Genomic DNA, 57,671 nt, shown 5'->3' with positions numbered 1-57,671 from the left:
TTTATATGATTTCCATATTTTAAATATTGAAAAAGGTTTGAATGACAGAATATATCAAGCTAGTTTAAAAAACAATGATATCTATAAAATTATTGATTGTATAAAAACTAAAAGATACACTTACACTAGAATAAAACGAATTTTAATGCATATTTTATTAAATTTAGATAGTGATTTTCTTTTAAAGCATACATATGATAACCCATACTATATTAGAGTATTAGCTATGAATACTAAAGGCATGAAAATCTTAAAGAAAATAAAAAAAGAATCAGATATTCCTATAATAACTAAATTTTCTGATTCAAAATATCTAAATACAATTACTGAAACTGGTAAAAAAATATTGTCCTTAGAAAAAAAAGCAACTGACATTTATTTCTTGCCATTTAAAACAAAACAACTTACAACAAATCTTGATTACAAGGTTTCTCCTTATATACATAAGGAATAATTTGATAGTATTAGGAGTAATTCAAAAATATAAAATTCAAATTCATTATTTTGAATTACTCCCTTTTAGTTTATAATTCTATAGCCCTCGCCCAAAGAATCTCATCAAGCTTAACAAAATCCTTTATAGCATCTTTACTTACTGCTTCATCTACATTCAATATCATAAGAGCTGTATCTCCTTTTGTTTTTCTACCAACGTGCATAGTCGCTACATTTATGCCATCTTTACCTGTTAGTGTACCAACCTTTCCTATAACACCAGGAACATCTTTATTTTTAAGAATAATCATTTTTTCACTTGGAGTTACATCCATTTTGTATCCATTCATTTCTACTAATATACCTTCTCTTTTCATGGAAATAGCTCCTGAAAATGTGTATTGTTTCATATTTACATCTGTTATTTTTACATTTATTAAATTTGAATAGTTGTTATAATTCTCTTCATATTTTTTGAATTTAATTCCTATTCCTGATTTTTTAGCTAATACCTTAGCATTTATATAGTTAACTTTGTCTTTTTTAATTGGTTCAAGTAGTCCTTTGAGAAAAGCAATATTAACCATATCAACATCAAATTTACTTGCATCTGCCCAGTAATTAATTTCTACGAATTTTACAGCATCTTTAAATAATTGATAGTATAATTTACCTATTTTCTCCATCATGTCAATATAAGGTTTTACAGCCTTTAGCTCATCTCTATGGATAACAGGTAAATTTACTGCATTAGGTACTATTTCACCTCTTATACCATTGATAACTTGCATCGCTATTGTTTTACCTACATTTTGCTGTGCTGAAACAGTATTTGCTCCTATATGAGGTGTTACTACAACATTATCAAACTCATATAATGGACTTTCATGTCTTGGTTCTTTTTCATGAACATCTAAACCCATGCTGCCTATTTTACCATTCTTCAAACCCTCATATGCAGCTTTTTCATCAATTATTTTACCCCTTGCGGCGTTTGTTATGTGAACACCCTTCTTCATCATTTCTATTTCATTATAACTTATCATCCCAATTGTTTCTTCTGTTCTTGGCGTGTGAATGGTTATGAAATCAGCTATTTTAAGAAGTTCATCTAGTGTTTCACATTTTTTAACATCATATTGTTCAAATCTCTCATCTGTAATATATGGATCATATGCTATTGCATCCATACCAAAAGCTTTCATTCTAGTAGCTACTAATGATCCTATACGTCCTAGTCCAATAATTCCTAGTGTCTTTCCATACAATTCGGTACCTTCAAATTTATTTCTATCCCATCTTCCTTCTCTCATACTTTTATCTGCTTTTGTAATATTTCTAGCTTGTGCAAACATCAATCCTATTGCTAGTTCTCCTGCTGAGATACTATTAGAATCAGGAGTATTTGCAACAATAATTCCTCTTTTTGTAGCTTCAGGTATGTCAATGTTGTCAATTCCATTTCCTGCACGACCAATGATCTTTAATCTTTTTCCTTTTTCCATAAGCTCACTATTAACTAAAGTTGCACTTCTAACTATAATAGCATCATAATCTTGAATTACGTCTAATAATTCTTCTCTTGTCATATCAATTTTTAAATCTACATCAAATTTACTTTTTAACAAATCTATACCACTATCATCAATTTTTTCAACAATAATTACTCTTTCTCTAGTCAATTTAAACACCTCAATTTTATTTTTTAATATTCATAATATTCGCAATATTCCAAATATTTAACTTGAAACTTTCAATCATTTTACGCTAGCGTATATAAAATAATGAAATTTCATTCATATATTAGGTTCTTCACAAAAAATAAAAACTCCGCCCTATACAAGGACGGAGAGTATTATCTACGTGGTGCCACCTTATTTCACTAAAAAATAGTCTTTAAAATGTAACGGTTTACCCGTCAAAGGTTTTTTACCCCTTTGAAGCTCTAGGTTGGATTCAATAATCCCTAATATCGATTTTCACCATCCATCGACTCTCTACAACTAGACAATTATTTACTACTACCCTTCATAGCCTTTATTTGTTTAACTCATTATACAAGAAAAATATTAAAAATTCAAGTGATTTTCGAAAAATAATTTATTGATTTATTGCTTTATTTGGCTGAAGGTAGTGTAGAACTACCCTGAGGTATTATTAATATTTTAGGATTATTAGATTGTTTAATAGCAGCATCTAAGGCACTCTGTAGTGTTTTATAAGGCTTAAAGAAAACTATCTTTGCATCTTCATCTTTCAAGTCTGTTACTATAAAAACACTATTATTCTTCACCACTTGTCCAATAGCTGCAGCTTTATGACCTCCTAGAACAAATTCTTTTCTCAATTTATTTATTAGCTCTTCTGGAGACTGAGCATCTTTTATCCATTGTTCAAAAACCTTTTCTCCAAATCCTTCTTTACATTGAGCAACCAATATGATTATTCCACCATCTTTTATTGCATGTTTAGCATTATCTAGTGATTTTTGAGTTTGATATAAATTCACATCTTTTGGATAGCCACCTGGTGATACTATTACAATATCAGCGCGTTCTTTTATTTTAACATTATATATTGAATCTAAAAATTTACAACCTTGTCTATGAGCTAATATATAATCTCCACTAAATGCTTTTAATATTTTTTTGTCTTTATTTAACACTACATTTAGTATAAAATCTATATTTAATAATTTACCAACTTCATCTATGTCCTCTCTAACAGGATTGCCCTGAATTTTACCCGATTTAGCTCTATCATCTAATTGAAGCTTATGGTTATTTGAAATACTTTTGTAATTAGCTGCACCTGGCATAACAGCTTTTGCCCCACCTGAATATCCAGCAAAGTAATGATATTCAATATTACCTGTACATATTTTAATATCTGCCTTTACTAATGTCTTACATAAATAGACAGGTGTAGCTCTCTTTGTATCTCCTATGTAAACATATTCATCTTTATTGCTATCTATAGCTTTTATTGATCCATAAATTTCGCTTCCTAGCAACATTTCCTGTTCTTCTTTTGTATGAGATCTATGTATACCCATTCCAAATATAATAGTTATATTTTCGTTTTTTATACCTGCTTCTTTTAATTCAGCTATGATATATGGTAATAGCTTTTTTGAAGGAGATGGTCTAGTTATATCACTAACCATTATAGCAGCTGTCTTACCTTTTTTAGCAATGTCTTTTAATCTATCACTTTCTATTGGATTGTTTATAGCATATTCTAGTTTTTTTTGTTCTTCTTCTAAGCTTATTTCATTATTGGGTAGATTTGCATTAATAATATTTACATCAAAATTTTCTGGTATAGTAGCTTTCGTTATTGTTTTTCCATATTTTAGTTCAATATTCATATCTATTCCCCTTTTCTGCATAATTACAACAATGTTATTTATAATAATAACATATTTAGAGGTAATCTTAAAAATTAGTTTCCTAATTTAATTAATTATTACTTTCATATATTGTTTTAAACATCAAATTCTAAGTCTATGATTTTAAAAACATCTTCTTGTTTGGCAAATGATAAATTTAAGAAAACTGGAGGCTCATTCACGCTATCATCATTATTTATATAAAATTGTCTTATATATAATTTAAATATATCTTGCTCAGCATCATATTCATAACCTTGTATTACCATATCCTTATATATTAGCTTTGAATTTTTTTCATATATCATCCATTCTTGCCTATTCCCATTAATGGTTTTGTAGATTTTTATGTCACCATTATCTTCTATAAGATTAAGCTTTCCTGCTATTATTTCTTCTATTACTGAAACATCCCCTTTTGTTTGAGCTCTTACAAATTTTAATGCCATATTAGTTATAAAAGGAAAATATTCATGTTCTACTTTATAAATTTCAGCTTTTTTTTGACTTTCTCCACTATTTTTTCTTAACTGTTCTATTTGAGATTTTAGTAAAGCCTCCTTTTCTTTTACTGCATCAAGCTTACTATTTAAATCTTCAATTGTTGCTTGTTTATTCCTAATCTCTTCTTTGTATTCATTATTACTCATACTACAACCACTTATATTTATTAAGTATATGAAAATCATTATTATAAAAATAATCAACCTATTTTTCTTCTTCATACTTTCCCCTCCAATATTAATCTAAATTATTAATTAAATACCGTTTATGGATATTTGGTAGTAAACCCAGATTATTTCTATACAGCATATTATTTGATCGTTATATGAATAATCAGGGTTGAATTTTAATATAATATACCAATCATAACAACAGGAGGTATATATGATTAACTTTCTTTTATTATTATTATCATTTACATATATATTCAATCATTTCAAAAAAAAATATGCCCACTGGAAAAAAGCCTTTTTTTTTGTATTAGTTATTCATATTGTAGTATTACTCGCATTTCTAATACTATTACAGCCAGAGACAGCATTAAAAGCAGGTGTAGAAGGTGTTAATATATGGCTAAATATAATTTTGCCCTCTTTGTTTCCATTTTTTGTTTGTTCTGAAATTTTAATAAACTTAGGTATAGCTGATTTTATAGGTACGCTTCTAGAACCTATTATAAAACCTATCTTTAATGTTCCAGGACAAAGCGCATACGTTTTTTCAATTAGTATTGCTTCTGGTTATCCTATTGGCGCTAAAAATGTTGCCAATTTATTAAGTAACAATGAAATTGATACTATAAGCGGTCAAAAAATACTATCATTTTGTAGTACTTCTGGTCCTTTATTTTTAATTGGTTCAGTTTCAATAGGAATGCTTAATAACCCTTCTTTAGGTACTTTATTTGCCATTAGTCACTATATAGGAGCTTTAGGTGTAGGTCTTATTTTTAAATTTTACTATGATTTCAAATATAAAAATTCACACTATAGCTTTATTAATAATATTTCACTCAATACAGCTTTAGATAAACTCATTCAAAAAAGAAGAAAAAATGATAAATCCATAGGTGAACTTTTGAGTTTAGCCGTCATAAAATCTATGAATACTATTTTAATGGTCGGAGGTTTTATTATACTTTATTCTATAATAACAAACCTCCTGTTAAGTACAAAAATATTTGATGTATTCTCATCAATATTATGTTATATAATTCCATCTATTTCTAAAGATCTGATTAAAGGTCTATTGTGTGGATTTATAGAGATGACAAATGGCTGCAAAATCATTGCAGCTGTAGGTAATTCTAGCTATGTAGCAAAACTATCCGCTATAAGCTTTATAATTGGATGGAGCGGCTTATCTATTCATAGCCAAGTAATTAGTATAATAAAAGAAACTAAGCTGAAATTAAAGCCTTATATAGCTGCAAAATTTGCTCATGGACTTCTTTCAGCTGTTTTAACATTAATTATTTATAAAAGTTTCTATTCCCAGAATGATTATACTATAGTATCAAAAATAAATACGAATGTCTATTTATTTCCTAATAACTGGTTGAACATTTTTGTATTTTCTTTGAAATTATTTGCGGTAGTAATCATTACATTATTACTCTTTGGTGTTGTTTACAATTTTATTACAAGTAAAATAAATAAAAGAAATTAAATGCCTTTTAGCTCATTTCTATTTTCATCTAATATTTTGATTGTCTCTTTTAATTTCTCTTGCATTTCCTTAAGCAGCTCATCGGCATATTCTATGCTTCCAATTCTTATTTCTTTTGCATTATTTTGTGCTTTCTTTATTATATCATTTGCTCTATCATTTGCTAACTTAGTTATTTCATCTTTTTCAATCATCTCTTCTATATGAGTTTTTACTTCATCAACTATAGTATCTGCTTCATTTTGTGCTTCTGCTAAAATCCTTTGTCTTTCTTCTTTAATCCATTCAGCTTGTTTTATTTCATCAGGAAGTTTTATTCTTATAGCCTTGATAATGTTAAATATTTCCTCTTTGTCAACCATAACTTTTCCTGTCAAAGGAATTACAGAAGCATCTTCCACAATATCTTCTATTTCATCTAATAATTTTAATACATCCATATTAAAACTAAACCCCCTTAATTTTTCTTATTACAGCTTCTCTAACAACTGGTGGAACAAATTTAGACACATCACCATTGAATTTAACAACATCTTTAACTAAACTAGAGCTTAAATAAATATAATTACTACTAGTCATTAAAAACACTGTTTCAATATTTTGATCTAAACATTTATTGGTTAATGCCATTTGTAGTTCGTACTCAAAATCAGTAGTTGAACGTAATCCCTTAACTATAATAGAAATGTTATTTTGCTTAACATAATCTATTAATAGTCCCGAAAAACTATCAACGATTACATTATCTAGATGTTTTGTTGCTTCTTCTATAAATTTTACTCTTTCATTTACACTAAACATTGGGTTTTTTGCAGGATTCTTCAATACACTAACAATGATTTTTTCAAATTTTTTAGAACTTCTTTCAATAATATCTATATGACCATATGTAATTGGGTCAAAGCTACCTGGATATACTGCAATCATTATTTTCCTCCTTCATTTCATAAAAAGTAACAAACGTATTGCCATATTTTCTACAATCAAGAACATGAAGCTTGTTAATTGAACTTGGTAATTTTTCATCACTTGAATGCTCAACAATTACAATACATCCAGTCTTGATAATATTATCTTCTATTAATTGTTCTAATGAAGAAACTACAAATAATTTACCATAAGGTGGATCCATAAAAACAAAATCAAATTTTAATTGTCTGCTTCCTAATTTTTTTATAGCTTTAATAACATCTGTTTTATAAACCTCTGCCTGCTCTTTGAGTTTTGTTTTTTCTAGGTTTTGTTTTATAACTCTATTAGCATTAGAGTCCATATCTATAAAAAAACATTTTTTCCCTCCACGGCTTAAAAATTCAATTCCCATTGAACCAGACCCAGCAAATAAATCTAATATATATGCATTAGAATCTATTTGACCTATAATGTTAAATATAGATTCTTTTACTTTATCAGTTGTAGGTCTTGTTTTATTACCACTTGGAGCCTTTAGTTTATGTCCTTTAGCTTTTCCTGTTATTACTCTCAGGGCTTTCCCCTCCTACAATTCATATTTTAGCATGTTTTAATATTATATACAAATTCTCTTAACTTAAATACTAATATAAGGCAAAGTTTTTCTATAGAAGATTCCCAATGCTAATTTTTGTTTTTTAAATTGAAAAATACATTTATTTCAAAAATATTATTATAAATTAAAAACTCTTATCTATTTCATTTATATCATTAAATAATTTTTGTATTTTATTATTCAACAAATTATTTTCCTGTGAAGATAATAATTCTTTATTTGATATAATTTTTTTTGCTGCTGTTTGTGCTTCTTTTAGAATATCTATATCTGTAAAAACATTAGCTATTTTAAAACTTGGCAGTCCATGTTGCCTAATTCCTAAAATATCTCCTGGTCCTCTAAGCTCCAAGTCTTTTTGAGATATTATAAAACCATCATTTGTTTCTTTCATAATATGCATTCTTTTTACTGATATTTTATTATTCCCTCTATTTATTAGTATACAATAAGCTTGCTCACTGCCTCTACCAACTCTTCCTCTTAACTGATGAAGTTGAGCTAAACCAAATCTTTCAGCATTTTCTATAACCATAATATTTGCATTTGGAACATTTATACCAACCTCAATAACTGTTGTTGATATTAAAACATCTATATCTCCATTCTTAAATTTTTCCATAACATATTCTTTATCAGTATTTTTCATCTTACCATGTATTAATGCAACCTCAATATCTGAAAAGTAACTATCAATTAATTCATCATACATTACTTGAGCTGATTTCAAGGTATCTAAAGCTTCTGATTCTTCAATTAATGGACATACTATGTAAGCCTGTCTTCCTTCTTTTATTTGCTCTTTAACAAAATTATAAACCCTATTAGACATATTGTTACCTACTGGGTATGTTTTTACAGGCTTTCTTCCTGGAGGTAATTCATCTATAACCGAAATATCTAAATCTCCATATAATATTAAAGCTAATGTTCTAGGAATTGGAGTAGCTGTCATAACCATGACATCTGGATTATAACCTTTATTAGCTAATGATACTCTTTGTCTAACTCCAAACCTGTGCTGTTCGTCTGTTATAACAATTCCTAGCTTATCAAAAATAACACTATCCTGTATCAAAGCATGTGTTCCTATAAGTATGTTTACTTGAGAATTTTTAATCTTTTCTTTTACTACTTCTTTATTTTTTTGTGTCATGCTACCTACTAATAAATCACATCTAATACCAAAAGGTTTTAGTATGTTATTAACTGATTCATAATGCTGCTTAGCCAAAATTTCAGTAGGAGCCATCATGACTGCTTGATATCCAGAGCATACTGCATGATACATTGCTAAAATAGCTATTATCGTCTTTCCAGAACCTACATCTCCCTGTATTAATCTATTCATTGTTTTATTAGAATTCATATCAGATAATATCTCGCTTAAAACTTTATCTTGGGCGTTTGTAAGCTTAAAAGGAAATGTATCTATTAAATCATATATCTTTGGGCTTTTATTAAACTTTATACCCTCGTTATTGTTTATTTTTTTTCTGATACTCATTAAACCAAGTTGAAACATAAAAAACTCTTCAAAAACTAACCTTCTTCTAGCTTTGGCATAACTATCCATATTTTGCGGAAAGTGTATATCTTTTAGAGCTGTTTTTAGATCTATTAAATCATTTTGAATCATTAAGCTATTAGGTAAAGTATCTTGTATTGTATCTACAGTATCAGTTATAACATTATCAACTATTCTAATTATATCATTATTTTTTATACCTTTTGTCAATGGGTATATTGGAGTAATTTTACTTATATTTTTAAATTTATTATCTGATTCTATTACAGGATTATGTATCTCAATACGATTATACACTCTTTTGATTTTTCCAGTAACAATAATCTTTTGACCAATTTTAAACTTATCCTTCATATAAGCTTGATTAAACCATACTATTTGTGCTGTAGCTGTTTCATCTCGCACTTGCATTTTTAATATTGTTAATTTTCTATTTGGTCTAGACATAGCTGCTTTTCCTGCAACCCATAATTCAAAGGTTTGTCTCTTTCCATCTTGACCTTGTACAATTTTTATTTTCTCAGATTTATCTTCATAGCCTCTGGGAAAATAATAAAGAGCATCATAATAAGTATTGATTCCAAGTTTTTTCAATTTTTCAGCTCGTTTTGGTCCAACACCTTTTACATATTGAATAGAATTACATAATGAATCCAAAATAGTGCCCTCCTATAATTAACCTATTACCCCTTAAATTAAACTCCTATTCACTTTATTCCTAGGAGTAAGCGAATAGCTGTACCTCATATTCATTTCTATAATATGAAACTCCTACTCATTTTCATTCCTAGGAGTAAGTGATTTACACCAAATCACAGACTTGGGTTCTCTGCTTTCTTAATCTTTGCCTTACATATCTTAATACCATTTTTTTTGTGATTTTAACTTTTTTATTTCTCTCTTTATTGCTCTTTCAAACTGTAACTCCTACTCACTCCGTTCCTAGGAATAAGCGGAGTTGTACCTCCTATTCATTATATTCATAGGAGTAAGCGACTCACATAAAATCATAGATTTGGGTTCTCTGCTTTCTTAATCTTTGCCTTACATATTTTTAATACCATTTTTTTGTGATTTTAACTTTTTTTATTTCTCTCTTTATTGCTCTTTCAAACTGTAACTCCTACTCACTCCGTTCCTAGGAATAAGCGGAGTTGTACCTCCTATTCATTATATTCATAGGAGTAAGCGACTCACATAAAATCATAGATTTTAGTTCCCTGCTCAAAATCATAGATTTGGATTCTCTGCTTAAAGAAAAAAAGTTAAGCATCACATCTACTTAACTTTTTATCTTTAAATAAGATTTATTCAAATCATTGTAGTCCTTTTATAATAATAAACTATCATACTTCTAAAAAGCTAAGAATAAAAAATATTAAGTAAAAACATTATATATAATTCTATAATTTATTCAACTGAAACTAAATAATAATATAATGGCTGACCTCCATAAACAAGTTCTATATCACAATCATCTATTTCAGATTTAATCTTAGAAACTAGTTGTTGAGCATCTTCTAGGGTCACATCTTCTCCATAGAAGATAGTAACTATATCAGTGTCTTCATCAATCATTTGACTAATCATCTCAAAACTTGTATTTTCTAAATCTTTACCAGCTTTAACTATACTACCATCATAAATACCAATGATATCTCCTTCTTTAATCTCTATATCATTAATAACAGTATCTCTTACGGCTGTAGTAACCTCTCCACTTTTTATATCTTCTAGTGCTTCTGTCATACATTCAATATTCTCGTCTAAATCTAAATCACTATCAAATGAAATTAAAGCACCAACACCTTGAGGAATATTTTTTGTAGGAATAATTCCAATGTTTTTTTCACTTATTTTCTGTACCTGCTGTGCTGTTAAAATAATGTTGCCATTGTTAGGCAGTATAATTATATTCTCTGCTTTCAAAGAATCAACAGCTTTTAATATATCTTCTGTACTAGGGTTCATTGTTTGACCACCCTCTATGATGTAGTCAACATTTAAATCTCTAAAGACATCTTCTACCCCTTTACCTCTAACTACAGCAATTATCCCATATTTTTTCATTTCTTGACTATCATTTTCTTTTTTATCTTCTTCATTAAATAAAACATTTTTATGCTGCAATCTCATGTTTTCTATTTTTATATCCATTAGTTCACCAATACTTAAAGCTTTTTGTAAAACTGTTCCTGGCTCGTTAGTATGTATATGTGTTTTTATTATATCTCCATCACCTATTACTATAATAGAATCACCATACTTTACTATCTGCTTTCTAAAGTTTTCTGAACTATCTTTTGCATTATTTATTATAAATTCAGTACAATAACCAAATTTTATATCTCCTGTTACAATTTCATGTGTTTGTTTTGGAGTATTATCATGTACTATATTAATATCGACATCTTCCTTGCCTATCAATACGTTATAAGCACCTTTTAGTATTATTAATAATCCTTTTCCACCTGCATCTACTACGCCTGCTTGCTTTAATACATCAAGCATTTCTGGTGTTTTTTGTAATACCATCTCCCCATGGGATAATACCTTTTCTAAAAACACTATTATATCACTTTCATTTTCTGATAATTCAATTGCTTTCTCGGCACACTCTCTAGCTACTGTAAGTATGGTACCCTCAATAGGTTTCATTACAGCTTTATATGCAGTATCTGAAGCTAATCCAAAAGCCTGTGCTATATCTTTTATACCTAGCTTGTCCTTTCCTCTTAAACCTTTAGCAAAGCCTCTAAAAAGCTGAGATAATATAACACCTGAATTTCCTCTAGCTCCCATTAAAGAACCTTTTGAAGCTGATGTTGCTATATCTTCAATATTATCGTTATTCATCTTAAGAATTTCCTTTGAAGCTGAGCTTAAAGTCAAAGACATATTTGTTCCAGTATCACCATCTGGTACAGGAAATACATTTAATGCATTTACCTGCTCTTTGTTGTTTTCTAAAGCTTTCGCTCCTGCTATCAGCAATTTTTTAAGCATAGCTCCATCAATATATGTAATATTCAACATTGATACCTCCTTACTTTTCCTTTTGAACTCTAACACCTTGTACGTAAACATTAACTTTATCTACTTCAACTCCTGTTAACTGTTGAACATTATATTTGACTTTTCCAATAATATTATCCGCTACAACAGATATTTTAGTACCAAATTGCACTATAATAAACAAATCTATATTAACTTCATCGTCATTAATAGTAATCTTAACACCCTTTGTAAGATGTTCCTTCTTTAGTAATCTAACTAAATTATCAGTTGTATTTTTAGAAGCCATACCAACTAATCCATAACATTCCATTGCAGATATAGCAGCTATAGTTGCAAAAACATTTTCATCTATCATTATATTTCCATATTGATTATTAATAGTTTTTGGCATCAACAAACCTCCTCTTAAATCATCTCTTATTATAATACCTTATTATGAAGCTACGTTCAATAAATTACCCAAATAATCTAGGTTAAATATATTATACCCTTTTTTATTAACTAATACCACTTCTATAGTTTCATTATAGCAAACTTGCTACAAAATAAATATAATTTTATATGAATTATATATTTTTAAAAAAAGGATAAACTATATTTATTAGTTATTAAACCAAAATTATTCATAAAATTATTAGCAGAAAACTAAAATCTGTAATTTAACTCACGAGTAGAAAACAGAAATCTATGTTTTTTGTAATTCAAACTAATTCAGGGGATAAAAACGAAAGTAAATTTGAAATTAGTGGCCTAATAGAAAATTTATTTATACCATAGTCTCGTACTTCCTCTTAATTAGCAATTCACACTTACTTAATCATAAATTTTTTACTAATATATTACAATATATTAGTAAAAATTTATGAATATTCAAGATTTAATTAATGTTGTAGTGTATTCTTACTCCTACTCACTCTGGGTTAATATTAATACTATTTATTTTGCGATTTTTACATTTTCATTTCTCTAATATAATACTATTTTTAAGTTTTTATTGCAATATTATGTATATGTATGTTAGAATAGTAATGTTCGCAGGTTTTCGTTAAGGAGTAACAGTTTAAGGAGGTGTTTGCTTTGTCTAAATATTGTGAAATTTGTGGTAAAGGTAAAGTATCTGGTAATATAGTTACTTTCTCTAAGCGACATATAAGAAGAACTTGGAAACCTAATATCCAAAAGGTTAAAGTTTGCATAGATGGAACTGTAAAAAGAATGAACGTTTGTACTAGATGTTTAAGATCTGAAAAAGTAAAAAGAGCTTTATAATAGTAGGCTTCCAAAAGGAAGCCTATTAGTTTACCTAAAATTTTTTATTATTAGTTACAGTAAATATGTAGACCTATTTTCATAAGACTAATTCCAATTACACTTAATAACACCCAACTTGGCAAATATATTATTGCTACAATCATAAAGATTATTAGTAAAGAAGCTATAAACAATTTATTTTTTATCAACACATTTATCACCTCTATAACATATTAAATAATGCCCATGCTAATGCCAATAGAAGTATTCCTAATAAAAAAAACCATATTGATAAAGGTACTACTTGTATAACAACTATTGCACCTACTACCCCTAATATAATACCTGCAACTTGTTTGAAATTCTTGCTAAATCTGAATTTACCTATTTTGTATTTCTTTAAATTTCTAAAATTAATTTTTGGTAAAAGTTTGCTCATATCCCTCCCCCCTAATTCATATTTTTAAGTTTGTATTTGATTCATTATCTCTTCCGAGGTCTTATAATCTACGATTAACTTAAAATACTACTTATAACATAATATTACAACAAATAGTTTTTGTTACATATTTTTTTGTTTTTTATACTGCAAAGTACAATAATTAGTATCTAAGTTTTCTAAAATATATTTTTAGCAATATTTTATTATTATATTTAACACTATTTATTGAACATTTTCTTTCTAATACTCCATTTACTTTTCCCTTTATATGACCGATAAAACTAATTAAGTTTCTCCTAAAAAAAAGACCTGCTCAAAACTAATTCTGAGCAAATCTTTTACTTTAGTCATCCGCTTTTATTATTAAACATGTTCCCTTATGTATCTTTATTTTACCCCTTTTTCCCAATATTTCATTACTCACTCCTAGAAGTGATGAGTATTCAAACTTTCTATTGCTTACTTCATATTTGAAGCCTTCAGTGCTAACCACAGCACCCTCATTTGAAACAGGTATTATAGAAATATACTTATGTGTATTATCAAAAACAGCTTCTGACTCATCTAATAATGATATTTCATTATTATTATCAACTATTGTAGCTTTTATATTTTTCTTATTCATTTTATTTAATATGAGTATATTCCCCATAGTATGATCCAAACGTGTTCCTATTACACCACCTATTACAACTTCTTTTGCTCCTAACAAAGCAGCTTGTTCTAACGCTAGTTCTAAATCAGTGTAATCTTTATTTGTAGGAAATTCTATTATTTTTATACCCTTTTCTTTTATTATTTCTAAATTTTTTAAACTTATTGAATCTAAATCTCCAACAACAATATCTGGAATTAATCCATATTCAAATAAATGTTTAACTCCTCCATCAGCACAAATTATATATTTTGCATCCTTAGCAATTTGTAAAATTATGCTCTCTTTTAGTAAAGTACCACTGCCTAATACAACAATTTTCAATTTTTATCCCTCTTTTAAAACTTAGATAATCTATTAAAACTCAGTTAATCTTCTAAAATTCTTTATAGTTAAATTGATATCTTTAGAATTAAAAACAGCTGAGCCAGCTACGAATACATTTGCTCCACATTTAAACACTTCAGCTATATTATCTTCTTTGATACCACCGTCAACTTCTATGTCAATATCTAAGTCCCTTTCATCTATTAATGTTCTTAATTGTTTGATTTTGTCTTTCGTAGCTTCTATAAATTTTTGACCTCCAAAGCCTGGATTTACTGTCATTATTAATACCATATCTACATCATTTAATAAATGCTTGACACATTCTATAGGTGTAGCTGGATTTAAAGCTATTCCTGCTTTAATACCAAAACTCTTAATTAATTGTATTGCTCTATGTACATGCACTGTTGATTCATAATGTACTGTAATAATATCTGCACCAGCTTTAACAAAATCTTCAATAAACCTTTCTGGTTTTTCTATCATTAGATGTACATCAAATGGAATTTTTGATATCTTCCTAAAATCTTTAATTACGACCTGTCCAAATGTTATATTTGGTACAAACGCTCCATCCATTACATCTATGTGTAATAAATCAACTCCTGCATCTTCAACCTTTTTTATGTCTTCTCTAATATTACTAAAATCCGCTGACAAAATTGATGGTGAAATCTTAATCATATTAATATCTCCTTCTTTTACTTATTTCATCCATGAGGTTTAAATAGCTCTCATATCTTTCTTTGCTAATTTTACCCTCTTCTAACGCCTCTTTAACTCCACAATCTGGCTCATTTTTATGCATACAACTATTAAACCTACAATTGCAGCCAAATTTTTTTATCTCTCTATAAAACTCTTTCAACCCATTTTCATCTATGTTGCTTATATCTAAGGAACTAAAGCCTGGTGTATCGACAACTAATCCCCCACAAGAAAGCTCCATAAGCTCTGCACTTCTTGTTGTATGCTTACCTCTATTAGTTTTTTGACTGATATCACCTGTTTTTAGTTCAAATTTTGGCTGTATACTATTTAGAATACTTGATTTTCCAACACCCGAAGGACCTGCAAAAACAGTTATATTATCTTTTAAACATACTTTTAACTCTTCAATTCCCTTGTGTTGTTTACAACTTGTAACTATAACCTTATAGCCAGCTTTTTCATATATATTAATAATATCTGAAATCTCTTTTTCATTTGATAAATCTATTTTATTAATGCAAATCAAAACATTTAAACCTTTCTCTTCTGCAACTAATAAAAATCTATCTAATAACCATAAATTTGGATCAGGATTTTTAATTGCAAATACAATAACTGCTTGAGATACATTTGCAACTGTTGGCCTAATTAGCTCATTCATGCGTTTTTTTATTTCTTTTATATAGCCAGTCTTGTCACCTTGTGTTACTTCAATACAAACTTTATCTCCTATTAATGGTTTGATTTTCTGTTTTCTAAACAAACCTCTAGCTCTACATTCGTATATACCTTCATCAGTTTTTACGTAATAAAAGCCTCCAATTCCTTTCATGATTATGCCATCAAGCATTTATAATCCTCCTAAAAAGTATATTCAACGTCATCAATATATACTCCATCAAAATAAATCTCAAACTTTGTAAATCCTTCTCCTGTTACTTCTATTTTTATTCCGCCTTGACTAGTATTAACAGTTTTTTCGTATATTACTTCTTTTTGCTCATTTTGAATTTTGTATATCTTCACATCAACTGTATCTCTATCCTCTGGAAGCTGTATATTCAATGTTTCTTTTTTAGTATCTGTACTTGTATTACTATCTTTATCAGTATCAGTTATTGTATCATTGTTTGTACCGGTTTCAGTACCACTATCTTCAGTTGGCTCGCTACCATTACTAACTATAAAATCAACAACTACATTTTCTTCTACTTCTTGTCCTGCTGGGTGACTTTGGTGGATTACTATATTTTTAGAAACATCATTATTCTTTTCATATTTAACCTCGCCTAAAGCAAATCCATTTGAAATTAGGTCTTTTTTAGCTGCATTTATATCTTTTCCTATATAATTTGACATTATCAAATAATTAACTTTGGGACCATTACTTATTGTATAATTAACTCTTGTACCTTTTTTTACCATCTGAAAGGCTTTTGGACTTTGACTAATAACTATACCTGTAGGTAAATCGCTAAAATCATGCGTTATAACACCTTCTTCTAATCCTTTATTATTTAATACAGCTTCAGCCTCATTAGAAAGTTTGTTTAATAAATCTGGTACTTCTATTAATTCAGACCCTTTACTTACAGTAACCTCTAAAGGGAATCCCGATTTCAAAGTATTTCCTGCTTTTTCTGTTTGATATACTATCTGTCCCTTGCTATAATCATCATTAAACACTTCATTTTTAACAACTAACTCTAAACCTAATGCATTAACTTGCTTTCTTGCCGAGTCAACATCAAGTCCTATTACATATGGTATTGGTATTTCTTCTTTTACTAGATAATCTTTAACATATAAATACCCAATAGCTAATCCACAAGTAACAACAAATGCTAGTATTATTGCAACAATAGTTACAAGCACTTTAGAGCTTTTATTATTTTCTTTTTGCTTTTTGTTGATTTTTTTAGCTTTAGGATTTCTCCTTCTACTTGTTGGTACAACAATTTCTTTAGTTTCATTATCTTTTTTCATCATAACCTCTTCTTTAGGTATAACCATTGTTGGTGAATCATCGTAACATTTAAATTCTATAGTATCTTCCTTTAAATTATTCTTAGCTTTTTGCAAATCATCTATTATTTCTTCTGCATTATCATATCTTAAAGCTTGATCTTTTTGGACTGCTTTAGTTACTATTTTCTCCAAAGTCTTGGGAATAGAATCATCAATTTCGCATAAAGGAGTAATATCTTCTTGTATATGCTTTAATGCTACTGATATTGGACTATCTCCTTGAAATGGTACTTTACCTGTCAACATTTCATACATGACAATACCTAATGAATATAAATCAGACTTTGCATCAGTATATCCTCCGCGAGCTTGTTCTGGAGAAAAATAATGTACTGAACCTATTACATTACTAGTTACAGTTACAGTTGATGTAGTTGCTGCTCTAGCAATCCCAAAATCTGTTACTTTTATTTTCCCATCATCGTCTATCATTATATTGTGAGGTTTAATATCTCTATGAACAATTTTATTTTTATGTGCATTATTTAGTGCTTCAGCTATTTGCAAGCTAATATCTATAACTTCTTTTGGCTTTAGTTTGTTTTTTTCCTTTATCAATTGCTTTAGAGTTTTCCCTTTCACATATTCCATTACAATATAATGAATATTATCTTCTGCCCCAACATCATAAATACCAACAATGTTTGAATGAGATAAACTAGCAGCTGCTTGAGATTCTCTATTAAATCTATTAATAAAATCTTCATTGTTAGTAAATTCTTCACGTAATACCTTAACTGCAACATATCTATGAAGAAGACGACATTTGGCTTTATATACTATTGCCATTCCGCCTCCACCGATTCTCTCTATTATTTCATATCTATTACCTAGAGTTTTTCCAATCATATAATAACCTCTTTTCTAATCAATCTTTATAATAGTAACAGTAATATTATCTTCACCACCAAGTTCATTTGCTTTTTCTACCAAACAATTACATGCTTCTTGCGGAACTTCTATTGTACTTAAAATATGTTTAATTTCTTCATCACTTAGCATATTTGTCAAGCCATCAGAGCATAACAATACAATATCTCCTTTTTCAATGTCTCTTTCAAATACATCAACCTTTAAATCAACATCAGTTCCTAAAGCTCTTGTTATGATATGTTTTTGTGGGTGATCTTTAGCTTCTTCTTTAGATATACTCCCATTTCTAACTAATTCTGCTACTAAAGAATGATCTTGAGTTAATTGTGTTAACTCACTATTATTGTATATATAAGCTCTACTATCCCCTACATGTCCAATTATTGCTGAATTTTCTGTGAAATATACCATTGTTAACGTAGTTCCCATTCCATTTAGACTTTCATTTAACAGCCCTTCATTATAAATAATCCTATTTGCCTCAGTTAGTGTCATATGTATAAATTTAGGTATTAGAATATCTTTATTAATTAATGCTTCTCTATTTTTATCAAGCATATCTTCAACAGTTTTTACAGCTAAATAGCTAGCTGTTTCTCCACCATTATGACCTCCCATACCATCTGCAACAACAAATAACTGCAATTCTACAATATCTGAATTATAATATGAATCCTGATTTACTGTTCTTGTTTTCCCTATATCAGAACAAACACCAAAAATCATAAAAACCCTCCACTCCAAATTAAATAATCTAACCTTGATTCTGACTAATATATTTATTTCTTAATTGTCCACATGCTGCATTTATATCAGAACCCATCTCTCTTCTGACAGTTGTACTTATACCTTTTTGACATAAAGTATCAGCAAAGCCTTTTATATTTATATTATTAGACTTTTTATATTCAACTTCTTTAATATTATTTAATGGTATCAAATTGACATGACATAACATGCCTTTAATTAGAGAATACATTTTTAAGGCGTCTTTTTTATTATCATTAACTCCGTTTATTAATGTGTATTCAAATGTTATTCTCCTATTTGTTTTATTAATATAATACTTACAAGCTTTTATTATTTCATCTAAACTGTATTTGTTGGCTATTGGCATTATATTCTTTCTCTGAATATCAGTAGTAGCATGTAAAGATATTGATAATGTTATAGGTAATTCTTCATTTGCTAAATCATATATTTTAGGCACCAACCCACATGTTGATAGTGTTATATGTCTATATCCAAGGTTTATTCCTAATTCATCATGTACTATTTTTAAAAATTTTATGACATTATCATAGTTATCTAATGGTTCCCCAGATCCCATAAGCACTATATTATTAACTTTAATTTTTTGATCAGCTTGTATTTTATATATTTGGTCAACAATTTCTCCTGCTGAAAGATTCCTAATAAGTCCCTCTTTAGTAGATGCACAAAACTTACACCCCATTTTACAACCAACTTGTGTAGAAATACAAGCTGTGTTACCGTGTCTGTAAGGCATTAAAACACTTTCTATTATGTTACCATCATTAAGACAAAATAAATATTTTTTTGTACCATCTAATTTTGAATCATATCTTTCAAGTATTTTTATATTTTCAATATAATATTTATTATCTATTCTACTTTTCAATTTTTTAGATAAAACTGATATATCTTCAATAATATTTATATTTTTATTATGAATCCACTCAAAAACCTGATTCGCTCTAAAAGGTTTAATACCATTTTCTTCAAAAATCTTTCTCAACTCTGTCAAAGTATATGACTTTAAATCTTGTTTATTATTCAAAAAATCCCTCCAAGCTACAATTAAAAATTTATAGCTATCTATATATTATCAAAAAAAATGTAATTTTCATAGACATGTTTAAAATATTATTTTACTCTAATTGTTCATAGATTTTCTACTTAATTTTTCTAAACTTCGCAATAAAAAAACCATCAGTCCCATGAACATTAGGATATAATTGTGTATATCCTATATTATTTTGAATTCCTAATTTAACACAAATATCTTCTTCAAATGGCAATAATTCATAATTTGTATTTGCTTCTAAAAATCTAGACACAACATCAAAATTTTCTTTTTTACTTATCGTACAAGTACTATATAAAAGTATACCATTTAAACGAACATATTTGCTAGCATTAGTCAAAATTTTATATTGAAGATGGGATAGATTGTTTATATCTTCCATGCTAAGTCTCCATCTTATTTCAGGCTTTCTTCTCAATAATCCTAAACCTGAACAAGGTGCATCTACTAAACAATAATCCACTTTAAATATCATATTTTCATCCAACGTTAACGCATCAATTAACTGAGTTTCTATAATATCTATTTCTAACCTCTTTGCAGCTTTGTTTATAAGACTTAATTTATGTTCGTATATATCTCTTGATATTATTTTTCCTTTATTGTTCATTTTTTGAGCTAAATGACAAGTTTTACCACCAGGAGCACTACATACATCCAAAACTATGCTTTCTGGTTTTGGATTCATAATTTCAGCTACCATCATAGAACTTTCATCTTGTATGGAAAAAAACCCTTGTTTAAACTCACTCAAATTAGTAATACGTTTTGCATTGTTAACCACTAAACCATCCTTACTATACGGCAAGGATTTTACATTGATATCTTTTTCTTCTAATTTTTTTATCAATTCATCTCTGGTAATTTTTAGAGTATTGACTCTAATATTTAATTTTGGTTTACTATTGTTTGCTTCACACAAATCAGCTGTAAATTCATAACCAAATTCTTTAATGAAATGTTCAATTAACCATTTTGGATGTGAATACTTTAAATTTAAGTAATCAACTCTATTGTACTCTTTATAGTCTGGTATTAAACTTGATTTATTTCTTATTATATTTCTTAATACCGCATTAATGTATCCTGGTATTCCTTGATGGCACATTTTTTTAGCTACTTTAACACTTTCATTACATGCAGCTCTTTCTGGTATTCTATCCATAAAAACTATTTGGTAAATGCCAATTCTTAAAATCTGTTTTACTTTAACAGTTAATTTGTTAATTGGTATTTTTGAATATTTAGATATAATAAAGTCAATAAGAACTTTATTTTGTATAACTCCGTATACTATTTCTCTAATTAAACCTTCATCCAAAATATTCTCTAAATTTTTTAAATTCTTGCTAATCTCAATATTTGAAAAAGCACCTTTTTCTTCTATATTTATAAGTATTTTTGTTGCTATAAATCTAGCATTGTTTTTCATACAATCCTCCAATAGTGTATTGTTAATACATAGCAATAATAACAAAATTTATGCCCTAGAGTCAAATGCTAACAAGCTCTAGAGCAGTTTATAATTTGAAGCCAACTGGCGAAGTTCTTGTGTTTAACCTTAATTCCAAAATAATTAAATCTATTTTATTTACACGTTAAGAACAATTTCACTGCCTTATTTAAATTTTCTATATTTACACTTGTATTAAAACAAGGTCCATTATTTCTTATATTTAAAACCCCATAAACAGGAATTTTACTGATATCATTAATACCACTTGTTAAATCTCTTTCACACGCTACAGCTATTATAGCTTTTGGTTTCTTCTTTTTAACCCATGATCTAGCTAAAGTACCACCTGTTGCAACTACAGTTTCAATATTATATTTATTCGTTAGTTCAATAATATCCTTTATACAACATTTCCCGCACATTTTACAGTTGTATATATCATTTGTTATTTTATATTGGCATTGTGAATTTTGCAAACAATGTGGCAGTAATATAAGAATATCTTCACTATTTAAATGCATTTTTAAATTTTCAACAAGTATATTGTTAATATTACAATATGCTCTCTGAATTGTATCTCTATCTATATTTAAAATCTTTGATACAAAAATCAAAATAGGATAAATTTTCTTTAATGCACCTCTTAAAAAACATGCATTTTTTTTATTTACATTCCCTTTATAAACACCATGACTTAATAATACAATACTCCAAATTACAAACACACTAACAATAATCAAAAATATAACAAATATTATTATCATTATTTTAATAAAGTTATTATTCTTATTTGTCAAAAAATATATACTTACTAAAACTAATGCAATTGATAAAATTGCAGTAAAAAACATAACACATAAAAATTTTTTTCTATCATTTTTCACGACAACACTTCCAAGCATCTATTCTAATATTACACCTTTATCAATTGAATTGCCTGCTAAAAAATCTTTTATACTCATTTTTCTTTTTCCCGGTAACTGTAGCTGATTTATTATTACTATACCATCTACACATTTAACTTTTATACCTTCCAAATCTACATCTATTATCTCTCCTATATTACCTTCAAAATTGGATACTTTATAATCAACACTGAAAATTTTAATCTTCTTGTTTTTATACTGTGTGTAACATCCTGGCCAAGGCTGCGTTCCTCTTACTAAATCCTTTATAGCTTTACATGTATTGTTCCAATCAATATGTCCTAATGATTTTTCCATCAATGGGGCATAAGTTGCTAAATTATGATTTTGTGGTGTTCTTACAATAGAATTATTTTCTATTTTCTGTAATGTTTCTATTAGTAAGTCTGCTCCTAAAATCTTCAGCCTATCATATAATTGACCTGCCGATTCATCGGCTTTAATATCGGTTTGTTTTTTTAGCAATATATCACCAGAATCTAAACCTTTTGCCATCATCATAGTCGTTACTCCTGATACATTTTCTCCATTAATCACAGCCCAATTAATAGGTGCTGCACCTCTATATGCAGGAAGTAAAGATGCATGAACATTAACACAGCCATACTTTGGTAAATTAAGAATTTGTTCAGATATTAACTGTCCAAATGCAGCAACTACAATAATATCTGGAGCTAGCTTTTCTAGTTTATTAAAACTATCTTGTTTATTAATACTTTGTGGTTGATAAACCTCTAGCCCTAATTCTAAGGCTTTTTCTTTAACTTGTGAAAAGGAAATTTTCTTTCCTCTATCTCTTTTTTTATCTGGTTGAGTTACAACTAATACTATATCATGACCATTTTTATATAATTCTTCTAATGTAGGTACAGCAAAATCTGGTGTACCCATGAATATAACTCTCATAATTACCTCCTAATATTAAACCCAGATTATTCATAGAAAATTAAATACTCTACTATATCCTTGTGATTATAAGGTATCCATTAAATTCTCAACATACCAACTCGGTATGCCTTCGAAAATTTTTAGATTTCCCTCAGACTACGTCTGAATAAGCGATTCACACTAAATTAAAATTTAGGTTCTCTGCTCATAATTCAAAATTATACAGCATATTATAGGGCATTATATAAATAATCAGTGTTCATCAATTGCCTTATCTATATAAAGTATTCCATCTAGATGATCAATCTCATGACATAATGCTCTAGCCAATAATCCTTGACCCTCTATTATTCTTTCTTTACCCTCTATATCCATGTATTTCGCTTTAACTATATGAGGTCTTATTACTTTACCTGATTTTCCAGGTACACTTAAACATCCCTCATAATCTAAAACTTCACCTTCTTGATATATTATTTCAGGATTAATTAATTTTATAACACCTTCACCTACATCAATAGTAACAACTCTTTTCAATATCCCTACTTGAGGACCTGCTAAACCCACACCATCTTCTTTAGCCATTGTCTCGGCCATATCATTTAATAGTGTTAAAATTTTTGAGTCAATTTTACTAACCTCTCTACATTTTTTCCTTAATATGGGATCTCCTTCAAATCTTAATTGTCTTAAAGCCATTTTATAAACCTCCTACATCATAGAATATGGATTAATATCTATATTAAATAATATTTCATTACACAATTTATTTTTTATATAGTTCTTGTACTCTTCGTAAATAATATTTTTTATTAACTGCAATTCTTTATCATTTAGTTTTATCAATAACTGCCATCTGTAAAATCCCTTTACTCTGTATATTGAAGCTGGTACAGGTCCTATTATCTCGTAATTTTTATTATCACTTATTTTACTATTAATATTATACACTAATTTTTGCTTAAAGCTAATAACTTCTTTCTTAACAACTTCTTCGTTTTTGCTTCTCAATACTATATTTATTATATTTTTAAATGGTGGATAGCCAAATTCTTTTCTTATTAATATTTCATTATTATAAAATTCAACATAGTCTTGTTTTTTGGATAAAAGTACTGCATAATGTTCAGGTTCATAAGTTTGCAAAATAACTCTTCCCAACCTCTTACCTCTACCAGCTCTTCCACTAACTTGGGTTATTAACTGAAAAGTCCTTTCAGAAGCTCTAAAATCGGGTAAATTCAATGACATATCTGCAGCAAGTATACCTACTAATGTAACATTTGGAAAATCTAATCCTTTAGTAATCATCTGAGTTCCGATAAGTATATCTATATCATTATTCTTAACTCTTTCCAATATGGCTTCATGACTTCCTTTTTTACTAGTTGTATCATTATCCATTCTTGCAACTTTTGCTTTAGGAAAATATTTTTTTATTGCTTCTTCAATTTTTTCAGTACCTGTTCCAAAATATTTTATATATTTGCTACCACACTGAGGACAAATACGAGGTGCTTTAACTGCTGAGCCACAATAATGACACATTAACATATTCTTATTTGCATGGTAAGTCATAGATATATCACAATTCTTACATTTTACAACATAACCACAGCTTCTACATGAAACAAATGTTGAAAAGCCTCTTCTATTTAAAAATAATATAGTTTGCTCCTTTTTTTCTAAATTTACTTTGATTTCGTTATATAACTGAATGCTTAAAAACGACTTATTACCACCAGAAAGTTCATTTTTCATATCTACAATAGTTACCTCAGGTAATCGTCTGTTATTAGCTCTATTTTTCATTTCTAATAGTTTAATTTGACCTATTTTACTTTTATAATAAGTCTCTAACGAAGGCGTTGCTGATCCCAATAGTAAATAAGCTTGTTCTAACTCACATCTTTTTTGTGCTACTTCAATAGTACTATATTTAGGATCGCTGCTAGATTTATAACTTGATTCATGTTCTTCATCTATAATAATAAGACCTAAATTGTTAAACGGTGAAAATACAGCAGATCTTGCTCCAACAACAATTTTAACCTTACTTTCTTTTATTCTACGCCATTGATCGTACTTTTCTCCTTGTGAAAGTCTACTATGAATAACAGCAACATTATCACCAAACCTTGATACAAATCGTTCAACTGTTTGCGGTGTCAATGATATTTCAGGAACTAATACGATGCTATCCTTTCCCTTTTGAAGCATTTTTTCAATAAGTTGCATATAAACTTCAGTTTTACCACTACCAGTAATTCCATGTATTAGAAATGTTTCACTCTCAGATGATGGTGCATTTATGTCCTGCCATATCTCAAACAGACATTTTTTTTGTTCTACGTTTAAGTCTAATTTTTGGCTTCTTTCATATTTTTTCTTTATCGGATTTCTATTAATTTCACTAATATCAATCTTAATAAACCCTTTTTTTTCTAATGACTTAATGCTCCCTAAACCAATATTTAAATCTTTTATCAATTCTTTTTGGCTAATATGTTCCTTTGCTTTTAAATATTCAATAATTTCTCTTTGCCTTCTAGCATTCTTAGAAATTAACTGGTCTAATTGTTCTATACTATAATCTTTTGTATTGATACTAATTATCTTTTCGTATAATTTTTTAATTCCTTTTTTTTCTATGTTATCAATAATTATTAACTCTTTACTTTTAAGTGAATTCAATACTAAATTAATATTCGATATATTTAATTCTTTTTTTAAAGTACTTAACTTAACAAGTTTATATTCAAATAAGTAATTAATTATTTTTTTTTCTTTATCAGACAAGATGTATTCATTATAATTCTTTTCTTTATTTAAAACTATATTTTTCTCAACCTTAGCTTTAATTCCTGAAGGAATCATTGCTCTGAATACATCTATATATTTAGATAAATAATATTCTTTCATCCATAGCCCTAGCTTGATTTGGCTTTCATTTAATACTTTTTGATAATCAACTATAGAGTATATTTTTTTAAGCTTATTATCTGCTACATCACAATCATCTTTTATATTAATTATTATACCTTCTAATAACTTTCCCTTGCTTTTTCCAAAGGGAACAAATACTCTAAGCCCAATATCTATTACCTGCTTTAAGTCTTCTGGTATAATATAAGTATAAAGAATATCAGTATTAATATGTTTATTATCTACTATAACCTGAGCATAACGATTTTTTTTCATAAGCTTTCCTTTCAATAACAATATATATTATGTCGTATTATTCATACGTACTAACATAGTTTTTGAACTTGTTTTTATATTCAAATATAAGATTCCAACTTCAAAATAATATAATGAATTTGGTTATTAATTTCATTTAAATATCTCATGCCCACTTTCTATTTTTAAAATTTCTCTAAAGAAACTGACTCAATATTGAATTATGAGTCAGTCCTATGCATTTAGTTTAGGTACATTCAAAAAATAAACTAGGCATCTTACTCGTGCTTTTAATTTTTTTCGTTGTTACTCAATCACTTACATACAGTGAGTATGCACATGATTGAGTGCCTAGAAAGCAATCAAAATCACTTCGCAATCTGACTTGTTTATTTTTTTCATATGCCTTATTTAAGATATTTACATGCTTTATCAACGATTATCTTTGCTATTTTGCTCTTTTCCATAATCGAATATGCCTTTGAACCATTTTTATCTATAATTGTTACAATATTTGTATTCTCCTTAAAGCCTGCTCCTTTTTTTGAAACATCATTTGCAACTATAAAATCTAAATTTTTTTGTTCTAATTTTTTTTGTGCATTTTTTAGTAATTCTTGTGTTTCAGCTGCAAACCCAACTAATACTTGTTCTTTTTTCATTTGTCCTAAAGTTTTCAAAATATCAGGTGTTTTAACAAATTCTACATTTAAACCACCATCTTCTTTTTTAATCTTATTATCGTTTACAATTTTAGGTCTATAATCAAGTGGAGCAGCAGCTTTTATTACCATATCAGCATCATCAAAATGCATTTTTACTTGTTCTAACATTTCTTCAGTGGTATCTATATAAATAGTTTCTATACCATCTATCTTATTTTGTGTTGTATGGCCACTAACTAATATTACTTTTGCACCTCTTCTTTTAGCTTCTTTGGCAATTTCATAACCCATTTTTCCACTTGAATGATTTGTTAAATATCTTACAGGATCTAATGGAGCTATAGTTGCTCCGGCAGTAACTAAAACTTTTTTATCAAGTAAGTCTTTGTTACTTTCATCATTTTTTATAATTTCTAATATTTGATCTATAATATCCTGTGGATCAGGAAGTTTACCTTCTCCAATATCACCACATGCTAATTTACCACTTATTGGATTAATGAATTTATAGTCCAAGCTTTTAAGTTTTTCTATGTTCTCCTGGACAATAACATTCTTATACATGTTAGTATTCATAGCAGGCACTATTATTTTCTTAGCTTTTGAAGCCATAATTGTAGTACTAAGCATATCATCTGCAATACCATGAGCTATTTTACCTATAATATTAGCAGTTGCAGGAACTACTAAAAAAATATCAGCTTTTTTAGCTAGTGCAATATGTTCTATATCCCAGCTTACTGGTTCTCTAAACATGTCTACTACTACTGGATTATGAGCTAAAGACTGGAATGTTAATGGAGTAACAAATTTTGTAGCAGCTTCAGTCATTATAACATCTACATTAGCGTTGAGTTTTATTAATTTGCTTACAACATCAACTGCTTTATATGCAGCAATTCCACCAGTCACTCCTATTACTATATCTTTTCCTTTTAACATATCTTCTCACCCGCTTACTTAATAATGTCATTTTTATTATTTATACTAATCTTATCCTCTGATACCTCATGCAATGCTAAAGTAACAGGCTTAGTTGAATTAACTCTGGTATATACATCATCACCATCAATTATTTGTCTAGCTCTCTTAGAAACTGCCATAACTAATGTATACCTACTATCTACTTTTTTTAACATATCACTCATTGAAGGATATAACATAATTCCAAACCTCCTAGTTTATTGTTTTTTTATTTTTATTTTGCAAGTTTCAGCTATAATAATAGCTTCTACTTGTTTACAAGCTGTTTTTAAATCTGCATTTTTAACACTATAATTATAATTATGAAGCATATCAATTTCATTTTGTGCTTCATTTAGTCTAATATTTAGAGTTTTATCATTTTCAGAACCTCTACCAATTATTCTTTCTTTTAATACTTCTAATGACGGTGGTAAAATAAATATCATTACTGCTTCTTTATATTTTTCCTTTACCTGTAATGCACCTTGAACATCTATCTCTAGTAACACATTCTTTCCAGCTTCAATTTTTTCCATTATAACACTTTTTAATGTACCATAATAATTATTAAATACTTTTGCATATTCAATAAACTCATCATTTTTTATTTTTTGTTTGAAATCTTCTTCACTTAAAAAATAATATGATTTCCCATGTATTTCTCCATTTCTAGGCTTTCTTGTAGTTGCAGAAACAGACATATATATATCTTTATTTTTATTAATTAATGTATTGCATATTGTACCTTTACCTACTCCAGAAGGTCCTGATACCACTATTAATAATCCTTTCTTCATTGAATGACTCCTTCCTTACTCCCTGCTGGGTTCTGACAGACCTTCTTTACCATTTAACCTATGAGCAACAGTCTCTGGTTGAACGGCGGATAATATTATATGGTCACTATCAGTTATAACAACTGCTCTAGTCCTTCTTCCATATGTTGCATCAATTAGCATACCCCTATCTCGAGCTTCTTGAATTATTCTCTTTATTGGAGCTGATTCAGGACTAACAATTGCTACTATTCTACTAGCTGAAACTATATTCCCAAAACCTATATTAACTAACTTAATAGCCAACTCAATTACCTCCTCTATTCTATATTTTGAACTTGTTCTCTGATTTTTTCTAATTCACTTTTAATTTCTACAACTAAATTAGTTATTTTTATATCAGCAGATTTTGAACCTATAGTATTAGCTTCTCTATTCATTTCTTGTATAATAAAATCTAATTTTCTTCCAACGGATTTATCAGATTTTATAGTGTTTAATAATTGTTCAATATGACTATATAATCTTACAATTTCTTCAGTTATATTACTTCTATCTGCATAAAAAGCAACCTCATTAGCAAGCTTGTTTTCATCAATTTCACAAACATTATCAAGAAGTTCTTTTATTCTATCCCTAAGCTTTGTCTTATATTCAATAATAACTTCATCTGAAAATTTTTCTATTTCCTTAACATAAGCTTTAATTATATTAGATCTATTAACTATATCTTCAGCTAATTTTTCTCCTTCAACGGTTCTCATATGTAAAACTTCATTTATCGCATTCTTAACCGCTATAGATAAACATAACCAAATTTCTTCCTCGTCTTCCTCTGCTTTTTCTATTCTAAAAATATCTTGAAATCTCATAATTGAAGATATGGTAACATCATTATTAATATTTAACTCATCAGCTAAAACATCTAAAGCACTTTTGTAAGATTTGGCTAATAATACATCTGGCTTAACAAATACATCTTCATCACTAATGTTTTCCATTGAAACAAATATTTCTATTCTACCTCTGCTCATCTTCTCTTTTACAGTTTTCTTTATTCTTTCTTCTAAATAATTTAGAGTCTTAGGTTTTTTGACTATTATATCATTATATTTATGGTTAATAGCTCTTATTTCTACAGTAAATCTTCTTTTATTATCGCTACTTTCTCCCCGTCCAAACCCAGTCATGCTTTTAATCATTTTTTCATCCTCCAAAAAATATTCTCATTTGCAAGTTAACTCGTTTAGCTAAAACTAATTTTTAAGACTTTATGTGCTAATTTTTCTTCTTACTTAATAAAATTCTAAGTTATATCTATCTTTATCATATTATATCTCCTATAATATAATACAACATTTTAATTAATTAAAGCTATCTATTGTTACGATTTCTTAACATTTAATTTTATATAAACATTATACTCTATTTGTTGATATAATACTAATTTTTTCATAAATTGCAATAGCTTATCCTACAATCCAAATATATCACTTCTCATAATTATAAATAATAAATATATTAATCTATAAACTATATTTTTACACAACCATTGATACATGCTATAATAGAACATAATTATACTTGAACACAAAATATTTTAATAATATTTTAAGTTATGCAAATAATCAAGGATAAAGATATATAAATACGTCATATTTATCGTAGAAAATTGGAGGTAATATTATGCAAAATAATCTTATTTCAGAAGTTAAAAATATCAGACAAACTCTTCATGAAATTCCTGAAACAGGATTTGAAGAAATTAAAACATCAAAATATGTTAAAATGAAATTGACTGAATATGGTTTTAGTTTTGAATCTTGTGCTAATACAGGTGTTATAGCTTATTTGAATTTTCAACCAAATTTAGAATCTATCGCATTTAGAGCTGACATGGACGGTCTAAATGTAAAAGAAAAAACAAAAGTAGACTATAGTTCAAAACATGAAGGAAAAATGCACGCATGTGGACATGATGGACATATGTCCATACTTCTAGGCTTTGCAAAATATATCTCAACCATAAAATCATTTACAAAAAATATAATCTTAATTTTCCAACCTGCAGAAGAAGGCCCCGGCGGTGCTAAAGATATTGTAGAAGCTGGAATATTAGAGAAATACAACGTTTCTGCTATATTTGGACTCCATCTATTACCCACAATAGATGAAGGAAAAATAGGAATTAATTACGGTCCAATAATGGCTAAAACTGGAGAATTTGATATCACAATAAGAGCGAAAAGTGGACATGGAGCAATGCCTCATACTGCAATTGATGGAATATATATAGCATCTCAACTAATATCAATTTATCAAAGTATTGTTAGCAGAAATGTTAATCCTAATCAAGGTTCAGTTATAACTATAGGCAAAATATATGGAGGTGAAGCAAGAAATATTATTGCTAATACTGTGAAAATGGAAGGCACTATCAGAGCTTTTGATAATAAAGTTTATGATTTAATAAAGCAAAGAATGTCAACAATAAATGATGGGTTAGAAAAAATGTACAACATTAATATTGATATAGAATATAGAGATATGTATCCTCCTGTTGTTAATGATAAAACGCTATATGATATCCTAGACAAATGCTTAACTAATAATGAAAAACACTTACTAGAACCAATAATGATAGCAGAAGATTTCTCATATTATCAAGAAAGAGTACCCGGTTTCTTTTTCATGTTAGGTTCTAAAAATGAAGAATTAGGTTATACTTATCCACTTCACAGTTGCTATTTCAATTTTAATGAAGAAATATTAATTAAGGGAATAGAAGTATATATTAAAATATGTAAGGAACTTAATGCTTTTGATTAAACTTCATTATTCATATATATGAATAATCTGAGTTAATAAATTTTGGAGGTTTCAAAGAATGTCTTTAGATGGAATTGTTATTCATGCTTTAGTAGATGAATTTAATACTAAGCTTGTCAATGCAAAAATAGATAAAGTATATCAGCCTGAAAAGGATGAAATACACTTAAATATTCATAGTAAAAAAAATAAATATAAATTATTGATATCAGCTAGCAGCAATAATACACGTATACACTTAACTAATATTTCAAAATCAAACCCTATAAGCCCTCCTATGTTTTGTATGCTTTTAAGAAAACATTTACAAGGTACGCGTATAGTAAACATCAGCCAACCTGAGTTTGAACGAATTATCTACTTTGATGTTAAAGGTGTAAACGAACTAGGTGAGCTTACCGAAAAACGATTAATAGTAGAAATAATGGGTAAACACAGTAATATAATTCTTGTGGAAAAAAACGGTGATAAAATAATAGATGCTATCAAGAGAATCTATCCTGATATAAGTACCATTAGACAAGTTCTCCCTGGAATGAGCTATTCATTACCACCATCACAAAATAAAATAAATCCATTAACAACTATTAACCATAATTTCTTTTCAAATATACCAACTGAATACTATAGCTTAGAAATATATAAATATATATACAAAAGCTTTATGGGGATAAGTCCACTTGTAGCTAGAGAAATATGCTTTGATGCTGGTATAGAATATAATACCCCTATTGCTGAGCTTGATATTAAATCTTTAGATAAATTAAATATTTCATTTGATAAATTGTTAAATCAAATCAATAACAATACTTATGAACCTACAATTGTCAAAAATGATGACACCATTATAGCTTTTTCAGCTATAAATCTAAAACAGTATCACAATGATATATTTATAACTGATACGTCAATGAGCAAAATATTGCAAACATATTATACGCAAAGGGATTTGTCAGAGAGAATAAAACAGAGTTCTTATGATTTAAGAAAAAATATAACTAATAAAATTGAAAGAAACAGGAAGAAATTAGCTAAACAGCAACAACAAGTTTTAGAGGCTCAGAAAAGAGAAAAGTATAAAATATATGGTGAATTAATTACGTCAAATATTTATAAATTATCAAAAGGTGACACAAACCTAGAATGTATTAATTACTATAGCGAAAACCAAGAAATAATAAATATAAAACTCGATAAAAAATTATACCCTGCACAAAATGCACAGAAATATTATAAAAAATATAACAAATTAAAAAACACAGCTATCTATGCTGCTGAGCAAATTGAAAAAACTAAACAGGAGCTTTTATACCTTGAAAATGTACTATATAGTATTAATAACTGTACTAATCTTTTAGAACTTGACGAAATAAAGGAAGAACTATTAAACGAAGGATATATTAAGGAAAAAACTAAGAAAAAGGCTAAAAAGAAAAAGAAAAATGAAGCAACTAAGCCTCGACATTATATATCTTCTGAAGGGTATGACATATACGTAGGTAAAAATAATAATCAAAATGATTATATTACCTTAAAACTAGCTCAAAAAGAAGATTTATGGCTTCATACTAAAGAAATAGCTGGTTCTCATGTAATAGTAAAAGCTAATAATACAGAAATACCTGAGAAAACAATAATAGAAGCAGCTATATTAGCTGCATACTATAGTAAAGGTAATCAATCCAGCAATGTACCAATAGACTATACTCTAAAAAAGAATGTTAAAAAACCCAATGGTGCTAAACCAGGTATGGTTATTTATAAAACTAATAGTACTATATATGTTACCCCTGACGAAAAAATTATTAATAATCTTAAAGAGATTAAATAATAATAATCAAAGCCCAATTTTCTACATTATCAATAATGTGAAATTGGGCTTTTGTCAACTAATATTTGAATTTTTTAGTACCATTTTTTAGTACCACTCAATCTAAGCTTCACAAATACAAATGGCAAAATTAACGTTGTAAAAATGCCGATTACAAAATATCTTATATAATGAAAGTGTAATTCATTTGGAAAAATTTCTTTTAATAAATATTTAACTATTAAAATACACCCTAAACCTAAAATTACCTTTACTATTTGCTTTAACAAAGATGCTTGCTCCTTAAAATCAACATATTCTATCTCAAATATATAACCTAAAACTGCACCAGTTAAAACACCAAATGCTTTAGCTACATCTTCACTAATATATAATAGCATAATAGCATTACTTAATAATAAAACAAATATTTTTGACAATAAACCCATTTGTTTTTGCTCTACATATTTTATAATTTTATCAATAAATAAAACAAAGATTATTGCTATACAAAAACCTCCAACTACATCAGTTGGCCAATGTACTCGCAAATATAATCTTGATAATCCAACTAATAGTATTATAGCGCATCCCAAATATTTTACACATTTAGCTTTATAATTTTTCATTAGATAATACCAAAATGTTGTTATACCTTGAGTATGTCCACTAGGAAAAGAATATCCCTTGGCAGATTTTATGTATACTCCCTCTATTCTATCATCTAGAAAAGGTCTTTTTGTTTTAAAGATATTTTTAATAGTATTATTTAGTAAAGTCGAACTTAACAATACAATCATTATTCTTATTCCTGTTTTTTTATTTATACACCAGAATATAAAAGCAATTGCTAAAAAATAAAAAACTTCTGATCCTAAGTTTGTAATCATTATAAACATTTTATCTAAAAACTCGTTACTAAGTTTTTGAAAAAACAATAATATATTAACTTGCATAAAAAAAATCCTCCTACACATAACGTATATCTATTTTATCATATGTCATATTTCTAGTATATGTTTTAAGGTGAAATATTATGATATACATGCATTTATAAGAGCTTTTGCCCTAAAGTAACAAAAATTATTCTTCATTAAGTTTATACTCTTTATAAAATACTACTACCAACTTCACACTACTTTATAAGTTAATCATCAATTTTTCTTTCGAGTATAGTAACTAACGGATAAAAACCAAATTTTCTATAAAATAAAAAGGCTTCTTCATTTCCTACAGCAACGCCAAGCCTGGTTTTATTCACATTTTTATTATTAAACCAATCTAATGAACTTTTCATAAGCTTTTCACCTATACCACATTTCCTGTATTCTGAATCTATATATATAGATTCTATCCCACCAATATTGTTTTCGTCTATTGTACTTATTGAGTATCCTATATATTTATCCTTTGTTTTATCCTTTACTAAAATTACTTTTATATCTCCACTACTTCCTTTTTTTATTATTCCAACTTTTCTATCTTTGAAATTAAATTTATCAAATCTTTCAGAGAAAAATTTGGATTTAGCCTTATGTAAGTCATTAAGCTTTTCCCATAAAAATCCTAGATCATCAAGCAATTCATCCTTACCTTCTAAATATTCTATATTCATAATTTCACTCCTCATAAATAATTATCATAACTGCAATATTATAAATTTAATTAACAAAATACCATTTAAAATCAATCCATCTATTTCATAATGCTTTTCTTTCTTTATAACACCAACTATTCCTAAAATAACGCCTATGATATTTCCAATAATCAAACAATATGTTATGTATAAATCTGTTTTACTAAAAGATACTTTCTCATTAAAAATATCTTAATATGATATAATAACACCTACAACAACTACTATTATACAAATTATTACTGAAGCAAATCCATATTTAGATTCTTTAATTTTGTCTAATTTCATATAATAATTCCTTATAAAATTTTTATTTAATATACTTCCCTCCTCATCTAACCTCCCAATATATAAATTTATTATCTCTCTTTAATTCTGTCATACCAACTTTCTCTAAAACTCTCTTTGATGGCATATTATCAATCAAACACTCAGCTTTAATGCATTTAACCTTTTCATGCTTAAATGCCCAGTTAATCAATGCTTGTACAGCCTCAAAACAATATCCTTTACATCTCTCATCTTTAACTATTGCATAACCTATTTCTATTTCTCCAAGTTCATTAGGTTCTCCTTTAAATCCAATATCTCCAATAATTGTACCACTGTCTTTTTTTATAATCATCCAAATATCAAAGCCGTCTATCTGCTTATTTTTCATCTTTTGCTCAAAATAAGGAAATGCACTTATTATATCTTCACTTGGCCAATTTTTATCCATTTTGTATCCCATATCTTCTATAATTATTTTATCATTATTCATTATGGCACATAAAAAATCATAAGATAACGCTTTTAATTCTAATCTTTCTGTATAGATATTTAACAACTTAATCACTCCTCACATTATTAATTTAAATTTTCTACCCTTTTACATTTTCATAATTATTTCATTCGAATTTAACGTGCTTTATGCCCTAAAATTTTGCTATAATATACTTAATAAAGTATGAAGGGTTTGATTTCATGGGAAATATAGAAAATATCTTATATCAAATATTGGATAATCAAAAAGACATGAAAGAAGATATATCTGAAATAAAAACTGCTATGTCAAATGTGAAAACCACTCTAAACGCAGTAGTTAATCAGACAGCTGATTTAACCGAATTTAAAGCTCAAACCAAAAAGGATTTAAGCGAGATAAAATATACTCTTAAATTTGTTCTTAAAAAGCAAATTGAGAATGAAAGTGAAATATTCAAATTAAAACAAGCTTCAATAAAATAATAATTATATAATAATTTGAGCTAATAGCTCTTTTTCTTTAATAAAAATATTCTTTATTTATATTAATTTATTAACATCTCATTAATAAACAATAGTATGATTAATCAAATTATATCATACTATCAAATAATCCATAGATATTTATTATTTATAGTTAATTTTACCCTAAACAACTTAAACCCTGATAATATTCTATGAATTTCTGAGTTATGAGCCAAGGACCCAAATTTATTTAGTGTCAATAACTTATTAAGGCTTTTAGCTAGGTATGCTGAAAATCCGTTATATGAATAATTAGAGTTAAATATTAATCCATTCTAAAGATATACTTCCTATGTAATAAAAAAAGGGCTATAAAGCCCAATTTATTTGTTATAAAAGTAATGAATTTCCATAATCTTATCTTATTTAAAAACTTTCCTACTACCAGGCTTTACAACTGGTATATTTTCTTTACACATTGGACATTCATCACTAGAAAATGTTTCAATCTCAAATTTTATTACAGATTTTAATTCTTCATCAAATTTTCTATTGTTTGAGCTTCTATCTACAACACTACCTACTCCTACTACTTCACCTTTCATTTCTTTTACTATATCTATAACCTCTTTTACTGAACCACCTGTAGTTACTACATCCTCTACTACTAAAACTTTATCTCCTTCATTTATTGAAAAACCTCTTCTAAGAGTCATTTGTCCATTTTCTCTTTCAGCAAACAAGTTTTTTACATTAAGCTGATTTGCTACTTCATAAGCTAATATTATTCCACCTATAGCTGGTCCAATTACTACATCTATCTCTGCATCCTTAAATTTATCTGCTAATTCTTTTGATATAACTTCTGAATACTTAGGATATTGAAATAATTTAGCACATTGTAAGTATTGTTTTGAATGTCTACCTGATGTTAATAAAAAATGTCCCTCTAATAAAACTCCTGCTTCTTTAAAAATATTAATTATCTCTTCTCTTTTCATAATATTTTCCTCCTCTTAATCTAATTTAATTTTAATTTTCCTATGATATCTTTACAACTTGTATACTTATTTGATTTTAAATACTCTCTAAGTTCTTCTACTAACTCTACTGTAACTTTCGGATTTACAAAATTTGATGTTCCTATAGCTACTGCACTAGCTCCTACTAGCATAAATTCTATAACATCTTCAATACTTCTAACTCCACCCATTCCTATTATCGGAATATTGACGACTTTACTAGTCTCCCATATCAACCTAAGTGCTACTGGTTTTATAGCTGGACCTGATAAACCTCCTATTACATTATTTAAAATTGGCTTTTTAGTCTTTATATCGACAGCCATACCAATAAGCGTGTTTATAAGACTTATACAGTCAGCTCCACCCTCTTCTGCTTTAACAGCTATTTCTTTAATATCTGTTACATTAGGTGATAGCTTTACTATTAATGGCTTATCCAAACATGCTCTAACTTGTTTTGTTATCTCATATACTACATCTGGGTTAGTACCAAATGCTACACCACCTTGCTTTACATTAGGACATGAAATATTCATTTCTACAGCATCACATTCAGAAGTATTTACTATTTCTGCCATTTTGCAATATTCATCTATAGTATTCCCAGCAATATTAGCAATTACTTTTACTTTTTTCTCCTTTAATCGTGGAAGTGTTTCTTCTATAAATTTATTTACTCCGGGATTTTCAAGTCCAACACTATTAAGCATTCCACTAGCTGTTTCAGCAATTCTAGGCAGTTTATTTCCTTTTCTCGGCTCTAGCGTCAATCCTTTTACAACAACTCCCCCGATTTTGCTAATATCTATAAAATCATCAAACTCATGTCCAAATCCAAAAGTTCCTGATGCTGTAAATATTGGATTATCAAACAATAAATCTTTCATTTTAAAGCTAATATCAATATTATTATTCATTATATATTCACCTCACTTGCTAAAAATACAGGTCCATCTACACATACTTTCTTCATTTGATTATCTGTTGTCTCAATAGAACATCCAACACATGCTCCAAATCCACATCCCATTCTTTCCTCTAATGATAATTGACATGGAGCATTAAACTCTTCTGAAATTCTTTTTACTTCCTTTAGCATCAAAGCAGGACCGCAAGCTATTATCATGTCATATTTTTTCATATCTTCTAATAGTACCTCAGTTATATAACCTTTATGCCCAACTTTACCAGTTACAGTAGATAACTTAACTTCACCACTTACACACTTAAACTCCTCACATAAATAAACATCATCATTAAATCCAAGATATGTGTCAATATTATTTTTTGTAGACAATACTTTTGCAGTTTCTAATAAAGGTGCTATACCGATTCCTCCACCAACTATAGCTATTTTCAAGTCTTTATACGAAGTATCAAATCCATTACCTAAAGGTCCAATCACATCTAAATGATCGCCTTTTTTAATTTGCGTTAGTAAATCAGTTCCTTTACCTACTACTTTGTAATAAATTATTAAGTTATTTTCTTTTATTTCATTTATACTGATTGGTCTTCTTAAAAGAGGGTCTATTAATCCATTTACTTTTATCTGTAAAAATTGACCAGCCTTAGATTCTTTTGCAATCTTATCAGTGCTAAATTCCATTTTATATATTCCATTTACAATCTCTTTATTCTCGATAATCTCACATAACTCCATAAACTTCATTTAATCACCTACCATGCAATTTTATTATGTTTAGCTAGTTCGTCATTAATACTATCTCTCATATTTATCGCTGCTTCTCTAATACAATAATGGAACTCTTTTTCGCTATATTTGTTTAAATTTTCTTCTTTTGTATGAGCTGCTATTATACCTCTTGAAGAATTCACTACAGCTCCTAAGCCATCTTCATTGAAACAGTCTACGATATCTTTTGCAGTTCCACCTTGAGCTCCATAACCTGGTACTAATATATAACTTTTACTCATTATTTCTCTAAGAACTTTCATCTCTTTAGGATATGTTGCACCTACTACAGCACCTACACTGCTATAACCAAATTTACCCTTGTAAGCTTCTCCCCATGAATTAATATACTTCCCTACTAATTCATAAATATGTTTATTATCACTTTCTAAGTCTTGAATATCACCTGAACTTTTATTAGATGTTTTATCTAATATGAATACCCCTTTATCTTTGTCACAGTAGTCTAAAAATGGTTTTATTGAATCTATACCTAAGTAAGGATTTAAAGTAACTGAATCTACATCTACATATCCTCCTCCAAAATACGCCTTTGCATATGCTGAAGCTGTTGACCCAATATCTCCTCTTTTTATGTCTGCTATTATAACTAATCCGTTTTCTTTAGCATAGTTTACGGTTTCAGCAAATACTTCTAACCCTTGTAATCCATATGCTTCATAAAACGCAATTTGAGGCTTTACACATGCTACTATATCTTTTATACTATCAATAATAATTTTATTAAAATCTAATATTGCTAAGCATTGACCTTCTTTTGTATTTTCATATTTTTCTTGTATATGCTTTGGTACAAAATTGATTCTTGGATCTAATCCTACAACACTATGATTCTTTTTTGCTATTATATTTTCAATTAATTTGTCAACAAACATACTTCTACCTCCTATAAATAACTTTCTCTCTTAATATTGTATACTCGACAATTCCCTGAAGCGTTTCGCCAATAAAAGGCGTATTTTTCCCCTTAGAAACTAAACTTTCCTCTGTTATTAATTGAGTTTTTTCCATATCAACTAAAGTTATACTTGCTTCTCTTCCAATTTTAATTAAACCATCATCTAACCCTAATATTTTTCTCGGATTAATGCACATCAATTCTATTATTTGGTATATATCTATTTTGTTATTCATCAATTTAGTAATCGTAAGTGGTAACGCAAGTTCTATTCCTGAAATTCCAAAAGGAGCATCATATAGATTTTTTGCTTTTTCTTCTTTAGAATGTGGAGCATGATCAGTAGCTATTGCATCAATAGTACCATCTTGTAATCCTTTTATTATTTCTTGTACATCTTCAATAGTTCTAAGAGGTGGATTTACTTTTGCAATAGATTTTTTCTCTAACACCATACTTTCATCAGCATAAAAATGATGTGGTGCAGCTTCACATGTTACCTTTATCCCTTTTTTCTTTGCATCTCTAATAATCTGAACTGATTCTTTAGTACTAACATGACACATGTGAATAGGTGTATTTAATTTTTCAGCAAGCATAACATCTCTATTTATCATTTCATACTCAGCTTTAGGTGATATACCTCTAACATCCAATTTTTTTGATACAATGCCTTCATTTATACAGCCATTATTGACAAATCTTTTGTCTTCACTATGTATCAATACTGGAAAATTAATTTGTTTTGATAAAGCTAAGGATTTTTCCATAACCTTCTCGTCCATAACAGGCTGCCCATCATCTGATAAAGCATATGCTCCTGCTTTTTTTAGACTTTCAAACTTACTTAAACACTCACCTTTTTGATCTATCGTTACTGCTACCGCTGGAAAAATATCTACAATACTATCTTTTGTAATAATATCATTTAACTTTTGTAATATCTCAACATTATCTATTACAGGTTTTGTATTTGGCATAGTAAGTACACCAGTAAAACCGCCTTTTGCAGCTGCTAATGAACCTGTCTTTATTGTTTCTTTATATTCATAACCAGGTTCTCTAAAATGTACATGCATATCAAATAGCCCTGGTAGAATATGTAAGCCTTTAGCATCTATTAATTGCTCATTATCTCTTTTCTCTATATTGCCTATTTCTGTAACAATACCATTTTCAATTCTTATATCTTTTCTCTCAAATATTTTCTCTTCCATATTCACAAATATACCGTCTTTAATAAAAGTATTCATAAACCCACTCCTTCACATCAAAAAAAGGATAACCATAGTTGCAAACAACTATATATTATCCTTTTTATTTAAATAAACTATTCTATTTTCAATCATCTCAACATAATTAGACATAATAAAACCTCCTCTATTTTTTTAAGGAGGGAGAATTCATCTCCCTTTTCCAGCCTCACAGGACTGAATTAAAAGGTACATTTATTTCATAAAGTAAAAATTATATTTCATTTATTATTACTGTATCAATTTCATCTGTTTCAACAAATTTAACACTTACAATTTCTTTTTTTGATGTTGGAACATTTTTACCTATGTAATCAGGTCTTATAGGCAACTCTCTATGCCCTCTATCAATCAAGACTGCTAATTGAACTTTATTAGGTCTACCATTGTCTACAATAGCATCTAAAGCAGCTCTTACAGTTCTTCCTGTATATAAAACATCATCAACTAATACTACAACTTTATCAGTAATATCAAAATCAAATTTGCCTACTGCTACTACAGGTTTATCATCTATTTCTGATAAATCATCTCTATATAAAGTTATATCTAGTGTCAATACTTGAACTTCCTGCCCCTCTATACTTTTAATCTTTTTAGCTATTCTTTGAGCAAAAGGAATTCCTCTAGTTTTTATACCAATAAGTATAACATCATTTATACCTTTATTATTTTCAATTATTTCATGAGATATTCTAGTTGTAGCTCTTTGAATCGCCTTCTCATCCATAATAACTGTTTTTGTTTTCAAAACTACACCCCCAAAGAACTTTAACATATAATTAACCCTACAAAATAGGGTCAAAACAATTTGCCCTTATCAACATCTCGTGTTGATTTAAAGGATTTATCAATTTACATAATGATAGCATAATATTCTTGCTTTGTCTAGATATTATTTTTCCTCAATACTGATAAAACATGTTTAAAGCTATCTGTTAACTCAGAATCAAACTCCATATATTTTTTTGTTCTAGGATGAATAAAGCCAATAACTTTGGCATGAAGTAATTGTCCTTCTAAATTAAATTTTGGCTTTTTTATGCCATACACAGGGTCTCCTACTATCGGGTATTTTATATATGCCATATGCACCCTTATTTGATGCGTTCTACCCGTTTCAAGCTGTGCCTGAACTAGAGTATGATTTTTAAATCTCTCTAATACTGTAATATGAGTAACTGCTCTTTTTGAATTTTTCTCTACTACAGCCATTTTCATTCTATCTACAGGATGTCTTCCTATTGGTAAATCTATATTTATCTTCTCTTTAGTAATCTTACCATTGACTAAAGCATAATATTTTCTAGTTATAGTATGATCTTTTAGCTGTATTGATAATTCATTATGAGCAAAGTCATTTTTGGCAATCATCAAAAGCCCAGATGTATCTTTATCTATCCTATGTACTATACCAGGTCTGATAACACCATTAATAGTAGACAAATCACTTAAATGGTAAAGCAGTGCATTCACAAGTGTGCCTGAATAATGTCCACATGCAGGATGTACAACCATTCCTTGAGGTTTGTATACTACTGCAACATCTTCATCTTCGTATACTATATCTATATCAATATTTTCAGGTACTATCTCTAATTCTTTTGGTTCAGGCATTTCAATTTCAACTATATCATTGGTACTTACTGAGTATTTAGGTTTTTTAAATTTATCATTTACTTTCACATTTCTTTCTTTTATAAGCTTTTGCACAAAAGACCTTGATGCTCCATCTATTTTACTAGATAAAAAACTATCAAGTCTACCAGTATCATCTTCAGAAACAACTATTTTAATTTTATCCATCTAATCACTCTTTCATCATATACTTATTAGTTAAAACTAAATAAGCTAATAATATCGTACCAACAACAATAAAACTATCAGCTATGTTGAATACTGGAAAATCATATAATATACCAAATTTTACATCTATAAAATCTATTACATAACTTAATCTAACTCTATCTATTAGATTTCCTATTGCTCCAGCAATAATCATTGTTAATGAAAATTTTGTCCAAAAATTTACATTATATCTTTTAATAAAGTAGATAATAAATGATAGTACTACAACAGTTATTATAATAAAAAATATCTTTTTATTTTGAAGTATACCAAAAGCAGCTCCGTAATTTTCAACATAGTTTAGCTGTAAGAAATCTCCTATCAATTGTATTGTTTTGCCACCACTTAATAAATTAACAAAATATTGCTTAGAAACTTGGTCAATTATGACTATCAATATACAATATATATATAACACTTATTTTCTCCCCTTTTAGTAAAGTCTACAAATTAAATTGTATAATAAAGTATTTTATCTGTAAAGTAAATTTATTTTTTCTACTAAATTCGATTAATTTTATTAATTAAAATATAAGACACTATCTTTGATAAAAATAGTGCCTAAAATAAATTCTAAATTTTATCTTCATCTATAATTTTATGTGTACCTTCTAATGCCCCTGAGTTGAACTCATCAAAAACTCCTTGATTATCACCTGTTTGAGCTAAATCAAGATTCATTTTATTGAATTTTAAAACATCTTGATGTATATCTTCACCATCTACTCCTACTTTTTCAGTTATAATACTGCGCATCCTTGAAAATGGAAATCCCAATACTCCTTCCTCAACAGGTCTAAAATTCTTTTCTTTTATATCTTCTTTATCCATACAATGCTTACAAGTATCTACATAGGGCAGTACATCTAGTCTTTCATTTTCAATCTCTTTTCCGCATTTACTGCAAAGACCATACGTTCCTTCATCTATATTTTTTAATGCATTATCAATATCCTGCAAAATATTTATTTCATTTGTCTTTAAATTCATACTTTGCTGCATCATAAACGTTTCTGTACCCATATCGGCTGGATGATTGTCATAGGAAGATAGCTCACTGTTAAATTCTTTAAGTGATCCACCTAGATCATTTATATTGATTTCATTTATAGTACTTAACAGTCTATTTTTTTCTCTTAATAACAATTCCTTATACTTATCTAATTGTATTTTGTCCATTAGTAACCTCCTAGGTTCTCTTGCACAATTTTAACAATATCAGAAATAAAACCACCTATTACAGGAAGATTCCACGTTATCATTTTATTTAAAATATAAAGAGCCAATGCTCCAAGCAAAGTAAAACCAATTGCCATACCAAAGCCTCTTACTAATCCACCTAGAAAATTTATGTATAGCAATCTCTTTCGATTGTTCATAATATCTACATATTCAGAAATTTTTGACTTTTCAAGCTGCTTTGATATTTTATCCAGTTTTTCATTTATATTCATCTTGAAATCTTCATTCATAATCTTCCCCTCTCAATGTATTTTCCCCATATAAAAACTAATTATGAATTTTTAATTCGTTTTTACTTAGAAAATAAACCAAGAAGAGTTAATTACTAATATCTTATACAATCATTGATTTTCTTTATTTCATCAACAAGTTTTTTAGTTTGATTAAAATCTAATGATTGAAAACCATCTGAAACAGCCTCATCTGGATTTTTATGCATTTCAACTATTAAACCATCTGCTAATACAGCTGCTGTTTTTGACATTGGTATTACTAGTTCTCTTCTTCCTGTCCCATGACTAGGATCAACAATAACTGGTAATCTACTTAATTCTTTAGCTACAGCTACAGCGGTTAAATCTAAAGTATTTCTTGTATAATCTTCAAATGTTCTTATACCTCTCTCACATAGAATTATATTGTCATTACCCTCCAAAGCTATATATTCCGCTGCCATTAACCATTCACTAATAGTAGCATTCATACCTCTTTTTAAAAGAACTGGTTTATCTGAAGCTCCTATTTCCTTAAGAAGGCTAAAATTTTGCATGTTTCTTGATCCAATTTGATAGATATCTACATAATCATGTGCTGTTTCAACATCTCTTGGGTCAATAATTTCAGACACAATTTTTAATTTATATTTATCTCCAGCTTCTCTCAAATATTTCAAACCTTCAAAACCTAGTCCTTGAAAAGAATATGGAGAAGTTCTAGGTTTGAAAGCTCCACCTCTCATGATTTTAATATTCAATTTATTTAAAAACTCTGCAACTTCTAAAATTTGATCTTTACTTTCAACTGAACATGGTCCAGCTATTAAACTAATATTATTTCTATCTATTTTTAAACCATCACCTAAATCAATACTTTTTAAGTTATGTTCATCATACTTTATTAGCTTTAGCTCCATTAAAAATCCTCCCAAAAAAATATCCTTATTTATATTTTATCCTTAAATTAAAAATAAATTATGCTTGATTACTTCGTGAATTTTGTTTCTTCTTATGATATTTATATTTTGTTAATAATCAGAATTAACAGTACAAAAAAACAAATACACTGTTCATTATACGCTGAACAATGCATTTATTCAATGAAAAAACTTTTGTTTTTTATTAAATATTCAATTTTATTACTTAAACCTTGTTAATTCGTTATTCATATCATTTATATTATAATAGCTATCTGTTGCTTCCAATTGCGATGTAAGCAATGATTTAAATTTAGCTTTAAACATGAGTGCTTCTTTTCGGATATCATCATATTGTCTTTGCATATCTACTACTTCGTTGTTAGCATCAGCAATAATCTTTCTAGCTTTTTCTTTAGCTTCATTTATAATATGTTCATACTTATGCTTAGCATTTATATTTACATCTTCAGCAGTTTTTTGAGCAACTACCAAAGTATTTTGTAGGGTTTCTTCAATAGTTTCATATTGACTTAAACGTTTATTCATATTCTCTATTTTTTCTTTTAAATCAATATTTTCATTACAAATTTTTTCATAATCACTTATAATTTCGTCTAAAAAACTTTCAACTTCAGATACTTTATACCCTCTAAATCCTACAGAAAACTCCTTCTTTTGAATATCCAATGGTGTTAACATAAATCTTCCCTCCGCTACAGATATTTTTTTATTTTTAGTCTTATTCTTCCTTTTTTGGTTGTACCAAGTATTTCTTCGATTAAAACCCTTCCTTTAGACCTTAAAGATAATAAATCTCCATTTTCAATATTTCGTGATGGTTGTAATATGGGTTGCCAATTCACTTTGGTATAACCATTTCTAATATATCGAACGCTATCAGCTCTAGATATATTAAAAGAAGAACTAACAACATTATCTAATCTTAAGGATGTGATATTAATTGTTGAAACCAAAAAATCATCATTTTCTTTAATTATTATATCGTTTCCGTTTACATATTCTGCTATAACTGTAGTGTTTTTTATTTTCTTCATATTATATTGTACGTAATCATAGACATCCTTATGTAAAAATACATAAATAAGTCTATCCAGTATAAATATATCCCCAACTTTTTCTCTTTTTAAACCTAAAGACAACAAAGACCCTAGACAATCTCTATGACTAATATTTTCAAAATCTCCCTTCATCACGAATTTAATTGGATATGCATACTTATCTATTGAACTTTTTTCAATATAAGAAGGATGAATTATTATCATCTTTCTTTCAGTATTATCATATCCACCATCTTCATAATAAGCTATTTCTGGAAATCTATTCAAAATTGAAAAACTTAGTCTTCTTTGATAAGGGTCTAAAAAATCTGTGCTTTCAACTACTCGATTAGTTATTACTCTATCTATTTTGTCAATAATTTTTCTCATAGTTATTATTTGATCTTTATCATTTATATGATTTAAATAATCTGATTTATTCTTTAATTTTCCCATTTTATTAATAAAGCATCCTTATGATTAAATTCTCTATAATTTCTAAAAACAAAAAAGCTAATAACGGTGAAAAATCAAACATACCTGTATTTATGTTAAACTTATAAATTAATTTCCTAAATGGTTCTAAAATTGGTTCTGTAATTTGATATAAAAAACTCATTATTGGATGTTGTCTATCTCTAAACAAAATTCCTGCAAAAATCCTTGCTATTATTAAATATTTTATTACCTCTATAAAAATATCTACAGCTCTTATTATCAATATTCTACTACCACTCAAATTTTTTCACCTCTAAATTATTTCAACCAAGGAAACATATTCTTGTCTTTTAATTCTTTTTCAATATTCCCATCTATATCAACATTGTTAGGTGCTAATATAAATATATCCTTTGTAACTTTTTGTATACTTCCTTCTAATGCATATAAAGCACCATTTAAAAAGTCAAAAATACTTCTTTTTAAGTCATCTTCAATTTCTAGCAAATTCACAACAACTGGTTTTCTGGATTTTAAATCTTTTACAATATTAGTGGAATCTTCAAGTTTATTAGGCTTGTGTATAACAAGTTTGATGTTTTTACTTGTATGTATGTTAACAACCTTGTTGTTTTTATTCATCTTACTTGTATTTGATACCTCTTGCTCCTGTAATTCGACAAAATCGTCTTCATATTCTTCTTCATAGTCATCTAATCCTATTAAATATTTAACCTTGTTTAACAAATTACCTTCACTTGACATATTTAAACCTCCTCATTATTTTTATAATTTCTTGCTCCAAATAGCGCTGTTCCTATTCTAACCATATTGGATCCTTCTTCAATTGCAATTTCATAATCATTAGTCATTCCCATTGAAAGATATTTCATTTCAACATTTTCATAATTAATCTCTTTTAGTTCATCTGACAATTTTTTTAGTCCTCTAAATACATACCTGACTTCTTCTGAATTAGGTTTATAAGGTGCCATGGTCATAAGTCCTTTAATTTTAATTCTGTCATATTTTTGTATATCTTCTAAAAATGCTTTCACATTATCAGGTTCTAATCCAGATTTACTTTCTTCGCCTGAAACATTAACTTGTACTAACGCATTAACATAAATATTTTTTTCTAAAGCTTTTTTTTGAAGTTCTTCTGCTAAAGATAATCTATCAAGAGAATGTATAAGACAAACCTTATCAATAATGTACTTTACCTTATTTGTCTGCAAATGACCTATCATATGCCAATTTAAATTTTCCTTGTCCAATACTTCGTACTTTCTTTTGATTTCTTGAGGTTTATTTTCTCCTAAATTAGTAAGTTTTAAATTAATTGCTTCCTCTATTACATCCACATCAACAGTTTTAGTTACTGCTATTAATTGTATATCTTCTAAATTCCTACCTGTTTTTTTTGCAGCCCTTTCTATATTTGAAATTACTTCTGCTAAATTTTCTGCTAAATTCATCTTACTGCCCCCTATTGTATTATCTCAAAATCTTTTACCTTTTCTGGGTTTAAGATTATTTCATCATACATTTTTATTGTTTTTACATTTTTTGTTTCATTAGTTTTCTTATCTATTATTTCAATATATCTGTCTTTAACTACCGCAAATTCATCATTTTGATATATGATTTCAATAGGCATAAATCTGACAATGTTATTTATATTACTTACATAAACACCCTTCAAATCATCTTTTTGAATAATAGTACTTATAGGTATCTTTAATCCTTCATTACTTGTTTTTATTATTTCTATTTTCATATGTCGATTTTGATAAAATTCATAATAATAATTATCAAATTGAAAAATTAGCAATGCTTCATCATCTTGCTCTTTTATCTTATAAACATAAGATTTTAAAATTAATTTATTATCCAACCTAATATTAATATTCTTGCCTTCAATTATGCCATTAATACTTGATTTATTAACTTTACAAGCAATATACCATTTATTATTATTAGAAATTTTAAACATAGCTTGCCCAGCTTTTATAGTTGTTATTTCATTATTATCAATTATTTCACTTTGCTCGATATCAAATTTGTCAATTGCCATATTCATAACATTATCTAAAGTATAAACCTCTTCTAATCCATCTAATTTATAACTGATTAAGCCTACATTTTGTGAATAATAATTTCTGGTAGTATTTTGCATCTGATTAATAATATTTTCTTTCTCTTTTATTAACTGGCTTAATGTCACTTCTGTATACGCATCATTACCACTAATTTTGCTATGCTTATCAATACCGTTTATTAATTGGTTCTTTAATAATTTTGCTTTGTTAAAATCTTTATTCAATAAGCTATCTTGTAAGTCATTTATCATATAGTTTAAAAGTTTTTCACTTTTATCCAAATCACCTTTTAAAATTCCTTTTTTTATACTATTAGATTGAAGCTTTTGTATTTGAGTATTAATATCATTCAATTTGTTTTGTAATTCCTCTTCATTCGTGGAATAAATTCTTGCTAATGTAACACCTTTTTTTATTCGCTCTCCTTCATCTTTATAATACTTAATCGTTCCAGTTTGTTTTGCCTTGTATACTACACTACTATCAATTAATACAGCGTCACACTCTACAACATCTTCTAATACATCAACTTTTGCAACATACTTCTTAGAACCAAAACCATAAAAAGTAGAGAATATGACAAAGAATAAATACAACAATAAAGCACTACAAAATATAATTTTTATAAATTTTCTTCTTTGTCTTTTTCTTTTATATATATCTAAGTCCATATCTATCTCCAGTTTAAACTTCTCTTTAATCCATGCTCTTAAAGTCTTAATTATATATTTCTTCAAAAACATTTAATTTCCTTTTCATTTTATTAATTAATTGTAATTTTCATTACATATAGGCTTATACTACTAGTTAAAAAAACTTACCATATCTGCTTACTACTTTAATTTGCTTAATAATACCAATGGAAAATTTTCTTACTTCATCATTATGTGTTACTATTAATAACTGATTTTCTTTTTTTATTGCTCCTATTATAACACCTGATATCGTATTTTTATTTTTCAATATCACTTTAACTTCGTCGCCTGTTTTCAATCTGTTACCATCTAATAAAAATTCTTTTATATCTGCCTCATTAATATGTTTTTGAGTAACAGATTTTTTATCTAACAAAATAATATTCTTTCTTAAATATAGTTTTTCTTTTATTACAACTAAAATATAACCACAAATACTAACTAACAATAACATAAATAAAAAATTAATTAGAAAAGTATAATTCATGCACACACAACCTCACAGTAAAATATTTATTATAAGCTAATTTTATTATAAATTTATAAAAAATACTTGTCAATGTAGTTTTTAGGAATATACTTTATTAGTAATAATTTAAATTAACTGACACAACATGTTTTGTTGTTCACTACAGTAATAATGTATTTTTTATATAGTATAAAAACTTCTCTTTAGTAAATTCTTCATAACTTATAATACTATATTTTTAATCTTATCACAAACTAAAAAACTGACAAATAGCCAGTTTTTTAGTTTTATTAAAGGATCTATATTATAAATAACATGGTGTGAATAGTTAATCTGGATAGAAATGAGTGGAAATTTTTTATAGCCTTTATATTATTACGCAGATTAATCCTCCACCACCATCATTTATTACTCTTTGTAATGCTCTTTGCAATTTAGATCGAGTTTCAAGAGGAAGCGTGTTGACTTTTATTTGAAGTTGTTCTTGGACTAAATCATGCAGAGATTTACCTAACATATTAGATTCCCAAATCTTATTTGGATTATTTTCAAATTCTTCTAATAAAGATTTGACTAAATCTTCGCTTTGTCTTTCAGTTCCTATTATAGGTGAAACCTCTGTTGCTATATCTGCTCTTATTAAATGTAAAGAAGGTGCATTTGCTTTTAGTTTAACTCCATACCTCTTTCCTTCTTTAAAAATTTCAGGTTCTAATAATTCTAATTCATCAAAAGCTGGAGGTACAAGACCATAACCAAATTCTTTAACATCATTTAAAGCTTTTTCTATTCTATCAAATTCTTTTTTAGTTTTTGAAAGTTTACTAATTAAACTCAAAAGCTGATGTTCTCCATCAATTCTTATGCCTGAATACTCTTCAATTGCCTTATAAAAAAGCTGATTATCTACCTTAATTCTTATATCAACATTTCCATAACCTAAATTGACTTCTTCAATTATTGTATCCTCAGAAACATCTAAATTCGTTAATTCGTTTTTTAATTTTGCAATTTCACTTAATCTATGTAGACTACCTATAGATTCTCTAAGTGTATTTATTATACTTTGCTTTATCCAATGATTATTTGACAAACCATCAACCCATCCTGGTAAATTAATATTTATTTGTTTAATTGGAAACTCATATAACAATTTTTCAAAAATATCGTTTATATCGCTTAATGACATATTCAAACAATCTATGTTAATAACAGGTACATTATATTTTTGTTCTAAACTTTCTCTTAAAGCTAATGTACTATCTAGCATTGGATGTTTAGAATTAAGTAAAACAACAAAAGGTTTTTCTAATGCCTTTAATTCATTTATAACTCTTTCCTCTGATTGAATATAATTATGCCTTTCAATATCTGTTATAGAACCATCTGTAGTAACTACTAAGCCTATTGTAGAATGATCTGTTATAACCTTTTTTGTACCGATTTCTGCTGCTTCTTCAAAAGGAATTTCTTTTTCGTACCATGGAGTAGTAACCATTCTAGGCATTTGTCCTTCAATATGTCCTAATGCTCCATTAACTAAATACCCCACACAATCAACCATTCTAATTTTAAATTTTAGGTTTTCCTTTATAGTCAACTCAACCGCTTCACTTGGTACAAATTTAGGCTCAGTAGTCATAATAGTTTTCCCAGCACCACTCTGAGGTATAGAATCTATAGCTCTAGTTTTTCTATGTGTATTTTTTATATTTGGAAGTACAAGTAAATCCATAAATCTTTTTATAAATGTAGATTTGCCTGTTCGAACCGGACCTACTACTCCCATGTAGATATCTCCCTGTGTACGATCAGCAATATCTTTGTAGATATCGAACCTATCCAAAATTATTCCCTCCTTTATTGTTTATAAAGCTATTTAAGCATTTACTTTCAAACAAAAATATATAGCTATTAAAAATATATGACATGCTAACATTGAAAATTACTTTTTTTAGAGTAAATTCTAATGTTTTTTTGAATATTATATGAAACACAGTTTATTCATGATAATTTAAACATAGAATATATTTATTAAACTATATATACTACTTCTATGCTTTAATATGTTGCTTTTTTTTAATTAAAATAGTAAATTATAATTAATGACTAAATATATTATTTAAGTAGGTGATATTATGGCAGTTTTTGATAAAGAAGCAACTCATTACGATTCATGGTACAAAACAAAACTTGGAAGCTTTGTCGATCAAGTTGAAAGTGATTGTGCTATGAGTTTATTTGAAGTAAAAAAAGATAGTAAAATATTAGATATAGGTTGTGGTACAGGTAATTTTAGTATTAGACTTGCACAGGCAGGTGCAAAAGTTGTTGCAATAGATATATCTGATGAAATGTTGAGCATAGCTAAACAAAAAGCTGAAGATTTAAATTTAGACATAGAGTTTTATAATATGGATGTTTATAATCTAAAATTCACAGAAAATACATTTGATGGTGTTTTTTCATCAGCAGCTTTTGAGTTTATTAAAGAACCATCAAAGGCTATGGATGAAATTTTCAGAGTTGTAAAAAAGGATAGCAGCATACTTATTGGCACTATTAATAGAGAAAGTGAATGGGGTAAACTGTATTTATCAGATGAATTTCAAAAGAATTCAATTTTTAAACATTCTTGCTTAAAATCAAAAGATGACTTAAGAGAACTGAGACCAGAGAATTTAGTAGCTATAAAAGAATGCTTATTTATACCTCCTTATGCAAAAGAAGATGATATAAGCTTAGAAAAAGAAATTGAATTATCTAAAAATGAAAGTGGGGGCTTTTTATGTGCTCTATGGAAAAAATAGCAACATGCCAAATTAGTTTCACTCCAATTGTGAGTACTAATTACATTGAAGATATTAACAAGGTTCTAGACATAATTAAATCATATGAAGTTGATTATAACGTTGGAATGATGTCAACGACAATTAAAGGTAACAAAGAAACTCTACTAAAAATAATAAATCAAATATTCAATACTATGTATGAGGTTTGCAGCTTTACAATGGATGTTAAGCTGTCAAACGTATGTGGTTGTAATAATTAAAGTTTTGATTTAGAACAAAACCTTCTAATATTTATGGTTCTGATTAATAACATGTTAGAGCAATACTAGTAACTAAAGAATCATGAATTGGGATAGTCCCCCATTCATGATTCTTAATGGTATTATTACATAGTTTTAATTGTCGGAATATTTTTTTTCATTGTAATCCATTTCATTGTATACTTTTTTTATTTCATTTAAAAATTCACTATCTACTTCGTACCAACTTTTTCTATAATTTATCCTATTCCCAGCAAAAGTAATAGAATTAGTAATTTTATTAGTACTATTATAGATTCTTATTACATAATTCCATCCATTTATATCCTCTGATTCGAGTTTTTTATTATATTCAATATTATTCAACTTTTCTGTAATCTTTTTTATATCTTTAGCCTCAGTAATATTTTTTTTCATTGGTCCATTTTGAATTTCAATTTTTGATATGTCAGTAATAGAATTAATATTTAATATAGTTGTATCTTTATTTTTACACCCATATAAATTACAACATAAAAATAAAGTAAATAGAAGAACAATACTTTTTTTCAAATTTTACACCTTCAATATTTACGAATTATATTATACAAAATAAGTTAATAAAATTCTAAAAACTAATAAAATAACATAATATTTTTTCATATTTTTATTTATTTTTTATATACAACATTAAATCCAGATTATTCAAAAAAATTAAATACTATGAGCAGAGAACTAAAATCTATGATTTTATGTGAATCGCTTACTCATTCATTGAATGGGTTTCATTAATAAAGTTATTCTGATTAGAAGATGTCCATTAAATCCTCGACATACCAACTCGGTATGCCTTCGTATTCACTGAAAACTTCTAATTCAAAAACTTGCAGCATATTATGGGGCGTTATAATGAATAATCAGGGTTAAAAATAAAAGTATAGCAATGGTTATGTTTTTTGAAAAATAATATAAATTGCCAACAATAATAAACAAACCTAAATAATTAATTATTATTCTATTTGATAAACCATATAAATATGCACCCGAATATGTAATTAGCATAAAAATAATACTCATGATAAATGTAGTTATAGAATGTATTCCTTTTAACCTTCCTAAAATGGTACAAATAATGCTAAAAATACATATGAAACAACTATGAAATATTAATCCTTTTTTAGTAAAAGGTTGCATGTTATATCTCCTTTTTTTGTTCATTAACATTTATCAAAACAAATTCCTTGTATATAACATTTTTCTAGATTTACTTCTTACGAAATAAATCTGTAATACTTAGCACTTGTTAATGTACCATTTTTTTTATTTTATGTCAATTATTTTATTTTATTGTTTAACATTTCCTTTATTCGGTGATAGGACTTTGTTTTGTTATACAAACCATCCAGCTATATTCGGAATTTTCACCTACCTTATAGACTACACCAATGCTGGGTACAATAAAAAACTAGATTCTAAAGAATCTAGTTTTTTATGATACTATTTGAAAACCTCTACCACTTATAATCTTCCAATTCATTTTTTTTATCTCTTAACATAAGCTCATCAACAGCATTTTTAACATTTTTACCTTCGTACAAAACTTTATATATTGCATCACTTATAGGCAACTCCACATTATATTTTTCAGATAATTGATGAGCTGATTTAGCAGTTTTTACACCTTCAACTACCATCCCTATAGATTCTACAGCTTCGTCCAAGTTCATACCTTCACCAATCTTTATACCTGCACGCCTGTTTCTGCTGTGCATACTTGTGCATGTTACTATTAAATCTCCTATACCTGAAAGTCCTGTAAAAGTATATCTATTAGCACCCATCTTTACGCCTAATCTAGTTATCTCAGCTATACCTCTGTTCATCAATGCAGCTTTTGTATTATCTCCGTAACCTAATCCGTCTGAAATACCTGCTCCTAAAGCCACTACATTTTTAATAGAACCACCAAGTTCAACACCTATTACATCAGAGCTCGAATACACTCTAAATGTAGGTGCCATAAAAGTTTCTTGAACATACTCTGTTACTTGCTTGTCATTTGATGCTGCAACTACAGCTGTTGGCATATTTTTAGCAACTTCTTCAGCATGTGAAGGACCTGATAAAATAGCATATTTATAATCAGTCAATTCCTCATTGACTATCTCTGATATTCTCATTAGTGAATCATTTTCAATTCCTTTAGCAACATTTACTATTACTTGATCTTTCCTTATATTTGTTTTTATTTTTTTAACTGTTTCTCTAACAGCATGTGATGGTACAGCTAATAGGACTATATCCTTTTCATAAACAGCTTTTATAATATCGTTAGTAACGTTAATACCTTCTGGTAAATGTACGTCTGGTAAATATTTGTTATTCAATCTAGTATTATTTATAATCTTAACTTGTTCATTATTCCTAATCCATAAATCAACATTTAAGCCCTTGTTAGCTAACAATATACTGAGAGCAGTACCCCAGCTTCCACCACCTATAACGCCTATACTAGTATTCATTTTTCTCCCCCAATCAATTTATTTTGCTTTCTGTCCTATTTTTGATTCGGTTCCATTTAGTAGCCTTTTAATATTGCTAGAATGTCTAAATACAGCCATAATAGCTAATATTATAGTAAATAAAAAGAATCTTAAATCAAATGGTCTATGAAGTATTAATCCTGATATTGGTACAGTTATCGCACTAATTATTGACCCTAAGGATACATATCTTGTTTTTAATACAATTAAAACAAAAGCTAGTAGTGCTATTAATGCAATAATTGGATTTATTGCTACCAAAACTCCAAACGAAGCTGCTATTCCTTTACCACCTTTAAATTTTAATAATACTGGCCAATTATGACCTATAGCAACAAATATACCTCCTATGTACATACCCATATCATTACCAAGTATATACTTACCTAACATTACAGCAGCTATTCCTTTAAGAAAGTCTAATAAAAACGCTATCGCACCTATTTTTTTACCAAATACTCTTAATGCATTTGTTGCGCCCGCATTACCGCTTCCATAATTTCTAATATCAGTTTTTCTGAGTATTTTACCTAAGATAAAGGATGTACAAAAATTGCCTAACAAATATGATAAAACTATAGCCAAAATTATGTTTTCGATAACTATCTCCCCCTCTTTTCTCTAATTTCAAATCTTATAGGAGTTCCTTCAAAACCAAAATTTTCTCTAATTTTATTTTCTAAATACCTTGTATATGAAAAATGCATAAGCTCTTTATCGTTAACGAATATTGTAAATTTAGGAGGCTTTACACTTGCTTGTGTTCCATAATAAATTTTTAACCTTCTTCCTTTGTCAGATGGAGGCTGATTCATTAAAATCGCTTCCCCTATGATATCATTTAATACACCAGTTTTTATTCTCATAGCATGATTATTAGATACAATTTTAATATTCTCTATAATTTTATTAACTCTCTTTCCTGTTAATGCAGAAATAGTTATTATAGGTGCATATTGCATGAAACTTAAGCCATTTTTTACTTCATTTTCAAACTCTAAATAGGTCTTATCACCTTTATCTATTAAGTCCCATTTATTAACAAGAATTATTGATGCCTTTCCATTTTCATGAGCATATCCAGCAACTTTTTTATCTTGTTCTGTTAAGCCCTCTGAAGCATCAATTACTATCAAACATACATCAGATCTTTCAATTGCAGTTAATGATCTTACAACACTATAACGTTCGATGTTTTCGTCTATCCTCTTTTTCTTTCTAAGACCTGCTGTATCAATAAATACAAATTTGTCATCTCCAACATTAAATGGTGTATCTATAGCATCTCTTGTAGTACCAGGAATATCACTAACTATAACTCTCTCTTCACCTAATATTTTATTTATAAGAGATGATTTACCTGCATTTGGTTTACCAATTACTGCTACTTTTATTACATCTTCATCATATTCAGTGTCCTTATCTTCAGGAAAATGTTTAATTACTTCGTCTAGCATGTCTCCGATACCGTATCCATGACTCGCAGATATAGATATTGGATCACCAATTCCTAATTCATAAAACTCATATATACTATCAGGAGTTTTGTGTGTATCTACTTTATTAGTAATAAGTAATATTTCCTTCTTTGATCTTCTAAGCATTGTAGCTACTTCTCTATCCGTAGCTGTAAGCCCCTCCATACCATCAACCATAAACAAAATAACATCAGCAGTCTCAATT

Annotated in this window: 61 protein-coding genes and 1 other annotated feature (2 of these 62 cut by a window edge); of the genes, 8 read left to right on the top strand and 53 right to left on the bottom strand. The window is 27.9% G+C overall.

Going from position 1 to position 57,671, the window contains the following annotated elements; translation table 11 throughout:
* Positions 1 to 454, top strand: partial view of a nucleotidyltransferase gene (locus AYC61_RS12780; RefSeq protein ID WP_066502994.1) — the 3' end only. It extends 806 nt beyond the left edge of the window; the window shows 454 of its 1,260 coding nt (coding positions 807-1,260); its start codon lies beyond the left edge, outside the window; its stop codon occupies positions 452 to 454.
* A gap of 70 nt (positions 455 to 524) precedes the next feature.
* Here the strand turns inward: AYC61_RS12780 and serA are convergent, their stop codons facing one another.
* From serA to AYC61_RS12765, 3 genes are all read right to left on the bottom strand, one after another.
* Entirely contained in the window at positions 525 to 2,126 is a 1,602-nt protein-coding gene (gene serA, locus AYC61_RS12775) for a phosphoglycerate dehydrogenase (protein WP_242866792.1), read from the bottom strand.
* A 147-nt stretch (positions 2,127 to 2,273) separates the two neighbouring features.
* Positions 2,274 to 2,476: a binding site (T-box leader), on the bottom strand.
* Positions 2,477 to 2,551: 75 nt separating this feature from the next.
* Positions 2,552 to 3,805, bottom strand: a complete 1,254-nt coding sequence (gene larAH6 / locus AYC61_RS12770; protein ID WP_066502986.1) for a nickel-dependent malate racemase, LarAH6 family — start codon at positions 3,803 to 3,805, stop codon at positions 2,552 to 2,554.
* A gap of 116 nt (positions 3,806 to 3,921) precedes the next feature.
* Positions 3,922 to 4,551 carry a hypothetical protein gene (locus AYC61_RS12765; RefSeq protein ID WP_066502978.1) on the bottom strand — a complete coding sequence of 210 codons (630 nt, stop codon included), beginning with the start codon at positions 4,549 to 4,551 and terminating at the stop codon, positions 3,922 to 3,924.
* 163 nt (positions 4,552 to 4,714) lie between these two features.
* Here AYC61_RS12765 and ylbJ point away from each other — a divergent pair, with 163 nt between their 5' ends.
* A complete protein-coding gene (gene ylbJ, locus AYC61_RS12760) occupies positions 4,715 to 5,998 on the top strand; it encodes a sporulation integral membrane protein YlbJ (protein ID WP_066502976.1) in 1,284 nt (427 codons plus the stop codon).
* On the opposite strand, the gene AYC61_RS12755 is transcribed toward ylbJ, so the two are convergent.
* The 6 genes from AYC61_RS12755 to AYC61_RS12730 all read right to left on the bottom strand — a co-directional run bounded on the left by AYC61_RS12755 (position 5,995) and on the right by AYC61_RS12730 (position 12,463).
* Entirely contained in the window at positions 5,995 to 6,438 is a 444-nt protein-coding gene (locus AYC61_RS12755; RefSeq protein ID WP_066502974.1) for an ATPase, read from the bottom strand. The two genes, ylbJ and AYC61_RS12755, sit on opposite strands and share 4 nt — an antisense overlap.
* A gap of 7 nt (positions 6,439 to 6,445) precedes the next feature.
* Positions 6,446 to 6,925 carry a pantetheine-phosphate adenylyltransferase gene (coaD, locus tag AYC61_RS12750; RefSeq protein WP_202906835.1) on the bottom strand — a complete coding sequence of 160 codons (480 nt, stop codon included), beginning with the start codon at positions 6,923 to 6,925 and terminating at the stop codon, positions 6,446 to 6,448.
* Positions 6,903 to 7,484: a 16S rRNA (guanine(966)-N(2))-methyltransferase RsmD gene (gene rsmD / locus AYC61_RS12745; protein ID WP_066502969.1), complete on the bottom strand. Its 582-nt coding sequence runs from the start codon at positions 7,482 to 7,484 to the stop codon at positions 6,903 to 6,905. Before rsmD ends, coaD begins: the two co-directional genes overlap by 23 nt.
* Before the next feature lie 166 nt (positions 7,485 to 7,650).
* Positions 7,651 to 9,711: an ATP-dependent DNA helicase RecG gene (gene recG, locus AYC61_RS12740; RefSeq protein WP_066502967.1), complete on the bottom strand. Its 2,061-nt coding sequence runs from the start codon at positions 9,709 to 9,711 to the stop codon at positions 7,651 to 7,653.
* A 753-nt stretch (positions 9,712 to 10,464) separates the two neighbouring features.
* Entirely contained in the window at positions 10,465 to 12,090 is a 1,626-nt protein-coding gene (locus tag AYC61_RS12735; RefSeq protein ID WP_066502965.1) for a DAK2 domain-containing protein, read from the bottom strand.
* Positions 12,091 to 12,100: 10 nt separating this feature from the next.
* A complete protein-coding gene (locus tag AYC61_RS12730) occupies positions 12,101 to 12,463 on the bottom strand; it encodes an Asp23/Gls24 family envelope stress response protein (protein WP_066502962.1) in 363 nt (120 codons plus the stop codon).
* 677 nt (positions 12,464 to 13,140) lie between these two features.
* Here AYC61_RS12730 and rpmB point away from each other — a divergent pair.
* On the top strand, positions 13,141 to 13,341 hold the full coding sequence (gene rpmB / locus AYC61_RS12725; protein WP_420806812.1) for a 50S ribosomal protein L28: 201 nt from the start codon (positions 13,141 to 13,143) through the stop codon (positions 13,339 to 13,341).
* Positions 13,342 to 13,546: 205 nt separating this feature from the next.
* Here rpmB and AYC61_RS12720 read toward each other — a convergent pair whose 3' ends face one another.
* From AYC61_RS12720 to AYC61_RS12640, 17 genes are all read right to left on the bottom strand, one after another.
* Positions 13,547 to 13,762 (bottom strand): hypothetical protein, encoded by a 216-nt coding sequence (locus tag AYC61_RS12720; protein ID WP_066502960.1) that lies wholly within the window; start codon positions 13,760 to 13,762, stop codon positions 13,547 to 13,549.
* Positions 13,763 to 14,108: 346 nt separating this feature from the next.
* Positions 14,109 to 14,744, bottom strand: coding sequence for a thiamine diphosphokinase (locus AYC61_RS12715; protein WP_066502959.1), 636 nt, complete (start codon positions 14,742 to 14,744; stop codon positions 14,109 to 14,111).
* Positions 14,745 to 14,777: 33 nt separating this feature from the next.
* Positions 14,778 to 15,434 carry a ribulose-phosphate 3-epimerase gene (gene rpe / locus AYC61_RS12710; protein ID WP_066502956.1) on the bottom strand — a complete coding sequence of 219 codons (657 nt, stop codon included), beginning with the start codon at positions 15,432 to 15,434 and terminating at the stop codon, positions 14,778 to 14,780.
* 1 nt (position 15,435) lies between these two features.
* Positions 15,436 to 16,311, bottom strand: coding sequence for a ribosome small subunit-dependent GTPase A (gene rsgA / locus AYC61_RS12705; RefSeq protein ID WP_066502953.1), 876 nt, complete (start codon positions 16,309 to 16,311; stop codon positions 15,436 to 15,438).
* A gap of 11 nt (positions 16,312 to 16,322) precedes the next feature.
* Positions 16,323 to 18,338: a Stk1 family PASTA domain-containing Ser/Thr kinase gene (gene pknB, locus AYC61_RS12700; RefSeq protein ID WP_066502949.1), complete on the bottom strand. Its 2,016-nt coding sequence runs from the start codon at positions 18,336 to 18,338 to the stop codon at positions 16,323 to 16,325.
* Between the two features lie 15 nt (positions 18,339 to 18,353).
* Positions 18,354 to 19,088, bottom strand: coding sequence for a Stp1/IreP family PP2C-type Ser/Thr phosphatase (locus tag AYC61_RS12695; protein WP_066502946.1), 735 nt, complete (start codon positions 19,086 to 19,088; stop codon positions 18,354 to 18,356).
* A 28-nt stretch (positions 19,089 to 19,116) separates the two neighbouring features.
* Positions 19,117 to 20,163, bottom strand: coding sequence for a dual-specificity RNA methyltransferase RlmN (rlmN, locus tag AYC61_RS12690; RefSeq protein WP_066502944.1), 1,047 nt, complete (start codon positions 20,161 to 20,163; stop codon positions 19,117 to 19,119).
* Between the two features lie 115 nt (positions 20,164 to 20,278).
* Positions 20,279 to 21,622: a 16S rRNA (cytosine(967)-C(5))-methyltransferase RsmB gene (gene rsmB, locus AYC61_RS12685; protein WP_066502941.1), complete on the bottom strand. Its 1,344-nt coding sequence runs from the start codon at positions 21,620 to 21,622 to the stop codon at positions 20,279 to 20,281.
* Between the two features lie 155 nt (positions 21,623 to 21,777).
* Positions 21,778 to 22,530: a DUF116 domain-containing protein gene (locus tag AYC61_RS12680; protein ID WP_162265465.1), complete on the bottom strand. Its 753-nt coding sequence runs from the start codon at positions 22,528 to 22,530 to the stop codon at positions 21,778 to 21,780.
* Between the two features lie 18 nt (positions 22,531 to 22,548).
* Positions 22,549 to 23,478, bottom strand: coding sequence for a methionyl-tRNA formyltransferase (gene fmt, locus AYC61_RS12675; protein WP_066502934.1), 930 nt, complete (start codon positions 23,476 to 23,478; stop codon positions 22,549 to 22,551).
* A gap of 234 nt (positions 23,479 to 23,712) precedes the next feature.
* Entirely contained in the window at positions 23,713 to 24,159 is a 447-nt protein-coding gene (gene def, locus AYC61_RS12670) for a peptide deformylase (protein WP_066502929.1), read from the bottom strand.
* A 12-nt stretch (positions 24,160 to 24,171) separates the two neighbouring features.
* Positions 24,172 to 26,661 carry a primosomal protein N' gene (gene priA / locus AYC61_RS12665; protein ID WP_066502926.1) on the bottom strand — a complete coding sequence of 830 codons (2,490 nt, stop codon included), beginning with the start codon at positions 26,659 to 26,661 and terminating at the stop codon, positions 24,172 to 24,174.
* Positions 26,662 to 27,047: 386 nt separating this feature from the next.
* The gene (gene coaBC / locus AYC61_RS12660) at positions 27,048 to 28,247 is read right to left on the bottom strand and encodes a bifunctional phosphopantothenoylcysteine decarboxylase/phosphopantothenate--cysteine ligase CoaBC (RefSeq protein WP_066502923.1); all 1,200 of its coding nucleotides are present in this window, start codon (positions 28,245 to 28,247) and stop codon (positions 27,048 to 27,050) included.
* 14 nt (positions 28,248 to 28,261) lie between these two features.
* Positions 28,262 to 28,468, bottom strand: a complete 207-nt coding sequence (gene rpoZ / locus AYC61_RS12655; protein WP_066502922.1) for a DNA-directed RNA polymerase subunit omega — start codon at positions 28,466 to 28,468, stop codon at positions 28,262 to 28,264.
* Between the two features lie 18 nt (positions 28,469 to 28,486).
* Positions 28,487 to 29,068, bottom strand: a complete 582-nt coding sequence (gmk, locus tag AYC61_RS12650; protein WP_066502920.1) for a guanylate kinase — start codon at positions 29,066 to 29,068, stop codon at positions 28,487 to 28,489.
* A gap of 15 nt (positions 29,069 to 29,083) precedes the next feature.
* The gene (gene remA, locus AYC61_RS12645; RefSeq protein ID WP_066502918.1) at positions 29,084 to 29,353 is read right to left on the bottom strand and encodes an extracellular matrix/biofilm regulator RemA; all 270 of its coding nucleotides are present in this window, start codon (positions 29,351 to 29,353) and stop codon (positions 29,084 to 29,086) included.
* Between the two features lie 14 nt (positions 29,354 to 29,367).
* On the bottom strand, positions 29,368 to 30,249 hold the full coding sequence (locus AYC61_RS12640) for a YicC/YloC family endoribonuclease (RefSeq protein WP_066502916.1): 882 nt from the start codon (positions 30,247 to 30,249) through the stop codon (positions 29,368 to 29,370).
* Positions 30,250 to 30,733: 484 nt separating this feature from the next.
* Between AYC61_RS12640 and AYC61_RS12635 the strand changes: the two genes are divergently transcribed.
* On the top strand, positions 30,734 to 31,876 hold the full coding sequence (locus AYC61_RS12635) for a M20 metallopeptidase family protein (protein ID WP_066502914.1): 1,143 nt from the start codon (positions 30,734 to 30,736) through the stop codon (positions 31,874 to 31,876).
* 58 nt (positions 31,877 to 31,934) lie between these two features.
* Positions 31,935 to 33,707 carry an Rqc2 family fibronectin-binding protein gene (locus AYC61_RS12630; RefSeq protein ID WP_066502912.1) on the top strand — a complete coding sequence of 591 codons (1,773 nt, stop codon included), beginning with the start codon at positions 31,935 to 31,937 and terminating at the stop codon, positions 33,705 to 33,707.
* A gap of 74 nt (positions 33,708 to 33,781) precedes the next feature.
* Here AYC61_RS12630 and AYC61_RS12625 read toward each other — a convergent pair whose 3' ends face one another.
* The 4 genes from AYC61_RS12625 to AYC61_RS12615 all read right to left on the bottom strand — a co-directional run bounded on the left by AYC61_RS12625 (position 33,782) and on the right by AYC61_RS12615 (position 36,151).
* Positions 33,782 to 34,642: a phosphatase PAP2 family protein gene (locus AYC61_RS12625; protein ID WP_066502909.1), complete on the bottom strand. Its 861-nt coding sequence runs from the start codon at positions 34,640 to 34,642 to the stop codon at positions 33,782 to 33,784.
* A gap of 191 nt (positions 34,643 to 34,833) precedes the next feature.
* On the bottom strand, positions 34,834 to 35,301 hold the full coding sequence (locus AYC61_RS12620; RefSeq protein ID WP_066502902.1) for a GNAT family N-acetyltransferase: 468 nt from the start codon (positions 35,299 to 35,301) through the stop codon (positions 34,834 to 34,836).
* A 24-nt stretch (positions 35,302 to 35,325) separates the two neighbouring features.
* The gene (locus AYC61_RS22075) at positions 35,326 to 35,457 is read right to left on the bottom strand and encodes a hypothetical protein (RefSeq protein WP_275935247.1); all 132 of its coding nucleotides are present in this window, start codon (positions 35,455 to 35,457) and stop codon (positions 35,326 to 35,328) included.
* Between the two features lie 196 nt (positions 35,458 to 35,653).
* Complete coding sequence (locus AYC61_RS12615) at positions 35,654 to 36,151, bottom strand: GNAT family N-acetyltransferase (protein WP_066502900.1); 498 nt, start codon at positions 36,149 to 36,151, stop codon at positions 35,654 to 35,656.
* Positions 36,152 to 36,288: 137 nt separating this feature from the next.
* On the opposite strand from AYC61_RS12615, the gene AYC61_RS12610 reads away from it, so the two are divergent.
* Positions 36,289 to 36,552, top strand: a complete 264-nt coding sequence (locus AYC61_RS12610; RefSeq protein ID WP_066502897.1) for a hypothetical protein — start codon at positions 36,289 to 36,291, stop codon at positions 36,550 to 36,552.
* Positions 36,553 to 36,956: 404 nt separating this feature from the next.
* On the opposite strand, the gene pyrE is transcribed toward AYC61_RS12610, so the two are convergent.
* From pyrE to spoIVA, 19 genes are all read right to left on the bottom strand, one after another.
* Positions 36,957 to 37,535 (bottom strand): orotate phosphoribosyltransferase, encoded by a 579-nt coding sequence (gene pyrE, locus AYC61_RS12605; RefSeq protein ID WP_066502890.1) that lies wholly within the window; start codon positions 37,533 to 37,535, stop codon positions 36,957 to 36,959.
* A gap of 20 nt (positions 37,536 to 37,555) precedes the next feature.
* The gene (locus AYC61_RS12600) at positions 37,556 to 38,476 is read right to left on the bottom strand and encodes a dihydroorotate dehydrogenase (RefSeq protein ID WP_066502887.1); all 921 of its coding nucleotides are present in this window, start codon (positions 38,474 to 38,476) and stop codon (positions 37,556 to 37,558) included.
* Positions 38,476 to 39,231, bottom strand: a complete 756-nt coding sequence (locus AYC61_RS12595; protein WP_066502884.1) for a dihydroorotate dehydrogenase electron transfer subunit — start codon at positions 39,229 to 39,231, stop codon at positions 38,476 to 38,478. Before AYC61_RS12595 ends, AYC61_RS12600 begins: the two co-directional genes overlap by 1 nt.
* A gap of 8 nt (positions 39,232 to 39,239) precedes the next feature.
* On the bottom strand, positions 39,240 to 40,151 hold the full coding sequence (gene pyrF, locus AYC61_RS12590) for an orotidine-5'-phosphate decarboxylase (protein ID WP_066502881.1): 912 nt from the start codon (positions 40,149 to 40,151) through the stop codon (positions 39,240 to 39,242).
* 4 nt (positions 40,152 to 40,155) lie between these two features.
* Positions 40,156 to 41,427, bottom strand: coding sequence for a dihydroorotase (locus AYC61_RS12585; protein ID WP_066502878.1), 1,272 nt, complete (start codon positions 41,425 to 41,427; stop codon positions 40,156 to 40,158).
* Between the two features lie 214 nt (positions 41,428 to 41,641).
* Complete coding sequence (gene pyrR, locus AYC61_RS12580; RefSeq protein WP_156456454.1) at positions 41,642 to 42,178, bottom strand: bifunctional pyr operon transcriptional regulator/uracil phosphoribosyltransferase PyrR; 537 nt, start codon at positions 42,176 to 42,178, stop codon at positions 41,642 to 41,644.
* Positions 42,179 to 42,315: 137 nt separating this feature from the next.
* Positions 42,316 to 43,233 (bottom strand): RluA family pseudouridine synthase, encoded by a 918-nt coding sequence (locus tag AYC61_RS12575; protein WP_066502875.1) that lies wholly within the window; start codon positions 43,231 to 43,233, stop codon positions 42,316 to 42,318.
* Between the two features lie 4 nt (positions 43,234 to 43,237).
* On the bottom strand, positions 43,238 to 43,693 hold the full coding sequence (gene lspA, locus AYC61_RS12570) for a signal peptidase II (RefSeq protein ID WP_066502872.1): 456 nt from the start codon (positions 43,691 to 43,693) through the stop codon (positions 43,238 to 43,240).
* Positions 43,694 to 43,848: 155 nt separating this feature from the next.
* Complete coding sequence (locus AYC61_RS12565) at positions 43,849 to 44,454, bottom strand: TraR/DksA C4-type zinc finger protein (RefSeq protein ID WP_066502870.1); 606 nt, start codon at positions 44,452 to 44,454, stop codon at positions 43,849 to 43,851.
* A complete protein-coding gene (locus AYC61_RS12560) occupies positions 44,454 to 44,747 on the bottom strand; it encodes a DUF5665 domain-containing protein (protein ID WP_066502868.1) in 294 nt (97 codons plus the stop codon). Before AYC61_RS12560 ends, AYC61_RS12565 begins: the two co-directional genes overlap by 1 nt.
* Before the next feature lie 95 nt (positions 44,748 to 44,842).
* The gene (aroF, locus tag AYC61_RS12555) at positions 44,843 to 45,649 is read right to left on the bottom strand and encodes a 3-deoxy-7-phosphoheptulonate synthase (RefSeq protein ID WP_066502866.1); all 807 of its coding nucleotides are present in this window, start codon (positions 45,647 to 45,649) and stop codon (positions 44,843 to 44,845) included.
* 222 nt (positions 45,650 to 45,871) lie between these two features.
* Complete coding sequence (locus tag AYC61_RS12550; protein WP_066502864.1) at positions 45,872 to 46,351, bottom strand: DivIVA domain-containing protein; 480 nt, start codon at positions 46,349 to 46,351, stop codon at positions 45,872 to 45,874.
* Between the two features lie 14 nt (positions 46,352 to 46,365).
* Complete coding sequence (locus AYC61_RS12545) at positions 46,366 to 47,166, bottom strand: YlmH family RNA-binding protein (protein ID WP_066502860.1); 801 nt, start codon at positions 47,164 to 47,166, stop codon at positions 46,366 to 46,368.
* A 4-nt stretch (positions 47,167 to 47,170) separates the two neighbouring features.
* Entirely contained in the window at positions 47,171 to 47,449 is a 279-nt protein-coding gene (locus AYC61_RS12540; RefSeq protein ID WP_066502858.1) for a YggT family protein, read from the bottom strand.
* A gap of 17 nt (positions 47,450 to 47,466) precedes the next feature.
* A complete protein-coding gene (locus AYC61_RS12535; RefSeq protein ID WP_066502857.1) occupies positions 47,467 to 47,913 on the bottom strand; it encodes a cell division protein SepF in 447 nt (148 codons plus the stop codon).
* A 2-nt stretch (positions 47,914 to 47,915) separates the two neighbouring features.
* Positions 47,916 to 48,626, bottom strand: coding sequence for a YggS family pyridoxal phosphate-dependent enzyme (locus tag AYC61_RS12530; protein WP_066502846.1), 711 nt, complete (start codon positions 48,624 to 48,626; stop codon positions 47,916 to 47,918).
* 11 nt (positions 48,627 to 48,637) lie between these two features.
* Positions 48,638 to 49,987, bottom strand: a complete 1,350-nt coding sequence (locus AYC61_RS12525; protein WP_156456453.1) for a biotin/lipoyl attachment domain-containing protein — start codon at positions 49,985 to 49,987, stop codon at positions 48,638 to 48,640.
* A 70-nt stretch (positions 49,988 to 50,057) separates the two neighbouring features.
* Positions 50,058 to 50,399, bottom strand: a complete 342-nt coding sequence (locus AYC61_RS12520) for a hypothetical protein (RefSeq protein ID WP_242866791.1) — start codon at positions 50,397 to 50,399, stop codon at positions 50,058 to 50,060.
* Between the two features lie 382 nt (positions 50,400 to 50,781).
* A complete protein-coding gene (gene spoIVA / locus AYC61_RS12515) occupies positions 50,782 to 52,260 on the bottom strand; it encodes a stage IV sporulation protein A (RefSeq protein WP_066502840.1) in 1,479 nt (492 codons plus the stop codon).
* A 292-nt stretch (positions 52,261 to 52,552) separates the two neighbouring features.
* Here spoIVA and AYC61_RS12510 point away from each other — a divergent pair, with 292 nt between their 5' ends.
* The gene (locus tag AYC61_RS12510) at positions 52,553 to 53,224 is read left to right on the top strand and encodes a class I SAM-dependent methyltransferase (protein WP_066502838.1); all 672 of its coding nucleotides are present in this window, start codon (positions 52,553 to 52,555) and stop codon (positions 53,222 to 53,224) included.
* A complete protein-coding gene (locus AYC61_RS12505; protein ID WP_162265464.1) occupies positions 53,212 to 53,466 on the top strand; it encodes a YkoF family thiamine/hydroxymethylpyrimidine-binding protein in 255 nt (84 codons plus the stop codon). Before AYC61_RS12510 ends, AYC61_RS12505 begins: the two co-directional genes overlap by 13 nt.
* A 135-nt stretch (positions 53,467 to 53,601) precedes the next feature.
* Here AYC61_RS12505 and AYC61_RS12500 read toward each other — a convergent pair whose 3' ends face one another.
* The 4 genes from AYC61_RS12500 to der all read right to left on the bottom strand — a co-directional run.
* Entirely contained in the window at positions 53,602 to 54,018 is a 417-nt protein-coding gene (locus AYC61_RS12500; RefSeq protein WP_066502835.1) for a hypothetical protein, read from the bottom strand.
* A gap of 938 nt (positions 54,019 to 54,956) precedes the next feature.
* Positions 54,957 to 55,967, bottom strand: a complete 1,011-nt coding sequence (locus AYC61_RS12490; protein ID WP_066502831.1) for an NAD(P)H-dependent glycerol-3-phosphate dehydrogenase — start codon at positions 55,965 to 55,967, stop codon at positions 54,957 to 54,959.
* 18 nt (positions 55,968 to 55,985) lie between these two features.
* On the bottom strand, positions 55,986 to 56,573 hold the full coding sequence (gene plsY / locus AYC61_RS12485; RefSeq protein ID WP_242866790.1) for a glycerol-3-phosphate 1-O-acyltransferase PlsY: 588 nt from the start codon (positions 56,571 to 56,573) through the stop codon (positions 55,986 to 55,988).
* Between the two features lie 17 nt (positions 56,574 to 56,590).
* Positions 56,591 to 57,671 carry the 3' portion of a ribosome biogenesis GTPase Der gene (der, locus tag AYC61_RS12480; protein WP_066502821.1) on the bottom strand. The gene runs 239 nt beyond the window's last position, so the window shows 1,081 of its 1,320 coding nt (coding positions 240-1,320); its start codon lies off the right edge, out of view; its stop codon occupies positions 56,591 to 56,593.

It is taken from the genome of Abyssisolibacter fermentans (assembly GCF_001559865.1).
Taxonomy (GTDB): Bacteria; Bacillota; Clostridia; order Tissierellales; family MCWD3; genus Abyssisolibacter; species Abyssisolibacter fermentans.
Note: the sequence above shows the minus strand (reverse complement) of the source record. Positions and strands in the feature narration are given on the sequence as shown.

Coding starts and splice junctions, on each gene's coding strand:
- larAH6 (WP_066502986.1), bottom strand. CDS start 3,805: ATGAATATTGAACTAAAATATGGAAAAACAATAACGAAAGCTACTATA.
- AYC61_RS12765 (WP_066502978.1), bottom strand. CDS start 4,551: ATGAAGAAGAAAAATAGGTTGATTATTTTTATAATAATGATTTTCATA.
- ylbJ (WP_066502976.1), top strand. CDS start 4,715: ATGATTAACTTTCTTTTATTATTATTATCATTTACATATATATTCAAT.
- AYC61_RS12755 (WP_066502974.1), bottom strand. CDS start 6,438: ATGGATGTATTAAAATTATTAGATGAAATAGAAGATATTGTGGAAGAT.
- coaD (WP_202906835.1), bottom strand. CDS start 6,925: ATGATTGCAGTATATCCAGGTAGCTTTGACCCAATTACATATGGTCAT.
- AYC61_RS12735 (WP_066502965.1), bottom strand. CDS start 12,090: ATGTTGAATATTACATATATTGATGGAGCTATGCTTAAAAAATTGCTG.
- AYC61_RS12730 (WP_066502962.1), bottom strand. CDS start 12,463: ATGCCAAAAACTATTAATAATCAATATGGAAATATAATGATAGATGAA.
- AYC61_RS12720 (WP_066502960.1), bottom strand. CDS start 13,762: ATGAGCAAACTTTTACCAAAAATTAATTTTAGAAATTTAAAGAAATAC.
- rpe (WP_066502956.1), bottom strand. CDS start 15,434: ATGATTAAGATTTCACCATCAATTTTGTCAGCGGATTTTAGTAATATT.
- rsgA (WP_066502953.1), bottom strand. CDS start 16,311: ATGCTTGATGGCATAATCATGAAAGGAATTGGAGGCTTTTATTACGTA.
- pknB (WP_066502949.1), bottom strand. CDS start 18,338: ATGATTGGAAAAACTCTAGGTAATAGATATGAAATAATAGAGAGAATC.
- AYC61_RS12695 (WP_066502946.1), bottom strand. CDS start 19,088: ATGATTTTTGGTGTTTGTTCTGATATAGGGAAAACAAGAACAGTAAAT.
- rsmB (WP_066502941.1), bottom strand. CDS start 21,622: ATGAAAAACAATGCTAGATTTATAGCAACAAAAATACTTATAAATATA.
- fmt (WP_066502934.1), bottom strand. CDS start 23,478: ATGAGAGTTATATTCATGGGTACACCAGATTTTGCTGTACCTACATTA.
- def (WP_066502929.1), bottom strand. CDS start 24,159: ATGGCTTTAAGACAATTAAGATTTGAAGGAGATCCCATATTAAGGAAA.
- priA (WP_066502926.1), bottom strand. CDS start 26,661: ATGAAAAAAAATCGTTATGCTCAGGTTATAGTAGATAATAAACATATT.
- coaBC (WP_066502923.1), bottom strand. CDS start 28,247: ATGTTAAAAGGAAAAGATATAGTAATAGGAGTGACTGGTGGAATTGCT.
- rpoZ (WP_066502922.1), bottom strand. CDS start 28,468: ATGTTATATCCTTCAATGAGTGATATGTTAAAAAAAGTAGATAGTAGG.
- gmk (WP_066502920.1), bottom strand. CDS start 29,068: ATGAAGAAAGGATTATTAATAGTGGTATCAGGACCTTCTGGAGTAGGT.
- AYC61_RS12640 (WP_066502916.1), bottom strand. CDS start 30,249: ATGATTAAAAGCATGACTGGGTTTGGACGGGGAGAAAGTAGCGATAAT.
- AYC61_RS12635 (WP_066502914.1), top strand. CDS start 30,734: ATGCAAAATAATCTTATTTCAGAAGTTAAAAATATCAGACAAACTCTT.
- AYC61_RS12630 (WP_066502912.1), top strand. CDS start 31,935: ATGTCTTTAGATGGAATTGTTATTCATGCTTTAGTAGATGAATTTAAT.
- AYC61_RS12625 (WP_066502909.1), bottom strand. CDS start 34,642: ATGCAAGTTAATATATTATTGTTTTTTCAAAAACTTAGTAACGAGTTT.
- AYC61_RS12620 (WP_066502902.1), bottom strand. CDS start 35,301: ATGAATATAGAATATTTAGAAGGTAAGGATGAATTGCTTGATGATCTA.
- AYC61_RS12610 (WP_066502897.1), top strand. CDS start 36,289: ATGGGAAATATAGAAAATATCTTATATCAAATATTGGATAATCAAAAA.
- pyrE (WP_066502890.1), bottom strand. CDS start 37,535: ATGAAAAGAGAAGAGATAATTAATATTTTTAAAGAAGCAGGAGTTTTA.
- AYC61_RS12600 (WP_066502887.1), bottom strand. CDS start 38,476: ATGAATAATAATATTGATATTAGCTTTAAAATGAAAGATTTATTGTTT.
- AYC61_RS12595 (WP_066502884.1), bottom strand. CDS start 39,231: ATGAAGTTTATGGAGTTATGTGAGATTATCGAGAATAAAGAGATTGTA.
- pyrF (WP_066502881.1), bottom strand. CDS start 40,151: ATGTTTGTTGACAAATTAATTGAAAATATAATAGCAAAAAAGAATCAT.
- AYC61_RS12585 (WP_066502878.1), bottom strand. CDS start 41,427: ATGAATACTTTTATTAAAGACGGTATATTTGTGAATATGGAAGAGAAA.
- AYC61_RS12575 (WP_066502875.1), bottom strand. CDS start 43,233: ATGGATAAAATTAAAATAGTTGTTTCTGAAGATGATACTGGTAGACTT.
- AYC61_RS12565 (WP_066502870.1), bottom strand. CDS start 44,454: ATGGACAAAATACAATTAGATAAGTATAAGGAATTGTTATTAAGAGAA.
- AYC61_RS12560 (WP_066502868.1), bottom strand. CDS start 44,747: ATGAATGAAGATTTCAAGATGAATATAAATGAAAAACTGGATAAAATA.
- aroF (WP_066502866.1), bottom strand. CDS start 45,649: ATGGAGCTAAAGCTAATAAAGTATGATGAACATAACTTAAAAAGTATT.
- AYC61_RS12550 (WP_066502864.1), bottom strand. CDS start 46,351: ATGTTAACACCATTGGATATTCAAAAGAAGGAGTTTTCTGTAGGATTT.
- AYC61_RS12545 (WP_066502860.1), bottom strand. CDS start 47,166: ATGGGAAAATTAAAGAATAAATCAGATTATTTAAATCATATAAATGAT.
- AYC61_RS12535 (WP_066502857.1), bottom strand. CDS start 47,913: ATGTCAAGTGAAGGTAATTTGTTAAACAAGGTTAAATATTTAATAGGA.
- AYC61_RS12530 (WP_066502846.1), bottom strand. CDS start 48,626: ATGAATTTAGCAGAAAATTTAGCAGAAGTAATTTCAAATATAGAAAGG.
- AYC61_RS12520 (WP_242866791.1), bottom strand. CDS start 50,399: ATGTTATTGTTAGTTAGTATTTGTGGTTATATTTTAGTTGTAATAAAA.
- AYC61_RS12510 (WP_066502838.1), top strand. CDS start 52,553: ATGGCAGTTTTTGATAAAGAAGCAACTCATTACGATTCATGGTACAAA.
- AYC61_RS12505 (WP_162265464.1), top strand. CDS start 53,212: ATGGAAAAAATAGCAACATGCCAAATTAGTTTCACTCCAATTGTGAGT.
- AYC61_RS12490 (WP_066502831.1), bottom strand. CDS start 55,967: ATGAATACTAGTATAGGCGTTATAGGTGGTGGAAGCTGGGGTACTGCT.